The 55234-nt window shown below is 52.4% G+C and carries 61 protein-coding genes, 1 other RNA gene and 1 pseudogene (1 of these 63 cut by a window edge); 43 read left to right on the top strand and 20 right to left on the bottom strand.

Translation table 11 applies throughout. The features are described 5' to 3' along the window. A protein-coding gene (locus ACLW56_RS20950; protein ID WP_330985638.1) for a TerC family protein crosses the window boundary here: on the top strand, positions 1-904 show its 3' portion. The gene continues 65 nt to the left of window position 1, outside the view; 904 of the gene's 969 nt are visible here — the last part of the coding sequence; its start codon lies off the left edge, out of view; it ends in the stop codon at positions 902-904. Positions 905-1183: 279 nt separating this feature from the next. Next, entirely contained in the window at positions 1184-2428 is a 1245-nt protein-coding gene (sstT, locus tag ACLW56_RS20945; protein WP_330985637.1) for a serine/threonine transporter SstT, read from the top strand. Here the strand turns inward: sstT and ACLW56_RS20940 are convergent. Genes ACLW56_RS20940 through uxaC form a run of 3 tightly spaced genes read right to left on the bottom strand, consistent with a single transcriptional unit; the run spans position 2425 to position 5973 of the window. Continuing rightward, positions 2425-2997 carry a YgjV family protein gene (locus ACLW56_RS20940; protein ID WP_330985636.1) on the bottom strand — a complete coding sequence of 191 codons (573 nt, stop codon included), beginning with the start codon at positions 2995-2997 and terminating at the stop codon, positions 2425-2427. The two genes, sstT and ACLW56_RS20940, sit on opposite strands and share 4 nt — an antisense overlap. A gap of 57 nt (positions 2998-3054) precedes the next feature. Beyond that, positions 3055-4542 (bottom strand): altronate dehydratase family protein, encoded by a 1488-nt coding sequence (locus tag ACLW56_RS20935; protein ID WP_330985635.1) that lies wholly within the window; start codon positions 4540-4542, stop codon positions 3055-3057. Positions 4543-4560: 18 nt separating this feature from the next. Then, positions 4561-5973 (bottom strand): glucuronate isomerase, encoded by a 1413-nt coding sequence (gene uxaC / locus ACLW56_RS20930; RefSeq protein ID WP_330985634.1) that lies wholly within the window; start codon positions 5971-5973, stop codon positions 4561-4563. Positions 5974-6441: 468 nt separating this feature from the next. Between uxaC and ACLW56_RS20925 the strand changes: the two genes are divergently transcribed. From ACLW56_RS20925 to ACLW56_RS20875, 11 genes are all read left to right on the top strand, one after another. Next, positions 6442-7737, top strand: coding sequence for an MFS transporter (locus ACLW56_RS20925; RefSeq protein WP_330985633.1), 1296 nt, complete (start codon positions 6442-6444; stop codon positions 7735-7737). Between the two features lie 116 nt (positions 7738-7853). Continuing rightward, complete coding sequence (gene exuR, locus ACLW56_RS20920) at positions 7854-8630, top strand: transcriptional regulator ExuR (RefSeq protein ID WP_330985632.1); 777 nt, start codon at positions 7854-7856, stop codon at positions 8628-8630. A gap of 315 nt (positions 8631-8945) precedes the next feature. Then, entirely contained in the window at positions 8946-9608 is a 663-nt protein-coding gene (gene yqjA, locus ACLW56_RS20915) for a DedA family general envelope maintenance protein YqjA (RefSeq protein WP_330985631.1), read from the top strand. Between the two features lie 2 nt (positions 9609-9610). Continuing rightward, positions 9611-9997: an EnvZ/OmpR regulon moderator MzrA gene (mzrA, locus tag ACLW56_RS20910; protein ID WP_330985630.1), complete on the top strand. Its 387-nt coding sequence runs from the start codon at positions 9611-9613 to the stop codon at positions 9995-9997. Between the two features lie 149 nt (positions 9998-10146). Continuing rightward, on the top strand, positions 10147-10515 hold the full coding sequence (locus tag ACLW56_RS20905) for a DUF1090 domain-containing protein (protein ID WP_330985629.1): 369 nt from the start codon (positions 10147-10149) through the stop codon (positions 10513-10515). 37 nt (positions 10516-10552) lie between these two features. After that, positions 10553-10858, top strand: coding sequence for a YqjD family protein (locus ACLW56_RS20900; RefSeq protein WP_330985628.1), 306 nt, complete (start codon positions 10553-10555; stop codon positions 10856-10858). A 2-nt stretch (positions 10859-10860) separates the two neighbouring features. After that, positions 10861-11262, top strand: a complete 402-nt coding sequence (locus tag ACLW56_RS20895) for a phage holin family protein (RefSeq protein ID WP_330985627.1) — start codon at positions 10861-10863, stop codon at positions 11260-11262. Next, a complete protein-coding gene (locus tag ACLW56_RS20890; protein WP_330985626.1) occupies positions 11255-11551 on the top strand; it encodes a YqjK-like family protein in 297 nt (98 codons plus the stop codon). Before ACLW56_RS20895 ends, ACLW56_RS20890 begins: the two co-directional genes overlap by 8 nt. Before the next feature lie 258 nt (positions 11552-11809). Continuing rightward, the gene (locus ACLW56_RS20885; RefSeq protein WP_330985625.1) at positions 11810-12202 is read left to right on the top strand and encodes a DoxX family protein; all 393 of its coding nucleotides are present in this window, start codon (positions 11810-11812) and stop codon (positions 12200-12202) included. A 71-nt stretch (positions 12203-12273) separates the two neighbouring features. Then, positions 12274-13260, top strand: coding sequence for a glutathione S-transferase family protein (locus ACLW56_RS20880; protein ID WP_330985624.1), 987 nt, complete (start codon positions 12274-12276; stop codon positions 13258-13260). A 106-nt stretch (positions 13261-13366) separates the two neighbouring features. Further along, entirely contained in the window at positions 13367-13753 is a 387-nt protein-coding gene (locus tag ACLW56_RS20875; protein WP_330985623.1) for a DUF805 domain-containing protein, read from the top strand. A gap of 46 nt (positions 13754-13799) precedes the next feature. Here ACLW56_RS20875 and yhaJ read toward each other — a convergent pair whose 3' ends face one another. Then, positions 13800-14696 (bottom strand): DNA-binding transcriptional regulator YhaJ, encoded by an 897-nt coding sequence (gene yhaJ, locus ACLW56_RS20870; RefSeq protein WP_330985622.1) that lies wholly within the window; start codon positions 14694-14696, stop codon positions 13800-13802. Between the two features lie 105 nt (positions 14697-14801). Here yhaJ and ACLW56_RS20865 point away from each other — a divergent pair, with 105 nt between their 5' ends. Together ACLW56_RS20865 and ACLW56_RS20860 are read left to right on the top strand one after the other, a co-directional pair. Beyond that, a complete protein-coding gene (locus tag ACLW56_RS20865) occupies positions 14802-15503 on the top strand; it encodes a pirin family protein (protein ID WP_330985621.1) in 702 nt (233 codons plus the stop codon). 22 nt (positions 15504-15525) lie between these two features. Continuing rightward, complete coding sequence (locus tag ACLW56_RS20860) at positions 15526-15702, top strand: hypothetical protein (RefSeq protein WP_330985620.1); 177 nt, start codon at positions 15526-15528, stop codon at positions 15700-15702. Between the two features lie 129 nt (positions 15703-15831). Here ACLW56_RS20860 and ACLW56_RS20855 read toward each other — a convergent pair whose 3' ends face one another. The 3 genes and pseudogenes from ACLW56_RS20855 to ACLW56_RS20845 all read right to left on the bottom strand — a co-directional run bounded on the left by ACLW56_RS20855 (position 15832) and on the right by ACLW56_RS20845 (position 16922). After that, positions 15832-16236 carry a Spy/CpxP family protein refolding chaperone gene (locus ACLW56_RS20855; protein WP_330985619.1) on the bottom strand — a complete coding sequence of 135 codons (405 nt, stop codon included), beginning with the start codon at positions 16234-16236 and terminating at the stop codon, positions 15832-15834. A 133-nt stretch (positions 16237-16369) separates the two neighbouring features. After that, positions 16370-16618, bottom strand: a pseudogene (locus ACLW56_RS20850) (LysR substrate-binding domain-containing protein); the annotation flags it as partial. A gap of 94 nt (positions 16619-16712) precedes the next feature. Then, positions 16713-16922: a hypothetical protein gene (locus ACLW56_RS20845; RefSeq protein ID WP_330985618.1), complete on the bottom strand. Its 210-nt coding sequence runs from the start codon at positions 16920-16922 to the stop codon at positions 16713-16715. 170 nt (positions 16923-17092) lie between these two features. Here ACLW56_RS20845 and ACLW56_RS20840 point away from each other — a divergent pair, with 170 nt between their 5' ends. Both ACLW56_RS20840 and ACLW56_RS20835 read left to right on the top strand, forming a co-directional pair. Continuing rightward, positions 17093-17266 carry a hypothetical protein gene (locus ACLW56_RS20840; protein ID WP_330985617.1) on the top strand — a complete coding sequence of 58 codons (174 nt, stop codon included), beginning with the start codon at positions 17093-17095 and terminating at the stop codon, positions 17264-17266. Continuing rightward, positions 17244-17879, top strand: coding sequence for an OB-fold protein (locus ACLW56_RS20835; protein WP_330985616.1), 636 nt, complete (start codon positions 17244-17246; stop codon positions 17877-17879). The genes ACLW56_RS20840 and ACLW56_RS20835 overlap by 23 nt, the downstream gene beginning before the upstream one ends. A 90-nt stretch (positions 17880-17969) precedes the next feature. Here the strand turns inward: ACLW56_RS20835 and ACLW56_RS20830 are convergent, their stop codons facing one another. Continuing rightward, complete coding sequence (locus ACLW56_RS20830; RefSeq protein WP_330985615.1) at positions 17970-18368, bottom strand: helix-turn-helix domain-containing protein; 399 nt, start codon at positions 18366-18368, stop codon at positions 17970-17972. 66 nt (positions 18369-18434) lie between these two features. On the opposite strand from ACLW56_RS20830, the gene ACLW56_RS20825 reads away from it, so the two are divergent. After that, positions 18435-18926 (top strand): DUF2938 domain-containing protein, encoded by a 492-nt coding sequence (locus ACLW56_RS20825; RefSeq protein ID WP_330985614.1) that lies wholly within the window; start codon positions 18435-18437, stop codon positions 18924-18926. A gap of 410 nt (positions 18927-19336) precedes the next feature. On the opposite strand, the gene rnpB is transcribed toward ACLW56_RS20825, so the two are convergent. From rnpB to ACLW56_RS20810, 3 genes are all read right to left on the bottom strand, one after another. Beyond that, positions 19337-19711: RNase P RNA component class A (gene rnpB / locus ACLW56_RS20820), an RNA gene on the bottom strand. 54 nt (positions 19712-19765) lie between these two features. Beyond that, on the bottom strand, positions 19766-20728 hold the full coding sequence (locus ACLW56_RS20815) for a sugar kinase (protein ID WP_330985613.1): 963 nt from the start codon (positions 20726-20728) through the stop codon (positions 19766-19768). 10 nt (positions 20729-20738) lie between these two features. Further along, positions 20739-21572: a DeoR/GlpR family DNA-binding transcription regulator gene (locus ACLW56_RS20810; protein WP_330985612.1), complete on the bottom strand. Its 834-nt coding sequence runs from the start codon at positions 21570-21572 to the stop codon at positions 20739-20741. A gap of 323 nt (positions 21573-21895) precedes the next feature. Between ACLW56_RS20810 and ACLW56_RS20805 the strand changes: the two genes are divergently transcribed. From ACLW56_RS20805 to ACLW56_RS20760, 10 genes are all read left to right on the top strand, one after another. Then, positions 21896-22750: a tagatose bisphosphate family class II aldolase gene (locus ACLW56_RS20805; RefSeq protein WP_330985611.1), complete on the top strand. Its 855-nt coding sequence runs from the start codon at positions 21896-21898 to the stop codon at positions 22748-22750. 24 nt (positions 22751-22774) lie between these two features. Beyond that, the gene (gene pfkB / locus ACLW56_RS20800; RefSeq protein ID WP_330985610.1) at positions 22775-23689 is read left to right on the top strand and encodes a 1-phosphofructokinase; all 915 of its coding nucleotides are present in this window, start codon (positions 22775-22777) and stop codon (positions 23687-23689) included. A 10-nt stretch (positions 23690-23699) separates the two neighbouring features. Further along, a complete protein-coding gene (locus tag ACLW56_RS20795) occupies positions 23700-25112 on the top strand; it encodes a PTS fructose transporter subunit IIBC (protein WP_330985609.1) in 1413 nt (470 codons plus the stop codon). Between the two features lie 10 nt (positions 25113-25122). After that, positions 25123-25935 (top strand): HPr family phosphocarrier protein, encoded by an 813-nt coding sequence (locus ACLW56_RS20790; RefSeq protein ID WP_330985608.1) that lies wholly within the window; start codon positions 25123-25125, stop codon positions 25933-25935. 371 nt (positions 25936-26306) lie between these two features. Then, positions 26307-27554: a sugar ABC transporter substrate-binding protein gene (locus ACLW56_RS20785; protein ID WP_330985607.1), complete on the top strand. Its 1248-nt coding sequence runs from the start codon at positions 26307-26309 to the stop codon at positions 27552-27554. A 61-nt stretch (positions 27555-27615) separates the two neighbouring features. Further along, entirely contained in the window at positions 27616-28566 is a 951-nt protein-coding gene (locus ACLW56_RS20780) for a sugar ABC transporter permease (protein WP_330985606.1), read from the top strand. 4 nt (positions 28567-28570) lie between these two features. Next, positions 28571-29395 carry a carbohydrate ABC transporter permease gene (locus tag ACLW56_RS20775; RefSeq protein WP_330985605.1) on the top strand — a complete coding sequence of 275 codons (825 nt, stop codon included), beginning with the start codon at positions 28571-28573 and terminating at the stop codon, positions 29393-29395. A 9-nt stretch (positions 29396-29404) separates the two neighbouring features. After that, entirely contained in the window at positions 29405-30517 is a 1113-nt protein-coding gene (locus ACLW56_RS20770; protein ID WP_330985604.1) for a sn-glycerol-3-phosphate ABC transporter ATP-binding protein UgpC, read from the top strand. 72 nt (positions 30518-30589) lie between these two features. Continuing rightward, entirely contained in the window at positions 30590-31846 is a 1257-nt protein-coding gene (locus ACLW56_RS20765; RefSeq protein ID WP_330985603.1) for a Gfo/Idh/MocA family oxidoreductase, read from the top strand. 18 nt (positions 31847-31864) lie between these two features. After that, entirely contained in the window at positions 31865-32785 is a 921-nt protein-coding gene (locus tag ACLW56_RS20760; RefSeq protein WP_330985602.1) for an ROK family protein, read from the top strand. Between the two features lie 204 nt (positions 32786-32989). Here ACLW56_RS20760 and agaR read toward each other — a convergent pair whose 3' ends face one another. Together agaR and ACLW56_RS20750 are read right to left on the bottom strand one after the other, a co-directional pair. Then, positions 32990-33760 carry a transcriptional repressor AgaR gene (gene agaR / locus ACLW56_RS20755; protein WP_330985601.1) on the bottom strand — a complete coding sequence of 257 codons (771 nt, stop codon included), beginning with the start codon at positions 33758-33760 and terminating at the stop codon, positions 32990-32992. 324 nt (positions 33761-34084) lie between these two features. Then, positions 34085-34894, bottom strand: coding sequence for a DeoR family transcriptional regulator (locus tag ACLW56_RS20750; protein ID WP_330985600.1), 810 nt, complete (start codon positions 34892-34894; stop codon positions 34085-34087). A gap of 249 nt (positions 34895-35143) precedes the next feature. Here ACLW56_RS20750 and kbaZ point away from each other — a divergent pair, with 249 nt between their 5' ends. The 11 genes from kbaZ (at position 35144) to agaD (ending at position 44606) form a co-directional block, all read left to right on the top strand. Further along, positions 35144-36433, top strand: coding sequence for a tagatose-bisphosphate aldolase subunit KbaZ (gene kbaZ / locus ACLW56_RS20745; protein WP_330985599.1), 1290 nt, complete (start codon positions 35144-35146; stop codon positions 36431-36433). Between the two features lie 4 nt (positions 36434-36437). Then, the gene (gene agaV, locus ACLW56_RS20740; protein ID WP_330985598.1) at positions 36438-36911 is read left to right on the top strand and encodes a PTS N-acetylgalactosamine transporter subunit IIB; all 474 of its coding nucleotides are present in this window, start codon (positions 36438-36440) and stop codon (positions 36909-36911) included. An 11-nt stretch (positions 36912-36922) separates the two neighbouring features. Next, positions 36923-37705 carry a PTS N-acetylgalactosamine transporter subunit IIC gene (agaW, locus tag ACLW56_RS20735; RefSeq protein ID WP_330985597.1) on the top strand — a complete coding sequence of 261 codons (783 nt, stop codon included), beginning with the start codon at positions 36923-36925 and terminating at the stop codon, positions 37703-37705. Beyond that, on the top strand, positions 37695-38573 hold the full coding sequence (gene agaE, locus ACLW56_RS20730) for a PTS N-acetylgalactosamine transporter subunit IID (RefSeq protein ID WP_330985596.1): 879 nt from the start codon (positions 37695-37697) through the stop codon (positions 38571-38573). The genes agaW and agaE overlap by 11 nt, the downstream gene beginning before the upstream one ends. A gap of 15 nt (positions 38574-38588) precedes the next feature. Further along, on the top strand, positions 38589-39026 hold the full coding sequence (gene agaF / locus ACLW56_RS20725; protein WP_330985595.1) for a PTS galactosamine/N-acetylgalactosamine transporter subunit IIA: 438 nt from the start codon (positions 38589-38591) through the stop codon (positions 39024-39026). Then, positions 39023-40156 carry an N-acetylglucosamine-6-phosphate deacetylase gene (gene nagA, locus ACLW56_RS20720; RefSeq protein WP_330985594.1) on the top strand — a complete coding sequence of 378 codons (1134 nt, stop codon included), beginning with the start codon at positions 39023-39025 and terminating at the stop codon, positions 40154-40156. The genes agaF and nagA overlap by 4 nt, the downstream gene beginning before the upstream one ends. Before the next feature lie 243 nt (positions 40157-40399). Next, positions 40400-41563: an SIS domain-containing protein gene (locus ACLW56_RS20715; RefSeq protein WP_330985593.1), complete on the top strand. Its 1164-nt coding sequence runs from the start codon at positions 40400-40402 to the stop codon at positions 41561-41563. A 1-nt stretch (position 41564) separates the two neighbouring features. Further along, positions 41565-42443 carry a tagatose-bisphosphate aldolase subunit KbaY gene (gene kbaY / locus ACLW56_RS20710; protein WP_330985592.1) on the top strand — a complete coding sequence of 293 codons (879 nt, stop codon included), beginning with the start codon at positions 41565-41567 and terminating at the stop codon, positions 42441-42443. A gap of 64 nt (positions 42444-42507) precedes the next feature. Continuing rightward, a complete protein-coding gene (gene agaB / locus ACLW56_RS20705; protein ID WP_330985591.1) occupies positions 42508-42984 on the top strand; it encodes a PTS galactosamine transporter subunit IIB in 477 nt (158 codons plus the stop codon). 37 nt (positions 42985-43021) lie between these two features. Then, the gene (gene agaC / locus ACLW56_RS20700) at positions 43022-43825 is read left to right on the top strand and encodes a PTS galactosamine transporter subunit IIC (protein WP_330985590.1); all 804 of its coding nucleotides are present in this window, start codon (positions 43022-43024) and stop codon (positions 43823-43825) included. After that, positions 43815-44606, top strand: coding sequence for a PTS galactosamine transporter subunit IID (agaD, locus tag ACLW56_RS20695; protein WP_330985589.1), 792 nt, complete (start codon positions 43815-43817; stop codon positions 44604-44606). Before agaC ends, agaD begins: the two co-directional genes overlap by 11 nt. Before the next feature lie 63 nt (positions 44607-44669). Here the strand turns inward: agaD and ACLW56_RS20690 are convergent, their stop codons facing one another. Further along, the gene (locus ACLW56_RS20690; protein WP_330985588.1) at positions 44670-45698 is read right to left on the bottom strand and encodes a Fic family protein; all 1029 of its coding nucleotides are present in this window, start codon (positions 45696-45698) and stop codon (positions 44670-44672) included. Positions 45699-45702: 4 nt separating this feature from the next. Beyond that, positions 45703-46569 carry a 16S rRNA (cytidine(1402)-2'-O)-methyltransferase gene (gene rsmI / locus ACLW56_RS20685; RefSeq protein WP_330985587.1) on the bottom strand — a complete coding sequence of 289 codons (867 nt, stop codon included), beginning with the start codon at positions 46567-46569 and terminating at the stop codon, positions 45703-45705. A 63-nt stretch (positions 46570-46632) separates the two neighbouring features. Between rsmI and ACLW56_RS20680 the strand changes: the two genes are divergently transcribed. The 4 genes from ACLW56_RS20680 to dolP are packed head-to-tail and all read left to right on the top strand — an operon-like array spanning position 46633 to position 50367. Then, on the top strand, positions 46633-48819 hold the full coding sequence (locus ACLW56_RS20680; protein WP_330985586.1) for a penicillin-binding protein activator: 2187 nt from the start codon (positions 46633-46635) through the stop codon (positions 48817-48819). After that, positions 48777-49166 carry a YraN family protein gene (locus tag ACLW56_RS20675; RefSeq protein ID WP_330985585.1) on the top strand — a complete coding sequence of 130 codons (390 nt, stop codon included), beginning with the start codon at positions 48777-48779 and terminating at the stop codon, positions 49164-49166. Before ACLW56_RS20680 ends, ACLW56_RS20675 begins: the two co-directional genes overlap by 43 nt. 25 nt (positions 49167-49191) lie before the next feature. After that, positions 49192-49782 carry a DnaA initiator-associating protein DiaA gene (diaA, locus tag ACLW56_RS20670; protein WP_110510535.1) on the top strand — a complete coding sequence of 197 codons (591 nt, stop codon included), beginning with the start codon at positions 49192-49194 and terminating at the stop codon, positions 49780-49782. A gap of 9 nt (positions 49783-49791) precedes the next feature. Beyond that, on the top strand, positions 49792-50367 hold the full coding sequence (gene dolP / locus ACLW56_RS20665) for a division/outer membrane stress-associated lipid-binding lipoprotein (RefSeq protein WP_330985584.1): 576 nt from the start codon (positions 49792-49794) through the stop codon (positions 50365-50367). Between the two features lie 192 nt (positions 50368-50559). On the opposite strand, the gene ACLW56_RS20660 is transcribed toward dolP, so the two are convergent. The 5 genes from ACLW56_RS20660 to tssI form a co-directional block, all read right to left on the bottom strand. Next, on the bottom strand, positions 50560-51114 hold the full coding sequence (locus tag ACLW56_RS20660; protein ID WP_330985583.1) for a hypothetical protein: 555 nt from the start codon (positions 51112-51114) through the stop codon (positions 50560-50562). A gap of 78 nt (positions 51115-51192) precedes the next feature. Continuing rightward, complete coding sequence (locus tag ACLW56_RS20655) at positions 51193-51387, bottom strand: hypothetical protein (protein WP_330985582.1); 195 nt, start codon at positions 51385-51387, stop codon at positions 51193-51195. Continuing rightward, positions 51384-53015: a LysM peptidoglycan-binding domain-containing protein gene (locus ACLW56_RS20650; protein WP_330985581.1), complete on the bottom strand. Its 1632-nt coding sequence runs from the start codon at positions 53013-53015 to the stop codon at positions 51384-51386. The genes ACLW56_RS20655 and ACLW56_RS20650 overlap by 4 nt, the downstream gene beginning before the upstream one ends. Next, positions 53012-53434: a hypothetical protein gene (locus ACLW56_RS20645; protein ID WP_330985580.1), complete on the bottom strand. Its 423-nt coding sequence runs from the start codon at positions 53432-53434 to the stop codon at positions 53012-53014. Before ACLW56_RS20645 ends, ACLW56_RS20650 begins: the two co-directional genes overlap by 4 nt. A 21-nt stretch (positions 53435-53455) precedes the next feature. After that, on the bottom strand, positions 53456-55234 hold a 1779-nt coding region (gene tssI / locus ACLW56_RS20640), incomplete at its 5' end, for a type VI secretion system tip protein TssI/VgrG (protein WP_330985579.1).

Genomic DNA, 55234 nt, shown 5'->3' with positions numbered 1-55234 from the left:
CATCGACCTGCTGTTACAGGGGCGTCGTGGCGCACATACCATGACCATGAAACAAGCGGCGAGCTGGTCGCTGGTGTGGGTCACCCTCTCTTTGCTGTTTAACCTGGCGTTTTGGTGGTATCTCGTTCAGACCCAGGGCCGCGCCGTTGCCGATCCGCAGGCGCTGGCTTTCCTCACCGGTTATTTGATTGAGAAATCGCTGGCTGTCGATAACGTCTTCGTCTGGCTGATGCTGTTTAGCTACTTTGCTGTGCCTGCTGCGTTGCAGCGCCGCGTGTTGGTTTACGGTGTGCTGGGCGCGATCGTGCTGCGTACGATCATGATCTTCACCGGAAGCTGGCTGATTTCGCAGTTTGAATGGCTGCTGTATGTGTTTGGCGCCTTCCTGCTGTTTACCGGCGTGAAGATGGCGCTGGCGAAAGATGACGACTCGGGGATCGGCGATAAACCGCTGGTGCGCTGGCTGCGCGGCCATCTGCGCATGACCGATAAGATTGAGAACGAGCGCTTCTTCGTGCGTCAGAACGGCTTGCTGTTTGCCACGCCGCTGCTGCTGGTGCTGATTTTGGTAGAGCTGAGCGACGTGATTTTCGCGGTGGACAGCATTCCGGCTATCTTCGCTGTGACGACCGACCCGTTCATTGTGCTGACCTCTAACCTGTTTGCGATCCTCGGCCTGCGTGCGATGTACTTCCTGCTGGCGGGCGTAGCAGAACGCTTCTCAATGCTGAAGTACGGTCTGTCGGTGATTCTGGTGTTTATCGGGATCAAGATGCTGATTGTGGATTTCTACCACATCCCAATTGCTATCTCGCTTGGCGTGGTGTTTGGCATTCTGGTGCTGACCCTGCTTATCAATATGTGGGTGAACCACCAGAACGATAAAAAGCAGCAGCAGCTCTAATCTCATTGCCCGGCGGCGCAGGCTTGCCGGGCCTACAAAGGATGAGTTTGTAAGCCCGTGCAAACGAAGTGCCGCCGGGCAATTTTCTTTTGTGGTTTATGTCAAATAAATGTTATTCAACAGTTAAAAAATAAGACACGAACGAAATAATCAGCACTTTCCCCTTTCCCACCGCCAGAACATCCTTATACTCAACCGTGCAAACATTCGTTACATCCTGCCAAATGTGACCAAAGAGTCGCCGGGATGAAGTGACATTACGACGGAAGGAAAAGTTAAATGACTACGCAACGCCCCTCAGGCTTGCTGCAGCGTCTCGCTAGCGGCAGTCTTGTTAAACAAATTTTGGTTGGTCTGGTGCTCGGTATTCTGCTGGCCTGGATTTCCAGACCCGCAGCCGAAGCGGTTGGTCTGTTCGGTACGCTGTTCGTTGGCGCACTGAAAGCCGTCGCCCCGGTGCTGGTTCTGATGCTGGTCATGGCTTCCATCGCCAACCACCAGCACGGCCAGAAAACCAGTATTCGCCCGATCCTGTTTCTTTATCTGCTGGGCACGTTCTCTGCGGCACTGACCGCGGTGGTGTTTAGCTTCCTGTTCCCTTCTACTTTGCATCTGAGCACTGCCGCGGGTGATGTCACGCCGCCATCCGGCATTGTGGAAGTGTTGCGTGGCCTGCTGATGAGCATGGTCTCGAACCCGATTAACGCTCTGCTGAACGCCAACTACATTGGCATTCTGGTGTGGGCTGTGGGTCTGGGCTTTGCCCTTCGCCATAGCAATGACAGCACCAAAAATCTGATTAACGACGTGTCTAACGCCGTCACCTTTATCGTGAAAGTGGTGATTCGCTTTGCCCCGATCGGCATCTTTGGTCTGGTTTCTTCCACTCTTGCGACCACTGGTTTTGAAACACTGTGGGGCTATGCGCATCTGCTGGTGGTGCTGATTGGCTGTATGTTGCTGGTGGCGCTGGTGATTAACCCGCTGCTGGTGTGGTGGAAAATTCGCCGTAACCCCTATCCGCTGGTGCTGATGTGCCTGCGTGAAAGCGGCGTGTATGCGTTCTTCACCCGCAGCTCCGCGGCTAACATTCCGGTAAACATGGCGCTGGCGGAGAAGCTTAACCTCGACCGCGATACCTATTCCGTTTCCATTCCGCTGGGTGCGACCATCAATATGGCGGGAGCAGCCATCACCATTACCGTACTGACGCTGGCGGCCGTGTATACGCTGGGTATTGCGGTGGATGTGCCAACAGCCCTGCTGTTAAGCGTGGTGGCGGCGCTGTGTGCGTGTGGGGCTTCTGGCGTCGCAGGCGGTTCGCTGCTGCTGATCCCGCTGGCCTGTAACATGTTCGGCATTCCGAATGATATCGCCATGCAGGTGGTGGCGGTAGGCTTTATTATTGGCGTGTTGCAGGACTCCTGCGAAACCGCGCTGAACTCGTCCACTGACGTGCTGTTCACCGCAGCGGCATGCATGGCCGAAGATGAGCGTCTGGCGAAAAACGCTCTGCACAGCTAATCTGCAGCCCTTCCGCGCACCGCGGAAGGGCTCTCTTCCTGAAGTGCCATTTCCGCTTTAAAGGGATCAATACCCCGCTTCTGCATCCGCCAGAACCGAATGATATTCATCCCATTCATCACCAGAAAACTGCCCTCAATCAGCGTGCCGCCAATCGATCCCAGCCAGAAGTTGTGCGCTACCCAACAGGCGGTTGAACACCAGATAATGCAGCGCATCGGCAATCCCTGTAAGCGAAACAGCGCCCAGGTACTGACAACCGTGCCCGCCACCGGCAGCAGTTCCATTGGATGATGAAACTTCGCCAGCCCAATGCCGCCCGTCAGCGCGATAAAAATCGCCATCACCCATAAGCTGCGAGTCCGCAGGGTGATCATCGTTCGAATGGCATTGAGCAAGGCACTGGAGCCGGCAGGAAAAGCGCCCATCAGAAAAAAATGCACGCCGATAATGGCGCTGTAGAGGGAGAGTTGTTTCTTGAAGCGACGCTCGTCGCGATTGATAAAGGTGGTGATCCCAACCAGAAACGCGATGACGCCAACGCCCTGGGCAAGCCAATACGTGGTCATGCAACATCCTTTGGTAACACAAAAAAAAGCGGCACCGTTGCCAGCGCCGTTGGATGATTAAAGCGTCACGCCTGATTTAAACAGCGCCAGCTCTCGGAAATCGTTTTTCTCGTTACAGGTTTGCTTGCCGTTGGCGAAGTCGACGATGGCATCGACAAATTCATTCAACACTTCCGGCATCGCTTTCCCGTGGATGAGCTGCCCGGCATCGAAATCAATCCAGTGTTTTTTCTTCGCAGCCAGCTCGCTGTTGGTGGCAATTTTCACTGTCGGCACAAAACCGCCATAAGGCGTACCGCGCCCGGTACTGAACAGCACCATGTGGCAACCTGCGCCCGCTAACGCACTGGTGGCTACCGCATCGTTACCCGGCGCGCTTAACAGGTTAAGGCCGTGGGTTTTCAGACGCTCACCGTAGCGCAGCACATCGACCACCTGACTGGAACCCGCTTTTTGCGTACAGCCCAGCGATTTCTCTTCCAGCGTGGTGATGCCCCCGGCTTTGTTGCCCGGTGAGGGGTTCTCGTAAATCGGCTGATTGTGCGCGATAAAGTACTGTTTGAAATCGTTGACCATGGTGACCGTCTTTTCAAACGTCGCTTCGTCGCGGCAATGGCTCATCAGGATTTGCTCCGCGCCGAACATCTCCGGTACTTCCGTCAGCACGGTGGTGCCGCCGTTGCCAATCACGTAGTCAGAGAAACGCCCCAGCATTGGGTTGGCCGTGATGCCAGACAGGCCATCCGACCCACCGCACTCCAGACCGAACTTCAGTTCGCTGAGTTTGCCCGGCTCGCGCTTGTCATGGCGCATCACTTCATACAACTGATGCAGATGCTCAAGCCCCGCCTCCACTTCATCGTCCTGCTTCTGGCAGATCATGAAGTGCACGCGCTCCGGGTCAAAATCCCCCAGCGTTTCACGGAAGGCATCAACCTGGTTGTTTTCACAGCCCAGGCCAACCACCAGCACTGCGCCGGCGTTCGGGTGGCGCACCATGTTTTGCAGCATCGTGCGGGTATTGATGTGGTCATCGCCAAGCTGGGAACAGCCGTAAGTGTGGCTGAACAGGAACACGCCATCGGTGCCTTCGGCCTCATTCGTTTCCTTCAGAAAGCGCGTCTGAATTTGACGCGCAATCCCGTTCACGCAGCCCACTGTCGGCAAAATCCACAGCTCGTTTCGTACCCCAACCTCACCGTTTGCACGGCGGTAAATCTGAACGTCACGATCTGCCGCCTGGTTTTGCGCGGTGTGAAGGTCTGGTTGATAGCTATACTCGTCGAGATCGCTCAGGTTCGTACGCGTGTTGTGGGAATGAATATGTTCCCCGGGCGCAATGTCCGTTAGCGCATGACCGATAGGCAGACCGTATTTAATGACGTTTTCCCCTTTCGCTATCGCGCGCAGGGCAAACTTATGCCCGCGCACAACGTCGGACTGCAGGCGAACCGTCTCACCGTCGACGGTCACTTCCTGACCCGCTGCGATGTCAGCCAGTGCGACAATCACGTTGTCCAGCGAATGGATCTTGATGTATTGCATATCAACCAACCTCAGGGTTTAGTTCAGTTCAATGCCGAAGTAATCACGCGCATTGTTAAAGCAGATGTTTTTCACCATTTCGCCCAGCAGCTGGATATCCGCTGGTGCTTCACCCGCAGCCACCCAGCGGCCAATCATCTGGCACAGAATGCGGCGGAAATATTCGTGACGGGTGTAAGACAGGAAGCTGCGGCTGTCGGTCAGCATGCCGACGAAGCGGCTCAGCAGGCCCAGCTGCGCCAGCTGCGTCATCTGACGTTCCATGCCGTCTTTCTGATCGTTGAACCACCAGCCGGAACCGAATTGCATCTTGCCTGGCATCCCTTCGCCCTGGAAGTTGCCAATCATGGTGCCCAGCACTTCGTTATCGCGTGGGTTCAGGCAGTAAAGAATGGTTTTCGGCAGCAGGTTCTCTTCGTTCTGCTTGCTCAACAGTTTAGAGAGCTCTTCAGCCAGCAGACGGTCGTTGATGGAGTCAAAGCCAACATCCGCGCCCAGCAGTTTGAACTGACGCTGGTTGTTATTACGCAGCGCGCCAATGTGATACTGCTGCACCCAGCCGCGACGAGCATATTCGCCACCCAGCCAGACCAGCACAGCGGTTTTGAACTGCGCCACTTCGCGCTCGCTCAGCGATTCGCCTGACAGACGACGGGCAAGAATACCGTCCAGCTCGGCTTCAGTGGCTTCAGCAAACAGCACCACATCCAGCGCGTGGTCAGACACTTTACAGCCGTGAGCGGCAAAGTGATCCAGACGGCGGCCCAGCGCGGTTTGCAGATCGCTGAAACGGCGGATATCGGTATCAGCCACTTCGCCCAGCTTCGCCATGTAGTCGCCAAAGGTCGCCTGTTCGATGTTGAAGGCTTTGTCTGGACGCCAGCTTGGCAGCACTTTGATAGTGAAGGTGCTGTCTTTCGCCACGGTCGCGTGATGCTCCAGAGAATCGATTGGATCGTCAGTGGTGCCGACCATCTTCACGTTCATCTGCTGCATGATGCCGCGAGCGGAGAAGTTTTCCTGCGCCAGCAGATCGTTGCACTGGTTCCAGATTTCATCGGCGGTTGACGGAGACAGCAGCTTGCCGGTGATACCAAACGGGCGACGCAGCTCAAGGTGCGTCCAGTGGTACAGCGGGTTGCCGATGGTATGCGGCACGGTTGCTGCCCAGGCGTCGAACTTCTCACGGTCAGAAGCATCACCCGTACACAGGCGCTCGGCCACACCATTGGTACGCATAGCACGCCATTTGTAGTGGTCGCCTTTCAGCCAGATGTCATACAAGTTTTTGAAACGGTAATTTTCGGCAACCTGCTGCGGCGGAAGGTGGCAGTGGTAGTCGAAAATCGGCTGGTCTTTCGCGTAGTCGTGGTACAGACGGCGGGCAAATTCGGTGTCGAGCAGGAAATCTTCGGTCATAAACTGAGTCATTATCGTCTTCCTCTGAAGGAGTGCGTCAGATGCTTAACTGCAATGGTGTCAAAGTTATCACACCAATTTCCAGCGACCGAAGAATTTTTCGTGAGTCAGATCAATAAAAGCCGACAAATAATGTCCTTAAAAAGCGGTAAATATCCCGCCAGGCCGCGCCATTTCTCGCTTTCCCCGCCGCTCAGAAAGACCCTACAGCTCTTCCTGCTTTTGTGACGGTTCTCACCTTTTAAAGTTGTATGACAAGTTATCTTTCCTGCCGTCGCAACCTATAAGCCGACGGAATGCATTACCGGAGAAAAACACTCCGGAGTTATCGGTACGGACACCGAATTCGCAAATTTATTGATGGCAAGGTTCGGGCCGTATCAGGTTTTCCTGTTACGCCTCACCGTTACTTAATCATCCTCCCGTCAGGCGGGAAGATGACCGTGCAAAGCGCGGATAAAACAAAACGACGAGGTTTACATGCGTAAAATTAAAGGGTTACGTTGGTATATGATCGCCCTGGTGACGTTGGGCACCGTGCTGGGTTATCTCACCCGTAATACCGTGGCTGCGGCCGCGCCAACGTTTATGCAAGAACTGCATATTTCTACTCAGCAATATTCCTATATTATCGCTGCTTATTCAGCCGCTTATACCGTGATGCAGCCTGTTGCAGGCTACGTGCTTGACCTGCTCGGCACTAAAATTGGTTACGCGATGTTTGCCGTGCTTTGGGCTTGTTTCTGTGGCGCTACCGCGCTGGCAGGAAGCTGGGGCGGCCTGGCTGTCGCTCGTGGTGCTGTCGGTGCGGCAGAAGCAGCGATGATCCCGGCGGGCCTGAAAGCCAGTTCCGAGTGGTTCCCGGCGAAAGAGCGTTCTGTCGCCGTAGGTTACTTCAACGTCGGTTCCTCCATTGGCGGCATGATTGCGCCACCGCTGGTGGTGTGGGCCATCGTGATGCACAGCTGGCAGATGGCGTTCATCATTTCCGGCGTGCTGAGCTTTGCCTGGGCAATGGCGTGGCTCATCTTCTACAAACACCCACGTGACCAGAAAAAATTAACCGACGAGGAACGCGAATACATCATCGGCGGTCAGGAAGCGCAGCACCAGAAAGACAATGGCAAGAAAATGTCTGCCTGGCAGATCATCCGTAACCGCCAGTTCTGGGGCATTGCGCTGCCGCGCTTCCTGGCAGAACCGGCCTGGGGGACTTTCAACGCCTGGATCCCGCTGTTCATGTTTAAAGTCTACGGCTTTGACCTGAAGCACATCGCGATGTTTGCGTGGATGCCAATGCTGTTTGCTGATCTGGGTTGTATCGTTGGCGGCTACCTGCCACCGCTGTTCCAGCGTAAGTTCGGTGTGAACCTGATTGTCTCCCGTAAACTGGTGGTCACCATGGGTGCGGTACTGATGATTGGCCCAGGCATGATCGGCCTGTTCACCAGCCCTTATGTGGCGATTGCGCTGCTGTGCGTCGGTGGCTTTGCTCACCAGTCTCTGTCTGGCGCGCTGATTACCCTCTCCTCCGACGTATTTGGTCGTAACGAAGTGGCTACCGCGAACGGCCTGACCGGCATGGCGGCCTGGACCGCGAGCACCCTGTTTGCTCTGGTGGTCGGTGCGCTGGCAGATACGCTGGGCTTCAGCCCGCTGTTCGCTGTGCTGGCGGTGTTCGACCTGCTGGGAGCGCTGGTTATCTGGACGGTTCTGCAAAACAAACCGGCGGTAGAGGTTGCCCAAACCGTAGGCGGCCCGGCGACACAAAACTAAGCCTGATACCGTTCGACAAAAGCCGCCCCGGGCGGCTTTTTGCTGTATCAGACTGGTGAGAATTTGGTAAAAGTGGTATAACAAATCTCTCATGCCGTACCCTTCCTGGAGCGTATATGGAAATCACTGAACCACGCCGTTTGTACCAACAACTCGCTGCTGAGCTGAAAGATCGCATCGAACAGGGCGTCTATCTTGTGGGTGACAAACTCCCCGCAGAGCGCTTCATTGCCGATGAGAAAAACGTCAGCCGCACGGTGGTTCGTGAAGCCATCATCATGCTGGAAGTGGAAGGGTATGTTGAGGTCCGTAAAGGCTCCGGCATTCATGTCATTTCCAATACCGCGAAGCACTATCAGGTTCCGGATGAATCACTTGAATTCGCCAGCTATGGGCCTTTTGAGCTGTTACAGGCTCGTCAGCTGATTGAAAGTAACATTGCGGAATTTGCCGCCACTCAGGTCACCAAGCAAGACATCATGAAGCTGATGGAAATCCAGGAGAAGGCGCGCAAAGAGAAGTGCTTCCGCGATTCAGAGTGGGATCTCCAGTTCCACGTACAGGTTGCGCTGGCCACCCAGAATACGGCGCTAGCGGCTATCGTGGAAAAAATGTGGACTCAGCGTGTTCACAACCCGTACTGGAAAAAACTGCACGATCATATCGATCTTCGCACCGTCGATAACTGGTGTGACGATCATGACCAAATTCTTAAAGCACTGATTCGCAAAGACCCGCACGCGGCCAAACTGGCGATGTGGCAGCATCTGGAAAACACCAAACTGATGCTGTTTAACGAAACCAGTGATGACTTTGAATTCAATGCCGATCGCTACTTATTTGCGGAAAACCCGGTTGTTCATCTCGATACCGCCGCGAACAGTTCAAAATAAGGATAATCTTACCCTCAGCCCAGGCCTGAGGGTAAGTTAACCAACTATAGTGTCAGCCTGTGTAAAGTCCCTCGCCCTTCCCCCTATCAAACAGCAAAATCAATGTGCAACGAGCTGCAATTTCTGTGACGTAAAACCAGAGGCTTTGTTACACTTAGATGCAATTTGACGTTTACGGATTTGGCTTTCGCCAGGTCAAAAAAACATGGAAAAGTTCAGAACGCATCACCGACGACCATAATGATAAAAGACAACCCTCGTGCGGCACTTCAACGCGTTCAGGCGTGACATTAATCGATGTACCAGGAATCGTGAATGGAACTGTTAACCCAATTACTTAATGCCTTGTGGAGCCAGGATTTCGAAACCCTGGCCAACCCTTCCATGATCGGCATGCTCTATTTTGTGTTGTTTATGATCCTGTTCCTTGAGAACGGATTGCTGCCTGCGGCCTTTTTGCCAGGCGACAGCCTGCTGGTGCTGGTTGGCGTGCTTATCGCGAAAGGCGCGATGGGCTTCCCACAAACCCTGTTGCTGCTCACTACCGCCGCAAGCCTGGGCTGCTGGCTGAGTTACATTCAGGGGCGCTGGCTGGGTAACACCCGAATTGTGCAAAACTGGCTCTCTCATCTGCCTACGCACTACCATCAGCGCGCACATCACTTGTTCCATAAACATGGCCTGTCTGCGTTGCTGGTTGGCCGTTTTATCGCATTCGTCCGTACGTTACTGCCCACCATTGCAGGCCTCTCTGGCCTGAGCAGCACACGCTTCCAGTTCTTTAACTGGATGAGCGGCCTGCTGTGGGTCTTGATCCTGACGACACTCGGCTACCTGTTAGGGAAAACGCCGGTGTTCCTCAAATACGAAGATGCGTTGATGTCCTGCCTGATGCTGCTGCCCGTGGTGCTGCTGGTTATCGGCCTCATCGGCTCGCTGGTCGTTCTGTGGAAGAAAAAATACGGCAACCGGAGCTGATCATGGGGCTTCGGAACTTTACGCTTCGCCGGTTCAGCATCAGCCTCAGCATTTTACTTCTGCTGTGCGCGATACTATGGATGTGGGCTGCGCTGCAAAAGCGCGAGTCCACGCTCGCCATTCGCCCGCTAAGCTCCAACACCAGCATGCCTGATGGTTTTTTCGTCTGGCATCACCTGGATGCCAACGGCATTCGTTTTAAGAGCATCACGCCGCAAAATAACGGCCTGGTGATTAAATTTGAATCCAGCGACCAGAGCGCCGCCGCCAAAGAAGTGCTTGATCGAACACTGCCGCACGGTTACATCATTGCTCAACAGGATGAGGATCAAGACCTGACACCGCAGTGGTTGTCCCGTCTGCGTGATACCCCGCACCGCTTCGGTTAATCCCTTCCAGGATTCTGAATCTTTTCACAGGCTTTGGTGATTTCCTGTTTACTTACTATGATTGTAACAGGCGGAAGTCACTCTCCTGATTTCATCGACTGGGTTGGTAATGCCTGAAATTACCCACGACACAAGGGAAGGTTTCATCTATGAAATACCGCATCGTTCTGGCTTTTGGTCTTGTTATGCTCAGTGCAACCGCTTCTGCCGTCAGCCCGTGTCAGGAGAAAGAACAGGACATCCAGCGCGAAATCCGCTACGCCCAAAAGCATCACAACCAGAGCCGCATTGATGGCCTCAACAAGGCATTACGCGAAGTCAAAGCCAACTGCAGCGACAGCAAACTGCGCGAGGATCATCACAAGAAAATCGCGGAGCAGAAACAAGAAGTCGCTGAACGACGCCATGACCTTGACGAAGCCAAAACCAAAGGCGATGCGGAGAAAATCAGTAAACGTGAACACAAACTCACTGAAGCGCAGAACGAACTGAAAGCGCTGGAGTCTCGTGACTATTGAGTTAATGGAAAGCTAACGTCTTACACTGGAGAAAATCATGTCAAAAGATACCACCTCAGAAAATCTGCGTGCCGAACTGAAATCCCTGACCGACACCCTGGAAGAAGTGCTGAACTCCTCCAGCGACAAATCCAAAGAAGAACTGAGCAAACTGCGCAGCAAAGCCGAACGCGCCCTGAAAGACAGCCGTCACCGTCTGGGTGAAACCAGCGACGCGCTCGCCAGACAGGCTCGTCAGGCGGCAGGGCATGCTGACGATTACGTTCGTGAAAACCCATGGACAGGCGTCGGGATCGGTGCAGCCGTTGGGCTGGTGCTGGGTGTGCTGCTGACGCGCCGTTAATGATGGCTGACTCTCATCACACACACGGCCCGGGGAAAAGCGTCTTCGGCATCGGCCAGCGTATCGTCACGATCATCGTCGAGATGGTCGAAACCCGGCTGCGGCTTGCCGTCGTTGAGCTGGAAGAGGAGAAAGCCAATCTCTTCCAGATGCTGCTGATGCTCGGCCTGACCATGCTGTTCGCGGCCTTTGGGCTGATGAGCCTGATGGTGCTGGTCATCTGGGCAGTCGATCCGCAGTATCGCCTTAACGCCATGATAGCCACCACCGTGGTGCTGCTGGCGCTGGCGCTGATTGGCGGGATCTGGACGCTCAGGAAAGCGCGTCGTTCAACGTTCTTACGCCATACGCGTAATGAGCTGGCGAACGACCGGGCATTGCTTGAGGATGACGAACGTGAGTAGCAAGCTCGAGCTGCAAAAGCGAAAAGCTTACCTGCTGAGCCAAATCCAGCAGCAGCGACTGGATCTTTCCGCCAGCCGCCGTGACTGGATGGAGGCGACCGGCGTTTATGATCGTGGCTGGAACACGCTGCTAAACCTGCGCTCGTGGGCGCTGGTTGGCAGCAGCATCATGGCCATCTGGTCAGTTCGCCATCCTCGCTTTCTGGTACGCTGGGGCCGCCGTGGCTTTGGTGCCTGGAGCGCCTGGCGGCTGGTCAAAAGCACGCTGCGCCAGCAACAGTCGCGTTGATGCTGCCTGTGCCGGGCGGCACTGCGTTTGCCCGGCCTACAAACACGCTCTGTTCTTCCCTGTAGGACTGATAAGCGAAGCGCCATCAGGCAAATCTTCCAACACTCAATATATTTGAAGAAGACTGACAGTTTTCCTTGCTAACAATCCCGCACCGCTCCGATTACACTCCTTTCCATCGACAGCAAGTACGCGGTATCTCCGCGAAATTGCACAATAAATAAAGATAGCCGCCTGTGTGGTTTGATGGAGAGTAAAATGAAAAAATTAGAAGATGTTGGTGTACTGATAGCGCGCATTCTGATGCCAATCCTGTTTATCACTGCAGGTTGGGGCAAAATCACCGGTTATGCGGGTACCCAGCAGTACATGGAAGCCATGGGCGTTCCGGGCGCACTGCTGCCACTGACCATCCTGCTTGAGTTTGGCGGCGGCCTGGCCATCCTGTTTGGTTTCCTGACTCGTACCACTGCGCTGTTCATTGCCGGTTTCACCCTGCTGACGGCGTTCCTGTTCCACAGCAACTTTGCTGAAGGCGTTAACTCGCTGATGTTCATGAAAAACCTGACCATCGCTGGCGGTTTCCTGCTGCTGGCGATTACCGGTCCTGGCGCGTTCAGTATTGACCGCGTGCTGAACAAAAAGTGGTAAGGCGTCTATACTGAAGTTTCTAAAAGCGAGGAGATAGCACCTCGCTTTTGTCATTTGAAGGAGAGAGAACCATGGGACAACTGATTGACGGCGTCTGGCATGACACCTGGTATGACACCCAATCAACCGGGGGACGCTTCAAGCGTTCAGTGTCAGCGTTTCGCAACTGGCTGACCGCCGATGGCGCACCAGGCCCCTCCGGAGAAGGCGGATTCGCCGCTGAAAAAGATCGCTACCATTTGTACGTCTCCCTCGCCTGCCCTTGGGCACACCGCACGCTGATTATGCGCGCACTTAAAGGCCTTGAGCCGTTTATCGATGTTTCGGTGGTGAACCCGCTGATGTTTGAAAACGGCTGGACCTTTGATGACAGCTTCCCGGGCGCAACCGGCGACAGTCTGTATCAGCATGAATTTCTTTATCAGCTTTACCTGCACGCCGATCCTCAGTACAGCGGACGCGTCACCGTGCCGGTGCTGTGGGATAAAAAGAATCACACCATCGTCAGCAACGAATCCGCTGAAATTATCCGTATGCTGAATACGGCGTTCGATGGCCTTGGCGCTCGTGCAGGCGATTACTACCCGCCAGCCCTGCGTGGCAAGATTGATGAGCTGAACGACTGGATTTACGACAGCATCAACAACGGGGTCTATAAAGCCGGGTTCGCCACCAGCCAGGAAGCTTACGATGAAGCGGTGAGCAAAGTGTTTGAGTCGCTGGAGCGCGTCGAGCAACTCCTCGGCCAGCACCGCTATCTGACGGGCAATCAGTTGACTGAGGCAGACATTCGTCTGTGGACCACGCTGGTTCGCTTTGATCCGGTTTACGTCACCCACTTCAAATGTGATAAGCACCGCATCAGCGATTACCTGAATCTGTACGGTTTCCTGCGCGATATTTATCAGCTACCGGGCGTCGCGGAAACGGTCAATATGGACCATATCCGCAACCACTATTACCGTAGCCACAAAACCATTAACCCGACCGGGATCATTTCCATCGGGCCGTGGCAGGATCTCGACGAGCCTCACGGGCGAGACATTCGCTTCCGCTAATTATTAAGGGCATCAATCGATGCCCTTTTTAATTTTATCATTTGCATCTATCCTTACCTCGATCGCTTAGAAAACAAGTGATTGACTGACTATCGAGGCAAGGAAAATGGACTGGTATCTAAAAGTACTCAAGAATTACATCGGGTTTGGTGGCCGTGCGCGCCGCAAAGAATATTGGATGTTCGTGCTGGTGAGTTTCGTCCTGGCGGGCGTGCTGAGCATTATTGATAAAATGCTTGGCTGGGAACATGCGAGCGGAGAAGGCGTGCTGGCGAGCATTTATGGCCTGCTGGTTCTGCTGCCCACGCTGGCTGTGCAGTTCCGCCGCTTGCATGATACCGACCGCTCGGCGTGGTGGTTGTTAATCTGGCTGATCCCGATTGTCGGCTGGCTGGTTATCCTGGTCTTTAACTGCCAAAACGGCACGCAAGGTGATAATCGCTTCGGGGCAGATCCGAAAGCGACAGACGCTCCGCAACGGATCGTCTCCTGATAAAAAATGCCGGGTGACGATACGTTTACCCGGCTTACTCCAGACCTTACTTTCCGGCGAACAATTTCGGGATTTCACGCAGGCACCAGGCTTTGGCTTCGCCCATGCTGTCTCGCCGCCACGCCATAATGATGTCCACTTCATTGGTGTATTCCGGGCTCACGACCCGCAACCGCCCTTCAGCGATATCCTGTTCCACCAGCGGATAAGGCATGGTAGCCACACCAAGCCCGGCCAGCAGCGCCTGGCGCTTATCTTCAATGGTACTGACCGTTAAGCGCGGCTGTTTATCCAGCAGCTGTACGGTGAGCACAGGACGCTCACGTGCCGTATCGGCCACCGCCACGCCACGGTATTTCACTCGCGTGACTTCAGAAAGCGGTTCAGGCTCCTGATGAATCGGGTGATCGGGCGCGGCGACATACACGTTGAGCACCGAATACAGCTTGCGCGAGTTGATCTCAGAAGAGGAACGGAAATGCATGTCCGGCGCAATCACGATATCCGCACGGCCCTGTTCCAGGCGTTCCCACGCCCCCGCCAACACTTCGGTGATAATGGATAACTGCGTATTGGCTTTCACCGCCAGCTTTTCGATCAGCGGGAAAAGCTTCGGCGTAGGCACCAGCGCTTCCGTGACCAGCGTCAGGTGCGTTTCCCAACCGCGCGCCAATGCTTCTGCATCGGTGGTGAGTTTGTCAGCCGCTTCGAGCAGAACACGCCCGCGTTCCAGCAGCATTCGCCCCACGTTGGTGAATTTTGTGCGATGCCCTGAGCGGTCGAACAACACCACATCCAGCTCTTCTTCCAGCTTCTGCATGGTGTAGCTCAACGCAGACGGCACGCGTCCCAGCTCATCGGCGGCGGCAGCAAAACTGCCACGCCTGTCGATGGCGTCCATTACCCTTAACGCTTCCAGCGTCAATGCCCTTTCTTTAGCCATGGCGTTCTCATTCAGTAAATTTGAACATACCCGGCAGAATAACTGGCTAACAATGCAGCGTCCATAGCTTTACCATTGTTTCAGTGTAAAGAGAGGTCAAGAATTATGATTACTACCCGAACAGCCAAACAGTGTGGACAAGCCGACTTCGGCTGGCTGCAGGCCCGATACACATTCTCCTTTGGACACTACTTTGATCCTAAGCTGTTGGGCTACGCGTCCCTGCGCGTCCTGAATCAGGAAGTGCTCGGCCCAGGCGCTTCATTCCAGGCTCGCACTTACCCGAAAGTCGATATCCTGAACATTATCCTTGAAGGTGAAGCCGAGTATCGGGACAGCGAAGGCAACCATGTTCAGGCGAAAGCGGGCGAAGCGCTGCTGATTGCCACTCAACCGGGCATCAGCTACAGCGAACACAATCTTAGCAAAGAGAAATCCCTGACGAGGATGCAGCTTTGGCTGGATGCCTGTCCGGAGCGTGAGAACTCGCTGGTGCAAAAACTGACGTTAACCGATGGCGCTCGCCAGCTCATTGCTTCACCAGACGGCAGTCAGGAAAGTTTGCAGCTGCGCCAACAGGTCTGGATCCACCATATTCAGCTGGAGAAAGGCGAGCAGTTGAGCTTCCAACTGCATGGCCCACGATCGTATTTGCAGTCTATCCACGGCACCGTTCATGCCGTCACGCCTGGCGAGGAGCGAGAAGCCCTTACCTGTGGCGACGGCGCTTTTATTCGTGACGAGGCTAACATAACACTTGTTGCTGATACGCCGCTGCGCGGTTTACTGATAGATTTACCGGTATAGCCCTGAACACCGGCAGGTCAATGTGAGCAAGAAACAGCAGAAGAAGACGGCGTCGAAAAAAGCTGTCGCCGAAACGAATACCGCGGCAACTGAGCAAGAAACACGAAAAGTATTTGGGTGCGATGACGTGCCTGATGAACTGGCGGCGATTGTCGCAGAAGCTGAAATTCGGCTGGCGCAGGAAATGCACTTGATATGACAGAAGCCCGCAACGCTTAAGCTTTGCGGGCTTTTGCTTTATTGCCTGGCGGCACTGCGCTTGCCGGGTCTGCCTTACATCACAGGCCAGCGTAAGGCGCAGCCGCCACCCGGCGTTAGCGTCTTTGTTTTATTCGCTGGCAGACTCAATCAAGTCTTCGCGCACTTGATTACGCTGTTCTGGCGTCAGCACCTGATTCACGTCGAAGTAGTACTTCACACGGTAATAACGGGTTTGCTGTTCAACTTTACTGAATGCTTCAAGCTGGCTTTTCACTGCTTTCTCGTCCCATTTGCCGGATTGGATCACGCCGATGATCGCCCCATCTTTCACGCCCTTCATGGAAACCTGCTTCACACTGTTCACCATCGCATCATGCAGGCTCTTGATCTTCGCCACCTGCTCGTTGCTCAGTTTCAGATGCTGAACAACCGGATCCTGAGAAGGCGCTGGCGCAACGTCTGCCGCCTGAGCCAGGCCGGTGAAGCCCATCAGGGAAGCCGTCAGTAAGGCAATACGTGTCATTTTTTTCATTATTTCATCCTGTTAAGAGTGCCATGGAAGAGGAGGCATTATTTTTCACCTTCCCGTGAATGTATGTAATGAATTATTCATACAAATTTGTATTTAAAGCAAATAGACGGCGTGGGGAAAATTGTTGTGGCACACTAAAATTAGCCACCACCACAAATTCAGATTCAAACATCGGTTCAACGTGCAGATCCTGAAGCTGCATATCACCATCCAGCGTGCCGATCGCAAAATCGAGGCGCCCGTCGCGCAATGCGGGCAGGAAGGATGACAACTGCGCTTCAAACATGGACACCTGAGCGGTCGGGAACAGTTCCTTAAATGTTTTCATCATCTCAGGCAAAAACGTGAAGCCTAAATGAGTGAAGCTGACCGATAAGGCGGCTTCGTTCAACCATACGTCAGGCATCTGCGGCGCTGGGGTTGTCGTGTGTCGCAGACTGTATCCCATTTTGTATCGCAACAAAAGTCCTGAGACCCTACTCGCCGTCAGCCGTATCGAAGGTCCTGCTATAGGGGCAGTACTTTGATTTGGTGACGTAGGTGAAAGTGTAAATGCTGTTGGAATATATACACAAGGTTTGCCCGTTCGCCGTGGTTGTCTGCTCGGGGTTGCTTATAGTTATGCGTCCGGCGCTGGCGCTAAACGACGACAAGCAACCGCAGAGTATCAGTACATAACCTTTCATTTTCTCGTCCTTTTCTGGAGTGAACTTCGCTCTTTTTTTCCGTCATGCTGTTGGGTGCATAGCGGGCTACGTATGAACATTATTGATCTACAAAAACGATCGATAATATAATTTCAATCGATGAAATCGATCACTAATTTTAACGGTCAAGTCTGCATACAGGAAGAAGCATGAAAAAAATTATTGGGTTGTCTCTGGCGTTCTGCACTTTCTCATCCGTAGCTGGTGATGCTGCCTTAGGCGAAATCCAGCCATATCCTGATTACCTGTCTGCCTATGTCAAAACGCTTGTTACAGCCAGTTGTGACCAGGTACTTTCAGATGATGGGAAAGAACTCCATTGATAGAGCCATCAAGTCCATCAGCGCTAGCGCCACCAAAGGAATGACTATCGACACAGAAAGCTACAATGCCATTTATGACTCTATTGTCTTTAGGGCTGAGATGGGGGATAAGCTAAAAAGAGCCAAGAAACAGAAAATGATTCTGGCTACAAAAGACAAAATTGGGATAGATAGTTGTGGTGGTGTTGGTGCCTATATATTGATACAAAAGGATTTTAGCAAGCTGATATTTGACGGACTAATGCCTTCAGCACGATCTCAAGTTGCCGATGGTAAACCTAAAGTGCCAGCTTCTGATGAGGGCATTTACCGTACAACAGCAAAAGCTCTGGCAGAACTGTACAGCGCTAATGAAGTTGCAGCGGATGACAAGATTGGTGGTCGTAAGGTGGAAATGACCGGAACTGTTCAGGACATAACAAAAAATTTCGCGAATGATGTCGTTCTTAAACTTGAAAGTGGTAATCGCTTCATGCCTGTCAGCCTGAGTATGGCTGATTCAGAGATGGCGCAGGCGTCGAAACTGAAAAAGGGGCAGAAGATCACCGTGACTTGCGAAAAGATGCAGCTATTCATCAGTGCGCCGTCTGGCGGCAACTGTACGTTTAATTAGTTGTATTAACCTGACACAGCAATGGCACAGATCTAAACCTAATCTGACAGGCAGCTCAGTGCCAGAAGCGAACCGGGACGTTAGAATAATTTACCTGACGAGCCGCAGTCCTCTTGAGACAATTTTTTTGAATTCTTCACATTCGGAATGCTCAGTCTTCGTACAACATGCAACGTGTTTCAGTCCCCGGCTTAACAACTGGAGTTTGCGAATAGTGCCGTCGATCTCCTTTGCTCGTTGAAGAAGCTGAACGCGGTCTAATGCGAGTTTGTTTTCTGGACTAAACATCTTCGCTATTTCATTAAGAGAAAACCCAGCAGCCTGCCCAAGCGCGATTAATTGCAGTTTATTGATCACGTTTTCATTGTACTGCCTTCTGAGGCCATTACGGCCAACAGGTTTGATTAGCTCTTTCTTTTCGTAATATCGCAACGCTGACGGGGTAACCCCGGTAAGGTCAGCGATTTCCCTGATATCCAGTTCTTTCATTGTTGACTTAAACCTCACTTTAAGTTGCACACTGATTATTATGTCATTTAAAAGAAGGAGTACACATTGGATATCATCATTTTTTTCAAAACCGTCATAACGGGCATTGGAGCAACACTGGTCATGGATTCGTGGTCGTTATGTCAAAAGCTCATTTTAAAAATTCCACCATTAGATTATGCGCTGGTAGGTCGCTGGATTTTATGGCTTCCACAAGGAAAATTCAGGCATCACACCATTCTTTCAGCGTCACAGATACGAGGGGAGAATCTTACTGGATGGGTATTCCATTATCTGACCGGGATACTTTTTGCGGTTATCCCACTTTTGCTTAGCGGAAGGGGCTGGCTCCATGACCCGTCTCTCTTCATGGGCATGTTAACAGGTTTGTTAACTTTGATTGCTCCTTTCTTAATTTTGCAACCCGCGTTTGGCTTTGGTATCGCTGCCTCCCGTACACCTCGCCCATGGTTGGGGCGTCTTTTAAGCCTGATTACGCACCTTGCGTATGGTATCGGGTTATATGGCATTACTGCTGTTATGGCGTCATTATCATAGCGCCATTGAGCAGTTCAAGTGTCAGGACACCTCAGGCTCCATCCTGGACGATTTTACAAGAGAAATGAACATGGAGAGGCGGGAAGATATTAATCTTGCTCTACTGGCTGAATCACAGCCCAGAGACATGCGAAAAAAGCCACCTGAAGGTAGTCGGAAATGAAGGCAGTAGCGGTTGCCACGCTTTAGGATATTCGGGATGGAACAGCCGTTGGTGTGCCTCGTCTGTATCACAGTCTGTGTCACATTTTCACCTATTAAGGCCTGAGACACACCAACGTATTGTTTTTGAATGAGTGAAGCTGACCGATAAGCCGCTTTCTTTTGAGCATAGTGTCGTGGACAGTCATTCATCTTCGACCTACAAAAGCAAAAACCCCGCCTCAATGCTGAGACGGGGTTTCCTTAATGAGTGAAGCTGACCGATAAGCCGGGTTCTGTCGTGGACAGTCATTCATCTAGGCCAGCAATCGCTCACTGGCTCAAGCAGCCTACCCGGGTTCAGTACGGGCCGTACCATGTGAACCCCTATTTGGCCTTGCTCCGGGTGGAGTTTACCGTGCCACGGACTGTTACCAGCCGCGCGGTGCGCTCTTACCGCACCCTTTCACCCTTACCTGATCCCACTTGCGTGGGCCATCGGCGGTTTGCTCTCTGTTGCACTGGTCGTGGGTTTCCCCCCCAGGCGTTACCTGGCACCCTGCCCTATGGAGCCCGGACTTTCCTCCCCTGCGCCCGTCTCCCCGAAAGGACGACGACGCAGCGGCGACTGTCTGGTCAGCTTCGGCGCGCAGTATAGAGGGTTCGCAGGGCTTTGTCACCCTTGGGCCCGCAGTTGGTTAATCGCAAGCCGTATCGCCCTGCTTTCGCATAAAAGCCTCGATTTCAGCCAGTGTCGATGTGCCTTCCATCGGGCCACGCTGGGATATCGCCAGAGAGCCGCTGGCATTGGCCCATCTCAACGCATCCTGCGGGGCATAACCCGCGAGGAAAAGCGAAACAAAAGTCGCGCCAAAACAATCCCCCGCCCCCGTTGGGTCCACAACCGTAACCGGATAGCCCGCCGCATGATGCTCTTCTTTTTCGCTGTAGTAGCTTGCGCCACGCACGCCCCGTTTAACCACGACCTGCCCCACCCCACGGCGAAGCAGTTTATCAATCAGCTTTTGCTCGTGATGCCCGGCGTTCAGGCCGAAATAATCAAGCTCGCCGTCACTGGGCAGAAAAATATCCGTGTAGTCGAGGATGTACTCGAAAGCCTGCGACATCTCCGGAATGTTCAGCATTTCTTTGCGAATATTAGGATCAAACGATACGGTGCCGCCGCGCGACTTTATATTCTCAATGGCTTTGCGCATGGCATCGACCATCCTGAACGAGAACAGTGACGAGCCCATAATGTGGAAATGATTGCAGGTGTTTAGCAGCGCCTCATCAATATGATCGGCGGTCAGCTGCCCGCAGGCGCTGTTAGGCATATTGAAGATGAAATCCCGTTGCGCCTGGCTGCGATAGCTGACAAACGCACTGCCTGTCGTCGCTTTGCTCAGCACCGAAATACCCTTCACGTTGACGCCGTCGTTGGCGAGCCGGGCGATATTCATTTCCCCGAATGCATCGTTGCCTACGCAACTGAACAAAATGGAGCCGAAACCAAGTTGCGCAACCTGATCGGCAAAAATAGCGGGCGCACCGCTAGGATACGGCCCCCAAAACTCCCCGGGACGGGAAAAACCCTGGTTAGCTTCTTTTGCCAGAAATTCGACCAGCAGTTCGCCAATCGTGCAAATGGTGACGTTCATCTCCACTCCTTCACTTTGCGCCAGGCAAAGCAGGGTTAATCCAGGTCAAACACTCGTTGTTGGTGTAGCTGTTGGTCATACCCGCAGCCTGCAGATGAGTGTGATATTCGGCCGCAACCACCTGCGGCGTGACAACCCCCGCGAGTTGCTGTAAATGCCCTACGGCAAAGCGCATTTCGCCATAAATCGGGCGCTGAGGGATGGCAGCTATCACATGAGAGCCATTCTCTGCGGCCTCTGCCAGCAACTCTGCCTGAGACTCGCTTCTTACGCTCAGGGTGCCGTCTTCCGCAATATGGTCGATCGCCATCAACACTCGATCCAACGGGTGGTGACGCAGCGCTTTTAAGGCTGGCGCACCTTCCGTCGTGTTACCGGAAGCGGATAACACCCCGCCCAGCAGCACCGTTTCCCCGGTCAGAAACTCTTTTGCAAAAGCGACGTGGTGCAAATCGTTGAGCAGAAGGCAGCACTCTCCGCGATCGGCCAGAAACGGGATCACCTTGCGCAGTATCGGGCCTTCGCCCAGAAACAGCGTCTCACTTCCTACGATTAAGGCGGCAAGCTGGCGGGCAATTTCATTTTCCAGCGCTTTATCCAGGGAAGCAGACGGCTTCTCCTGCGCGGAGGCGGTGAGCGCGCCCTGCTGGGCGGTGTAAATCGCCCCCCCAAAGGAACGCTTCAAATACCCCTGCTGTTCCAGATAGTTAAGATCGTTGCGAATCGTAACCCCGGAGACCGCGAGCATCTCAGCCAAATCGTCGACTTTAATTTCACCGTTCTTACGAACGATCTCCGCGATGTCTAAACGCCTCTTTAGCAGGCTGGTTGATGGTTTTGCCACAATAAGGACCCTTTTACCTAATGGTCGCGAGCGTAAAAATAACTTTCATTTTGAAATTTCAGCGCGCCCCTGTCAAACCGCCTTCTACCTCTGTGCGCTCGATAGATAAAAATCGTCTTTAATCAGAATGTTATTTCCTTATCCTGACAAACTGTACGTTTAAAAATGAAACCTATCAAGATGTTTTAACTTTCAAACACAAAGTTCTTTCGTTGTTATGTGCTGACGATCACAGCTTGATCCCGAAATGATCATTAAATTACTTTCAAAATGAAGACCATTATTTGGTTTTAATTTTAACTTTGAAAGTTAAGGAGTCAAAAATGTACATCATCTCCAGTAAGAACATGCTGCTGAAAGCCCAGAAAGGCGGCTACGCCGTGCCCGCGTTCAATATTCACAATCTGGAAACGATGCAGGTTGTCGTAGAAACGGCGGCAGAAATGCGTTCGCCGCTTATTCTTGCTGGCACGCCAGGCACCTACAGCTATGCGGGAACCGGTAACGTCGTCGCTATCGCACGCGATCTTGCAAAACAGTGGGATCTTCCGCTGGCGGTGCATCTGGATCACCACGAAGTGCTCGACGACATTCGTCAGAAGGTCCAGGCCGGCATTCGCTCGGTGATGATCGACGGTTCACATGCGCCTTTTGAAGAGAACGTCGAGTTAGTGAGACAAGTTGTGGAACTCAGCCACCGCTACGATGCCAGCGTTGAAGCCGAACTGGGCCGGCTTGGCGGTGTGGAAGACGATCTGGTCGTCGATGAGAAAGATGCGCTGTATACCCATCCGGAACAGGCACGGGAGTTTGTTCTGCGCACCGGAATTGATTCGCTGGCCGTCGCTATCGGCACCGCACACGGTTTGTATCACCACGATCCAAAGCTGGATTTTGAACGCCTTGCCGCGATTCGTGAACGCGTCAATGTTCCTCTGGTGCTACACGGTGCATCCGGGCTGCCTGAATCCGATATTCGTAGGGCTATTTCCCTTGGCGTGTGCAAAGTGAACGTCGCCACCGAGCTAAAAATCGCCTTCTCCGACGCACTGAAACACTATCTGCAGGATAATCCTAAGGCCAACGATCCTCGTCATTACATGCCGCCAGCGAAGGCCGCCATGAAGGAAGTTGTGCAGAAGGTTATCCATGTCTGTGGATGTGAAGGACAGCTTTAAGCCCCGCAGGGAAGGAGTGAAGTCGTGATCTACACACTGACATTAAACACCGCTGTGGATATGAATATTTTCAGCGCCCCGCTGCAGCCTGGAAAAGTGAATCGCACCCAGCACACGGAGTATTGCCCGAACGGAAAAGGGGTGAATGTCTCGTTGGTTCTGAACCACTTCGACACCCCGAGCCATATTTTTGGGATCTTTGGCGGCTTCACCGGGCGTTACATCGTGGAGGAAATTCGTAAGCGCAGGATTGGCATCACCCCGACATGGGTTGCAGACCCTACCCGCATCAACGTGTTCATCCACGATGGGCAGCAGGAGTACAAGCTGGTTAATCCAGGCACATGGATTGATGACGAGAGTAAACAGAAGATTTTGCATCATCTCCAGAGCGTGCAGGCTGGCGACCATTTAGTTATCAGCGGCAGTTTGCCCCCCGGGCTTGAGAGCCTTTTTTACACTGAAATTTTGGCTCTTTGTTCGCAAAAAGGCTGCGAAGTCATTCTGGATATTAGCCACGCTTCGCTTCGCCAACTGCTGGAGTTTCAGCCCCTGTTGATCAAACCCAATGAGGATGAGCTGTTTGAGATTTTCGGTCTTCAGGCAGACACGCCAGAGCAAATTAAAACGGCCGTGGCCACTTTGCATCAGCTTGGTGCCCGCCATGTTTTGCTGACGCTTGGCGCAAGGGGAATGGTCTTTTCTGATGGCACAACGCGGTGGTTTTGTGCCGCCCCCGACATTCAGCTTGTCAGTTCCGCCTGTGCCGGTGACGCCGCTCTGGCTGCGTTTCTCAGCGTCTGGCTCGCGGGGGGCAAGGTGAATGATGCTTTAACGCTCGCCAGCGCCACGGGGGCAGATGTTGCTGCCTCGGCGGGGCTTGGTCAATTCAATCGATTAGAACAACTACGCACACAGACTCAGGTAGTCACATTATAAAGGTCCGATTATGAAAAAAATCCTCGCAGTGACCGGATGCCCTACCGGTATCGCGCACACCTTTATGGCTGAAGAAGCCCTGAAGAGCGCCGCGAAAAAGCTCAATGTAGAGATAAAAGTCGAAACCAACGGCGCGTCCGGGGTGGAGAATGTCATCACCCAGGATGATTTGGCTGATATTTTTGGCGTGATCATTGCGGCAGATAAAGACGTTAATGCTGATCGCTTTAACGGCTTGCCGGTGCTTGAAGTTCCGGTGAAAGAGGCCATTCATCATCCGGCCGATCTTATCAATAAGGTCATGGCCGGTCAGGCACCTGTTCGCCATGGCAACCACAAGCAGGACACCAGCACCGAGACTGACGCTCGCCCTTCTTTTGGCCGCCAGGTGTACAAACATCTGATGAGCGGCGTATCCAACATGCTGCCTTTCGTGGTGGCAGGCGGCATCCTGATTGCTCTCTCCTTCCTGTGGGGGATTTTCTCAGCGGATCCAAATTCGCCGCAGTACAACGTGATTGCCGCCACGCTGATGAAAGTTGGGCAACAGGCTTTCTCCATTATGGTGCCGGTCTTTACCGCCTATATTGCCTATTCCATTTCAGGGCGGCCAGGAATGGTGGCCGGGTTTGTCGGCGGGCTGCTGGCAAACGCAACCGGCGCTGGGTTCCTCGGGGGGATCATCGCAGGTTTTGCCGCGGGTTACTTCATGCTGCTGGTTCGCAATATGCTGGATGGCTTGCCGCGCCAGTATGAAGGCCTTAAGTCAATCTTCATTATGCCGCTTCTCGGTGTGCTGGTGATTGGCGTGCTGATGACACTGCTCGGCCAGCCAGTCGCGGCGATAAACAATGCCATGATGAGCTGGCTATCTTCCCTGCAGCAGGCCAACCCTATTCTTCTTGGCATCGTTGTGGGAGCCATGTGTTCCTTTGACTTTGGCGGCCCGGTGAATAAAGCGGCCTATGTCACCGGCACGCTTTTACTTGGACAGGGTAACTACTTCTTCATGGCTGGCGTCTCTGCTGCCTGCATTACCCCGCCGCTGGTTATCGCTCTCGCCACGACCTTCTTCCCGAAAGGCTTCAGCGAAGAAGAACGTGCCGCGGGGATAGTGAACTACATCCTCGGCTGCACTCACATTACTGAAGGCGCCATTCCCTTCGCGGCGAAAGATCCCCTGCGAGTGATCCCGATGATGATGATCGCCTCTTCTGTTTCAGCCGTTCTGAGCTACAGCCTGCATATCCAGGTGCCAGCCCCACATGGCGGTTTCTTGATCCTGCCACTGGTGAGTAAACCGTTGGCGTGGGTGCTGTGTATTCTGACAGGTTCAGCCTGTGGAGCGGTGATGCTGGGCGTCTGGCGTCTATGGCAGAAGCGCAGCCAGGCCCGAATCGAACTGGCCGGAGCCGTAAAATAAGGGGCAGACGATGAAGCTAACTCAGGATGATATTCAGTTTAACCGCGAGATTGACACCAAAGCAGAAGCACTTTACGCCGTAGCGGCGGCGCTGGAACAGGCCGGCCTGGCGCGCAGCAGCTATCTCAAAGGCATGGAGGAGCGTGAGGCCCAAATAAGCACCTTCCTCGGCAATGGGATTGCCATTCCTCATGGCACGACGCAAAGCCGCGATGCCGTACTGAAAACCGGCGTCAGCGTACTGGTTTGCCCGCAGGGTGTGGACTGGGGGGAAGGGCAAACCGCGCGGCTGATTGTGGGTATTGCCGCGCAGGACAATGAGCATCTGTCGATTCTGCGCCAGCTAACGCATGCGTTAGGCGATGACAATGTTCCCGCCGCGCTGGCACGTGCCACTTCGACTCAGGAAGTGCTGGATGTGCTGTCAGGCGATTATCACCATGCGGCCACGGAAGAGCAGGCCCGCCCGGATTTCGATGAGGAAGCAACGTTTACCCTTCGCAATCCTCATGGGCTGCACGCCCGACCAGGTGCCGTGTTAGTGAAAACAGTGAAGCAATGGCAGGCTGACATTCGCGTTGAAAATCTGGACACTCACTCCGCTATCGTTGATGCCCGCAATCTGATGCGAGTGGTCTCTCTGGGCGCTAAGCAGGGCCACCGATTGCATTTCATGGTGAAAGGCAAAGAAGCGCGAGCGGCCCTGGAGGCGATTGGCGAAGCGTTCGAGTGCGGGCTTGGCGAAATGGCCGCCCAGCCTCAGCGTATCGACGCTTCCCACACCGCCAGCAAACGTTCCTGGTTCTCCCGGTTGTTCAACTGATTGCCTTCCATTTACTGCCTTCGCCCCGCGGATTGCCGGGGCGATTTTTTTATCTGCCGGGTTCAGGACCGGCAAAAAATAATCAGACAAAACGATGATAGTGTTCACACAATCGAATGTTTTTTATTATGTCTGTCGCTTTTCGCTTTCTGGCGATTTTTATGACCTAACTCAATCAATCTATTGCGTTTACACTCCCTGCTTTCGAACATAAGGCTTTCGATTTGAATCAACAGAAACACACCGAAAGTCGAAGGTGTTTTAAAGCGATAATGGGCGAATTTTCACTCGATTGACTTTCCTCATCCCGACAATGATTATCCAGATGCGCCTGTAATTTACCTCATCCACCTTCAGAACCGAGGGAAGTTATGTATTCTTTTAAAAATAACACCACGCTTGTCGCCGGATTCGTTGCCTGTTTATTTTCCATGCCGGTCATCGTCAATGCCACAGAGGCTCCTGTGACGATTCGCTACACTTTATGGGATCGCAACCAGCTCCCTGGTGAACAGCAATTAATTAATGAGTTTGAAAAAGAAAACCCAAGCATTAAAATTGAAGCTGAACTCACCCCTTACGATCAGTATTTTATTAAATTAAGTTCAGCAGTCGGCGGAAATGTTGCACCCGATGTATTCTGGATGAATATGCCGAACTTCCAGCAATATGTAAAAAACGGTATGCTCGAATCGTTGAGCCCTTATTTAAAAACATCAGGTGCGCCACAGCTTGATGATTTTGTCAAAAGCGCCGTTAACGCCTACCAGTATCAATCGGCACAGTATGCCATTCCACGTGATATTGATGCCATCGCCGTCTGGTATAACAAATCCCTTTTCGATAAAGCAGGTGTGTCTTATCCAGAAAAAGGCTGGAGCTGGGATACGCTTAAGCAAAAAAGCGAGCAACTTCGCAAAGGACTGGATAAGCAATCCTACCCACTGGCAATGGAGCTAAGCAGTGGTCAGGACAGCTATTTTAACCTGCTGTTGCAAGCAGGCGATGACATTGTGTTGCCGGGAGGAAAAACCGATGTCGCCAACGGCAAGGCTGTTGGGGTTTACCGCCAGGTACAGGAAATGTTGAAGGAGGGATTAATCCAGCCACCGGGGGAGACAGAAGCCGCCGATGCCTTCCAGTCTGACAAAGTCGCCATGGTGTATGCCGGCTCCTGGTGGGCGTTGCCTTTCTCACAAAATGAGCTGATTAAAGATCATATTGGCGTCGTCCCGATGCCGAAAATGGCACGTGAAGCGGGCGTTTCTCACAGCCTGGCCTTCGCAATGTCATCAAAAAGCGCACACAAAGACGCGGCGTGGAAATTCATCGCCTTTATGAGCTCGGAGCATGCTCAACAGACTCTGGCGAATGGAAAAGTGGTGATTCCTGCCAACCAAAAAGTGGCGAAAGACTGGGCTGTCGCCTTTAAACCACTGGATGTTTCCGCCTACGTTGATTCGCTGACGTTCTCACACAAATATCCAACAGCGGGATCAAACACAGCGAAGTGGAGCAGTATCTTTAATGATGGCCTGAAAAAAGTGTGGATGGGGGCAGACCCACAAACTGTCATGCCAGGCGTCGCCCAACGCATGGAACGGGAAATGAAAAAATAATCTCCGTGGGGAGTTCTGCTCCCCTTTATTGAATAGATCCCCCCGCTGTGCTGGAGTAAATATGAGTTATTCAGACGACACTAGCCGCTCACTATTTCCTGCGCCTCAGGTAAAGAAAAAACCCATGAGTCGAATGGAAAAAGAAGAGCGTTTCTGGGGATGGGTGATGATCCTGCCACTCATTGCCGGATTGACCGTCTTCTATTTTATTCCGTTTATTCAAAACGTATTTTATAGTTTTACCGATCTCGGTGAATTTCAGATCTGGAATACCATTAGCCTTGATAACTATATTAATTTATGGACCGATAGTGAGTTTCTTTCTGCGGTCGGCAATACGTTAATTTATGTTGCTATCTGTGTTCCGCTAATTACCTTTTTTTCCTTGCTGCTGGCCATTGGCCTGAATCAGGCTATTCGCGGTCAGTGGTTATTTCGCACCCTGTTATTTTTACCCGCGGTCACCATGCCAGCTGCAATTGCGATGGTCTGGCAGTGGCTGATGAATCGAAATTTCGGCCTGCTGAACCAACTTCTGGGATTCTTTAACTTACCTGCCGTTGGCTGGTTATCTGATCCGGATGTCGTCCGTCTTAGCGCTTCCGTCGTCATTATTTGGTCTGCCATCGCCCTAAAAATGATCATCCTTCTTGCCGGGTTGCAAGGGATACCAAAACACATCTACGAGGCAGCCTCTCTCGATGGCATTGGCAAACTGCGCTGCTTTTGGTCAATAACATTGCCTCTGATGATCCCTACGTTGTTTTTCGTTTTGGTGATTGCATTCATCGAAACGCTGCAAATTTTCGACGTGGTGTATCTGCTCTTTGGCAGTGCCTCAATGGTTGACGATCAGACCATGACCATTGCCTATCTCTTTTATAAATATGCCTTTATCTATCACGAGAAAGGGTATGCCTCAGCCATCGCGGTGGTGATTTTCCTGCTGACGATGATCCTGACGCTGCTGCAAATCTGGATTGGCAAACGGCTGAAGGCGCACCAGGGGTGACACTATGTTTATGAGCAAACGCGAAAAATGGATGATCTACGGCTTAATGATCCTCGCCACATTGTTAACGATTGTGCCGTTCATCTGGATGATCATTACGTCGTTAAAAACGCAGGCCGAGAGTATTGCCGTTCCGCCCGTCGTTTTACCAGAGCATCCTGGATTTCAGGCTTACGGCAAAGTCCTGCACGAAATGCCCTTTCTTAGTTTCTATTTCAACTCGATCATTTCTACGCTGCTTATCGTGGTGCTTCAGACACTCATTGCAGCCATGGCGGCGTATGGCTTTTCACGCCTGCGTTTTAAGGGGCGTGATGCCATCTTTATGATCTGCATTTCCATTCTGATGGTGCCGGGGCAAATCTTCCTGATCCCGCAGTTTTTAACTATCGAGAAATTTGGATTACTTAACTCAATTCCCGGTCTGGTGTTACCTGGTTTATTCAGCATCTACAGCGCATTCCTGCTGCGTCAGTTTTTTATGTCGGTGCCCAAAGAACTTGAGGAAGCGGCGATTATGGATGGGTATACCCCTCTGACCATCTTCTTCAAAATCATGTTACCGCTGATTAAACCCGGCATTATCGCCTGCGTGATAATCAATGGCTTGTGGAGCTGGAATAACCTGATGTGGCCGCTCATCGTGAACACCTCGATGAGCAAGATGACGCTGCCCGTCGGTCTGGCCTCGCTCTCTGGTCGTTCAGGCGTGGAGTATCCGATGCTGATGGCAGGTGCCTTACTCGCCATTATTCCCATGCTTTTGCTTTATATCTTCTTCCAACGCTACTTCATCCGCGGGATCGCCGGTGCCGGAATTAAAGGGTAAGAGGTTTTTATGTCAGCGATAAAATTTACGTCTGTGAGCAAAGTTTATCCCAACGGGTTTCGGGCTATTCAGGGAATTAACCTCGACATCCAGGACGGTGAATTTATGGTCTTCGTCGGCCCTTCCGGATGCGCGAAATCCACGCTGCTTCGAATGGTTGCCGGGCTTGAAGATATCACCGACGGGCACATCACCATTGGTGAACGCCACGTCAATGATTTGCTGCCCAAAGAGCGCGGTGTCGCCATGGTTTTCCAGAATTACGCACTCTATCCCCACATGACAATTTATAAAAATATGGCCTTTAGCCTGCTCGGGAAAATGAATGACAAAGAAATCGACAGGCGAGTAAGAGAAGCCGCACATAAGCTGGAAATCGAGAATCTGCTTAACAAAAAACCCGGCCAACTCTCCGGCGGACAGTGCCAACGAGTGGCTGTGGGTCGCGCGATCGTTCGCAAGCCAGAGGTTTTTTTATTCGATGAACCGCTTTCAAACCTCGATGCCAAATTGCGTGTCTCAATGCGCGTACGTCTGACTGAGTTGCATCGACAGCTACGTGATGAGGGTGTTAGCGCCACCATGATTTATGTCACACACGATCAGATTGAGGCCATGACCATGGGCGACCGCATCTGTGTGCTCAACAATGGTCAGATCATGCAAGTCGACACCCCGGGGAAAATCTACCACCAGCCGAAGAACAAGTTTGTCGCCGGGTTTATTGGTAATCCGGCCATGAATCTTCACCTTGTGTCGCTGGTTAACCACCACAGCGGCATCACATTCGGAGCCCAAACTTCACTGTCTTTGCCACCTGTGTTGCTTTCGCAACTGGAAGACTACCGTGATGATCAGGTCTGGTTTGGCATTCGCCCAGAGGCGATTTCGCTCGCCCGCGAGGGCGATCCTGAAGCTCAATCAGTCCGAATCGCTAATGTTGAACGCATGGGCAATGAAGATTTGTTGCATTTCGATATCGGCGAACTGCGCATGATTTTACGCGTGAACGCCACTGTCGACTGGGCTCCTCAACCCGGCGAGCACATTCGCGTCAAATTCAATCTCAATGCCGCTTACCTGTTTGGAAAGGCGGATGAAGAAAATTTGGCCCTTCGTTGATGAATAAATAACAGAGTTAACTCAGCGTGCCCGCAGCCACACTCGCCGATGGGGCGCTATTTGGGAGGTTTTATGTGTGCAAAGAAAGTCACGGTACTGGTCATTGGCGCGGGTGCTCGCGGTGAAATCTATTCCCGCTATGCGTTGGAACATCCAGACAGAATGCAGGTTGTGGCGGTAGCCGAGCCTCGTGACAACTATCGTCAACAGTTTGTCGAGCAGCATCAGATTGCCGGTGACAACGTGTTTACTGACTGGCATGAGGCTGCTTCGCGTCCACGTATGGCCGACGTTGTGCTTATCTGTACGCAGGACTCAATGCACAAAGCCCCTGCGCTTGCTTTTGCTGAACTCGGTTACCACATCCTTCTTGAGAAGCCGCTCGCTCCGACACCGGAAGATTGCGAAGCCATCATCGATGCGGTGAAACGCAATCATGTTCTGCTGGTCGTCGCGCATGTGCTGCGCTATACCCGCTATACCCAAAAGTTGAAATCGTTACTGAATGAAGGTGTTATCGGCGACATCCTCAGCATGCAGCATCTGGAACCGGTTGGTTACTGGCATCAGGCACACTCCTTCGTACGAGGTAACTGGCGGAATGAGGCGCAATCGTCATTTATGCTGCTGCAAAAGTCCTGTCACGATCTCGACTGGATCCGCTACATCATGGGAGATAGCTGCAGTCAGGTCAGTTCCTACGGCAGCCTCAGCCACTTTGTTGCGGAAAATCAGCCAAAAGGGGCTGCCGATCGCTGTCTTGACTGCCAGGTTGAAGCGACCTGCCCCTGGTCCGCCTGCAAAATCTATCTTGGCGACGACCCTAAATGCACCCCGCATTTCCGCCGGGTATTGACCGCAAATCCAACGGAAGAGAACGTTCGCCAGGCCCTTCGTGACGGCCCTTATGGCCGCTGTGTTTACCGCTGCGATAACGATGTCGTCGATCACCAGGTCGTTAATTTCCGCTTTGCTCATCAGCAAACGGTGACTTTCACAATGACGGCCTTCACTAAAATGGAAGATCGCCAGACGCGCCTGTTTGGCACCCGCGGCTACCTTGAGGGCAATGGCAAAACTATCCGTGTGTTCGATTTTCTGACGGACCACGAAACAGTACACACCATTGATGACATTCCGGACGGGACGCAAACGCAGATGGGGGGTCACGGTGGCGGAGACTATTATCTGATGGATAAATTCATTCATGCGGTCATGGCAGGTGACCAGAGCTTGATCCTTTCCGGTCCGGATGAAGCGCTGGAGAGCCATCTGATGGTGTTTGCTGCCGAGCGTTCGCGCAAGGAAAACAGACTGATTGATTTGTAACACCTGAGGAGACGCGGCATGTTTTACGGCATTGATATTGGTGGCACTAAAACGGAAATCGTTGCCTTTGATGACGAAATGCAGATTCGTTGGCGCAAGCGCGTCGCCACACCCGTTCAGGACTACGAGCTTTTTTTGTCCACTTTCTCTTCCCTTATCGATACAGCCGATTGGGCGACAGGTGAAGAAGGAAAAATAGGCATTGGTATGCCTGGACTGATGGACAGGCAAACTGGCGAACTGTTGTCTTCAAACGTCCCGTGCCTGACCGGACGCCGTATCGTCGACGATCTCATCGATAGAGTGAGTCGACCGATTGCGGTGGATAACGATTGCTGCTGCTTCGCACTTTCTGAGGCCCACACTCAACAGGCTCGCCAGTACCCACGCATTTTTGGGGCGATCATTGGCACCGGGCTCGGCGGCGGATTGGTTATCGATGGTCAGCTCTATCGGGGTCGTAATCGCATGGCCTGTGAGTTCGGTCATTTGCCTCTCGCTGCACAATTTTCCCGGCGCTATCAATTGCCTGAGCTTGCCTGCGGTTGCGGTCTGAGTGGCTGCGTGGAGCGCTACCTCTCAGGTCCAGGCTTGCTCGGGTTGCACCGCCACTTTAGCGGTAAAACAGTCACTATGGATGCGTTGTGGGAAGGCTATCAGCAGCAGGAGCCGCAGGCGATGGCCACCATTACGGCGTGGGTGGATATGCTCGGGGGAACACTTGCACAACTGCAGCTGATTCTGGATGTCGACGCCTTCGTGCTGGGGGGCGGTGTTTCAAATGTAGAAGCGATCTACGCCTTACTCCCACAGGCGATGAAACGCTATTTATTCCCAGGTCTGGAGCCCGCCAAAATCTTGCCTGCAGTACACGGTGCCAGCAGCGGCGTTCGCGGAGCAGCCCTGTTGCAAGCAGAGCAATATGCGCTGCAAAGCTAGAGGAACAGGGAAGCCCTTGCTTCCCCTCAGATTGCTGACAAAGAAGGAAAAAGCGTGGTTTTTCCTTCTTTGTGGTGAGCAGCCGAAAATCAATGAATTGATTTTCCTTATTTTTTGTTCGGTCGCTAATGACAAAACTGCACTCGTTAGAGGTTTGTCATCAGTCTCAGGGGAAGCCCTTGCTTCCCCTGTTCTTCTGCTGCATTACTCATCAGCGAGTACCACCTCTACGCCCATTTTGTCCAATGCCTGCCGATAGTGATCCGGGATCCCCGTGTCGGTTATCACCCGATGGATCTCCTCAACCTCGCGAATCATACAGAAGCTCTTACGGCCGAACTTACTGGAATCAGCAACAACCGTTATCTCCTGCGCGACCTGACACATCACCCGATTAAGATGTGCCTCACCCGGGTGCGGCGTGGTGATCCCGGCGTCAAGGCAGAAACCATCTACCCCCAGGAAAAGCTTATCAAAACGGTATTGCCGAAGTTGATGTTCGGCCGACGGCCCATACAGTGAGAAGACACTCTGACGGACATTCCCTCCCAGCAACATCACATCCATACGCTCAAAATTAGCCAACTCCCAGGCGATGTTGAGGGCGTTAGTCATCACCACCAGATCGCGGCGATTTTTGAGATAAGCGGGAATGAGCGTCGTCGTAGAACCTGAATCGAGGATTAGCGTGTCTCCATCTTTAACGAAACTGGCCGCTTTTTCCGCAATCTGCGATTTAACGTCGCGGTTTAACCGATCTTTATCCTGCAGTGGGCGATCAAAGGCAAAATGATGATTCAGCACCGCACCACCGTAAGAACGCATTGCGCAACCTCTCTGCTCCAGATAGCGCAAATCGTTGCGGATCGTCACGCTGGAAACGCCAAAACGGGCACTGAGCGGCTCAACCCGCACACTCCCCTGATCGCACAGCAAATCGATAATCTGCTCGCGACGTTTTACGCTATCTAACATTGCTTACGCTCCATAACAGTTGCAAAAAGCTTCTCTTTTTAGCGTTAAAACGCTTTCGTTATCTTTCGAATATATTACATCAGAAGCCATTTGGTGAATTTGTGAACACACCAGCACCCTGCCTGTTGCGTTTAAACCGTCAACATTCTTTCGGTTTGTACAAACCGAAAGAGCAAAAACGAAAAAATGAAAGAAATAAGGTTAGCATCGGCCACCTCCATTAGGGGTTCGAGCAAGAAGATCGAAAGTCGCAGATAAAAAAACCCGCGTTAAGCGGGTTTGTTGCAGATGTTGAAGGCCATCACATTTTTTACATTTCGTTCACTATTGATTCACCAGCACAACCTCAACGCCGAGTTTGCGCAGCCCTTCCAGATACTCTTCAGGAATGCCCTCATCAACAATGATCATATGGATCCTCGGAGTATCAACTATCTTGTGCAGGCTCGAACGGTTAAATTTGCTGGAGTCTGTCACGACAATGATTCGTTCTGCGACTTCACACATTTTGCGATTGAGACGAGCCTCATCTTCGTTGTGAGTGCTGACACCACGCTCAAGATCAATGGCGTCCACCCCGAGAAACAGCGTATCAAAATGATAATTTTGCAACGACTGCTCTGCCTGATCGCCATAAAACGACTGTGACTGGCGACGAAGATGTCCGCCGGTCATCAACAGCTCAACCCCTTCGGCTTCCAGTAGCGCATTGGCGACGTTCATGCCATTTGTCATAGCAATAACATCAGTATGGTGGCGCATCAGTCGCGCGATCTCGTACGTTGTGGTCCCTGAGTCAAGAATGACCCTTTGACCTGGCTGAATCAGGTCTGCTGCTGCTCGCGCGATACTGCGTTTAAGAGCAATATTGAGCGTGCTTTTATCCTCAACGGAAGGTTCCGTTGAGGGCATATGGCTGTCACAAATCAGTGCTCCACCATAAGCCCGCACCGCAATACCCTGTTTCTCCAGAAACGCCAGGTCATTACGGATAGTGACCGTCGACACATTAAAGTCGGCCGCAAGGTCATTAACCTGCACGCTACCCTGTTGACGCAGCCGCTGGATAATCTGCTCTCGCCTTTCACTGGTACCGGGCACACGCTTATCGGCAGCGATCTCAGCACTTTTCATAAGATGGTCCTTACCTTAATTCTTTCGTTTCATTTCGTTTTATCTATTAACGCCTTTCCTTTAACAGAATGCAAGTCTGAACCGGCGTGTAGATACCGTAATCCCGAGCCACTTGCTTTCGTTGCGTTTCTTTTGTGAAACAGATCGCACGGCCAGAACCTTTCGTTTTATTTTTGGAAACGCTTAATGCAGTATCAATGAAAACAAAACGAAAGATAATTATCCAATTCATCAATAGTGGAGAGGAAAGTGAAACATTTAACTGACCTGGTTGGCCTTCATAAGCAAGGTGCCGGAAATGGAATTTATTCGATCTGTTCCGCACATCCTCAGGTGCTAGAAGCCGCTATCCGCTTCGCACGCGATCACGGCACGCCTTTGCTGATTGAGGCGACCTCAAACCAGGTCGACCAGTTCGGCGGCTATACGGGCATGACCCCAAAAGATTTTCGTCATTTCGTCGTGGGATTAGCGGCAAAACTCGGCTACCCGGAAGAGCAGCTCATACTAGGAGGCGATCATCTGGGGCCAAACCGTTGGCAGACAGCCCCTGCCGAAGAAGCAATGGAACATGCAGAGACGTTGATTCAAAGCTATGTTGCCGCCGGGTTTAAAAAAATACACCTCGACTGCAGTATGTCCTGCGCTGATGACCTCACGCCGCTGACCGATGAGATTGTTGCCGCACGCGCTGCTCGCCTGGCAAAAATCGCTGAAGCAACCAGCTTAGAAACGTTCGGTGTTTGCGATTTGGTGTATGTCATTGGCACCGAAGTACCGGTACCCGGCGGGGCTCATGAAACCCTCAACACACTTGAAGTCACCACGCCACAGGCTGCACAAGCCACGTTGCGAGCGCACTTTAGTGCCTTCGAAGAACAAGGGTTAAGCAATATCTGGTCGCGTATTATCGGCCTGGTTGTCCAACCGGGTGTCGAATTCGATCATACCCATGTCATCGATTATCTTCCGGAAAAAGCTATTGCACTCAGCAGGATGGTTGAAGACTTCGATACCTTAATCTACGAAGCACACTCCACTGACTACCAGACACCGCAAGCACTGAAGCGTTTGGTCCTCGATCACTTTGCCATCTTAAAGGTCGGCCCGGCATTAACCTTCGCCCTGCGTGAAGCCCTCTTTGCGCTGGCGAGTATGGAAGAAGAGCTGGTGCCCGCCCGTGCCTGTTCCAGACTGCGTGAAGTGCTTGAAAACGTTATGCTTGATAAACCCGGTTATTGGCAGAGTCACTACCACGGCGACAGTCATGCCCGCCGTCTCGCTCGCGGATATAGCTACTCAGATCGAGTGCGTTATTACTGGCCGGACAAAGAAATAGATGAAGCATTAGCGCACCTCGTACGCAACCTGGCGGATGAGGAATTGCCTCTTCCGCTTATCAGCCAATATTTGCCCATTCAGTACACGCGTGTGCGAGAAGGCCAACTTGCCGCCACACCGCAAGCCTTAATCATCGACCATATTCAGGATGTGATACGTCAGTATCACGCCGCCTGTCAGGGTAAAAATGAAGGATGACGTTATGCCAAATATTGTCTTAAGCCGTATTGATGAACGTTTAATTCACGGGCAGGTCGGCGTTCAGTGGGTAGGATTTGCTGGCGCCAACCTGGTACTTGTCGCGAATGATGAAGTCGCGGAAGACCCGGTCCAGCAAAATCTGATGGAAATGGTCCTGGCGGAAGGTATCGCCGTACGTTTCTGGTCGCTGCAGAAGGTTATCGACAACATTCACCGCGCGGCCGATCGCCAAAAAATCCTGCTGGTTTGTAAGACACCAGCAGACTTCCTGAAACTGGTCGAAGGCGGCGTTCCCGTTACCCGAATCAATGTCGGCAATATGCACTACGCCGACGGTAAGCAGCAGATTGCCAAAACAGTCTCCATTGATGCTGGTGATATTGCGGCATTCCGCGCCCTGAAAAACGCGGGTGTTTCCTGCTTTGTCCAGGGCGTGCCAACAGAACCCGCTCAGGATCTGTTTAAACTTCTCTGAAGGAGATAGCGATGGAAATCAGTTTGTTGCAGGCAGCCGCACTGGGCATTCTCGCCTTTATCGCGGGCCTGGATATGTTTAACGGCCTGACCCATATGCACCGCCCGGTGGTACTGGGTCCGCTAGTCGGCCTGATTCTGGGCGATCTGCACACCGGTATTCTCACCGGGGGAACCCTGGAACTGGTCTGGATGGGTCTGGCCCCACTGGCCGGCGCTCAGCCACCTAACGTGATCATCGGCACCATTGTCGGTACGGCATTTGCTATCACCACTGGCGTGAAGCCAAATGTTGCCGTCGGTGTGGCCGTTCCGTTTGCCGTGGCGGTACAAATGGGCATTACCTTCCTGTTCTCAGTCATGTCAGGTGTGATGTCGCGCTGCGACCGTATGGCGGCTAACGCGGATACTAACGGCATTGAACGGGTGAACTATCTCGCATTGTTAGCCCTTGGGACGTTCTATTTTCTCTGCGCCTTCCTGCCAATCTACTTCGGCGCGGAACATGCGAAAACGGCCATCGACGTACTGCCAGCACGGCTGATTGATGGTCTGGGCGTAGCAGGTGGCATCATGCCAGCCATCGGCTTTGCCGTGCTGCTGAAAATCATGATGAAAAACGTCTACATCCCTTATTTCATTATTGGATTCGTGGCCGCAGCCTGGCTGAAGCTCCCGGTATTGGCTATTGCCGCCGCAGCGTTAGCCATGGCGCTCATCGATCTGCTCCGTAAAGATCCGCAACCCGCGGCTAATCAGGCTCCGCAAAAAGAGGAATTCGAAGATGGCATCTAATCAAACAACACTGCCACCGGCCGCAGAGGGCGAGCAGACACGCCTCACCGGCGTTAACGAAAACATCTATGAGGATCAGCAGCTCGGCGCGGAGCTCACCAAAAAAGATATCAACCGTGTCGCGTGGCGTTCCATGCTGTTGCAGGCCTCGTTTAACTATGAACGTATGCAGGCTTCCGGCTGGCTTTACGGTCTGCTGCCCGCGCTAAAAAAGATCCACACCAACAAACGCGATCTGGCCCGAGCGATGAAGGGCCATATGGGATTCTTCAATACTCATCCCTTCCTCGTCACGTTTGTCATCGGCATCATCCTGGCGATGGAACGTTCCAAGCAGGACGTCAATAGCATTCAGAGTACAAAAATCGCGGTGGGTGCACCACTGGGTGGTATTGGTGATGCCATGTTCTGGCTAACGCTACTGCCCATTTGCGGTGGCATTGGTGCAAGCCTCGCCCTGCAAGGTTCTGTTCTGGGTGCCGTGGTTTTTCTGGTCATGTTTAACGTGGTGCATCTGGGCCTGCGTTTTGGTCTGGCTCACTATGCTTATCGGATGGGGGTATCAGCCATTCCACTCATCAAGGCTAACACCCAAAAAGTCGGCCATGCTGCATCCATCGTAGGGATGACGGTCATTGGCGCGCTGGTCGCAACCTACGTACGACTCGCGACCACGCTTGAAATTACCGCTGGTGACGCCGTCGTTAAGCTGCAAAGCGATGTTATCGACAAACTCATGCCAGCCTTTTTGCCGTTAGTCTACACCCTGACCATGTACTGGTTGGTTCGCCGTGGCTGGAGTCCGCTGCGTCTGATCGGCCTGACGGTCGTATTGGGTATTGTCGGTAAATTCGCACATTTCCTGTGATCGTAAGGGGACAGAATGTTAGGCATTATTCTTACTGGCCACGGCGGATTCGCCAGTGGCCTGACGCAAGCCATGAAACAGATCCTTGGCGAACAGCCAAAGTTTATCGCCGTCGATTTTCCAGAAAGTTCCACCACTGCATTGCTGACCACGCAACTGACAGAGGCCATGCAGACCTTGACTGGATGTGAGGAAATCGTGTTTCTGACAGACCTGCTTGGCGGGACACCATTCCGCGTTGCATCCACGCTGGCTATGCAAACGCCAGGCTGCGAAGTGATCACCGGAACCAATCTGCAATTGCTTTTAGAAATGGCCCTGGAGCGCGATGGTCTTAGCGGAGAGGCGTTTCGCCTGCAGGCGCTGGAGTGTGGGCATCGCGGTCTGACTTCTCTGGTAGATGAACTGGCCCGGGATCGTGAACAAAACTGTGAGGTGGGTGAAGGTATATGACTCAGGTGCTACGTGCCCATCGTTTGCTGACGGAACAGGGCTGGCTTGAGGACCACCAGCTTCGCATAGAAAACGGGCTGATTCATGCCATTGAGCCTGTGCCGTCAGGCGTCGTCAGGCGTGATGCAGAATTACTCTGCCCTGCGCTGATCGATACCCACGTTCACGGCGGTGCAGGTGTCGATGTCATGGATGACGACCCGGACGCGCTGGATAAGCTGGCAATACATAAAGCTCGCGAAGGTGTGGGTGCCTGGCTGCCGACGACCGTCACCGCCTCACTCGAAGAGATCAAAGCAGCACTGGGACGCATCGCTGCTCGCTATGAAAACGGCGGGCCCGGCGCGGAAGTGCTGGGCAGCTACCTGGAAGGCCCCTGGTTCACACCCCAAAACAAAGGGGCACATCCCCCTGAACTGTTTCGTGAACTGTCGCTGCCGGAACTGGATTCGCTGATTGAAGTCTCGCGGCAAACATTACGGGTAGTGGCACTGGCCCCAGAAAAAACCGATGCACTGGCAGCGATACGCCATTTGAAATCCCGAAAGGTACGAGTGATGCTCGGGCATAGCGCCGCAAGCTGGGCACAGACGACCGCCGCACTGGATGCTGGCGCTGACGGGTTGGTGCATTGCTTCAACGGCATGACAGGTCTTCATCATCGTGAGCCTGGCATGGTTGGTGCAGGGTTAACCGACTCTCGTGCCTGGCTGGAGCTGATTGCTGATGGTCACCACGTACATCCAGCAGTGATGAAGTTATGCTGTCAGTGCGCGGGCGACAGAACCCTGCTCATCACTGATGCTATGCGTGCCGCCGGCATGCCAGATGGACGCTATGACATTTGCGGTTACGGCGTAGAGATGCGCGAAGGCGTTGTACGAACCGCCAGTGGCGGTTTGGCTGGCAGTACATTGTCAATGGATTCCGCTGTTCGTCATATGGTGAAGCTGGCCGGTTGCTCGGTGGAGGAAGCCATTCATATGGCGTCCCTGCATCCGGCAAAAATGCTGGGCATTGATGAAACATTAGGTTCGATTGCCCCAGGCAAACGTGCCAGCCTCATCGCGCTTGATCACGATCTTCATCTGCAGCAAATCTGGATCAACGGCCAGGCATTCCCCCTTTAACCTTTCCTGATCCTTCAGCATGCCGTTTTATTCCTTTCTTTTCCTTTTCATCTCATACGACATACAACATTTCCCTTTTTCTTTCTGGCTCACGCTTTTCGTTTTATTTCCATTATCACATTGACCTTTCGCTTTCTTTTTAATAGAGTCCAGTTAACGACTGATATCGGCAAAGAGAAACAAAACGAAAGAAAGTAAACACAACTGCTTTCTGTAGTGAGTATATTGCAAAAGGATAACGTTATGAGTGAAACCTTGACCGCGTGCCCTACCGGAACAAAAACCTGGACTGAGAAAGAGATACGTCAGCAACCTGATTGCTGGAGAGCATCACTGAGAAACATTGAACAGCAGCGTGCCAAACTCGATGCATTCCTTTCGCCCCTGCTGGCAGATTCTGCGCTGAAGATCGTACTGACAGGCGCAGGCACATCGGCATTTATTGGCGATATTATTGCGCCGTGGCTCTCCCGCCACACCGGGAAAAACGTTGTCTCCGTACCAACCACCGACCTGGTCACCAATCCAACCGACTACCTGCACGAGACACAGCCTACTCTGCTTATCTCGTTTGCTCGCTCTGGGAATAGCCCGGAAAGCGTTGCGGCCGTTGAGCTAGCAACGCAATGCGTCAAACAATGCCACCACCTGATCATCACTTGCAACGAAGCCGGAGCGCTGTATCAAAACGCCGTTAACGACGATCGTGCATGGCCGCTTTTGATGCCTGCACAAACCCATGATCGCGGCTTTGCAATGACCAGCAGCATTTCGACCATGATGGCCAGCTGTCTTGCCGTGTTCGCACCGCAGGTGATTAACAGTCACAGCTTTGAAGATGTCGCCCGTCGTTGTGAGGAAATCATCGCCTCTCAAGGCGACTTTAGTGATGGTGTGTTTGGCAATGAGGCCTGGCAACGAGTGGTTTACCTGGGCAGTGGTGGGCTGCAAGGTGCGGCGCGTGAGTGCTCTCTTAAAGTGCTGGAATTAACCGCCGGAAAACTGGCTGCATTTTATGATTCAGCTACCGGGTTCCGTCATGGTCCAAAATCCCTCGTCAATGACAAAACGCTGGTGGTGGTGTTTATCTCTTCGCATCCTTATACACGCCAGTACGATCTCGATCTTCTGGCTGAACTGCGCCGCGATAAACAGGCGATGCGCATTGTCGCAATCTCCGCCGTCGCAGACGAAGAAGTCACCTCCGGGCCTCACATTATTCTGCCTGCCGCACGCTCTTTTATCGACGTTGAACAGGCTTTCTGCTTCCTGATGTATGCACAAATTTTTGCTCTGACCGAATCGCTCAAAGCAGGAATCTCCCCTGACTCCCCTTCCACCAGCGGCACTGTCAACCGAGTGGTACAAGGCGTCGTGATTCACCCCTGGACGCCAGAGGAGGCATAACATGGGCATTATCTCCACTAAATATTTACTGCTTGATGCGCAGAAACACGGCTACGCCGTCCCGGCGTTTAACATCCATAACGCCGAAACAATCCAGGCGATCCTCGAGGTCTGCAAAGAGATGCAATCCCCGGTGATCCTTGCGGGGACGCCGGGCACTTACAAGCACATCGCTTTTGAGGAAATTTATGCGCTGTGCCGCGCCTATTCCGAAACCTACACCATGCCGCTGGCCCTACACCTTGATCATCATGAATCCCTGGAAGATATCCGTCGCAAAGTCAATGCAGGTGTACGCAGCGCGATGATCGATGGTAGCCATTTCCCGTTTGAGCAGAACGTGAAACTGGTGAAATCCGTCGTCGACTTCTGCCACCAAAACGACTGTAGCGTAGAAGCGGAGCTAGGTCGCCTCGGCGGAATGGAAGACGACATGAGCGTGGATGCTGAAAGCGCTTTTTTAACAGACCCCCAGGAAGCCCGTCGTTTTGTTGAGCTGACCGGTGTCGACAGCCTGGCTGTTGCTATTGGCACTGCGCATGGGCTTTACCCTCACCGCCCAAAAATTGATTTCCAGCGTCTGGAAGACATTCGTGAAGTGGTCTCCGTTCCACTGGTCCTTCATGGCGCAAGCGATGTGCCGGATGAGTACGTCCGCCGCACCATCGAACTTGGCGTCTGCAAAGTGAACGTTGCCACAGAGTTGAAAATCGCTTTCGCCGGCGCGGTAAAAACCTGGTTCCTGGACAATCCAGACGGCAACGACCCGCGCTACTACATGCGTGTCGGCATGGATGCAATGAAAGAAGTCGTGCGTAGCAAAATTCGTGTTTGCGGCTCAATGAACAGACTTGTAGCAGAAGCGAGTTGCGTATCGTAACGCACTTTTATGTGGCCTGCCCCCCACCTCAGGCCACCCGTTATCTCAGGCAGGAGTGGACCGTATGACCGCACCCAATATTTTATTAACGCGGATAGATAATCGACTGGTACATGGTCAGGTCGGCGTGACCTGGACTTCAACCCTCGGCGCCAATCTGTTGATTGTTGTCGATGACGATGTCGCAAAAGATGACATTCAGCAGAAGCTGATGGGGATCACCGCCGACACTTACGGCTTTGGTATCCGCTTTTTCTCTATCGAAAAGACCATCAGCATCATCGCGAAAGCCGCACCGCACCAGAAAATTTTCATCATCTGCCGTACCCCTGCCATTGTGCGAAAACTGGCAGAAGGTGGCGTGCCTCTCAAGGACGTCAATGTGGGCAATATGCATTTTTCTGAGGGCAAAAAGCAGATCAGTAGCAAAGTCTATGTCGATGAAAACGATCTGAACGATCTACGCACGCTTAAAAAGAGTGGTATCAATGTCTTTATTCAGGATGTCCCAGGGGATGCAAAGGAGAGCATTCCTGAGTAACTGACAGTCTTCATTAAATACACGCACGAGGCGAAGTATGCATGAAATAACACTTATTCAGGGTCTGTCTCTGGCGGCGCTTGTCTTTTTCTTAGGGATAGACTTCTGGCTGGAAGCCCTTTTTCTGTTCAGACCGATTATCGTTTGTACCCTAACGGGTGCCATACTCGGCGATATTCATATTGGTTTAATTACTGGTGGGCTTACTGAACTTGCCTTTGCTGGCCTAACCCCGGCAGGTGGCGTCCAGCCACCGAATCCCATCATGGCGGGCTTAATGACAACCGTCATCGCATGGTCAACGGGCGTGGATGCCAAAACCGCCATCGGTTTAGGGTTACCTTTCAGTCTGTTGATGCAATACGTCATTCTCTTTTTCTACTCCGCATTCTCTTTGTTTATGAGTAAGGCGGACAAATTTGCTAAAGAGACCAACACCGCAGGATTTGCGCGCCTGAACTGGACGACAATGCTCATTGTTGCTCTGGCTTATGCCGTTATTGCATTCCTCTGTACCTATCTCGCTCAGGGCGCAATGCAGGCTTTGGTTAAAGCCATGCCCGGCTGGCTGACGCATGGTTTCGAGGTCGCAGGCGGGATCCTTCCGGCCGTAGGTTTTGGTCTTCTGCTACGTGTCATGTTCAAAGCGCAGTACATCCCTTACCTGATCGCAGGTTTCCTGTTTGTTTGCTACATCCAGGTCAACAATCTTCTGCCTGTCGCGGTATTAGGCGCAGGTTTCGCGGTTTATGAATTCTTCAATGCCAAAGCAAAAATGGCGGCCCAGCCACCGGTGGAAACACGTAAAAACGCAGAAGAGGATTACAGCAATGGGATCTGAAATCAGTAAAAAAGACATTACCCGGCTGGGGTTTCGCTCGTCATTATTGCAAGCCAGCTTCAACTACGAGCGTATGCAGGCGGGCGGCTTTACCTGGGCGATGCTGCCAATACTCAAAAAAATCTACAAGAATGATAAGCCGGGCCTCAGTGCTGCCATGAAAGACAGCCTGGAATTTATTAACACCCACCCTAATCTTGTCGGCTTTTTGATGGGTTTATTAATCTCAATGGAAGAGAAAGGGGAAGATCGCAGTACCATTAAAGGCTTGAAAGTGGCCTTATTCGGCCCGATCGCTGGTATTGGCGATGCGATATTTTGGTTTACGTTGTTGCCTATCATGGCGGGTATCTGCTCATCATTTGCCAGCCAAGGAAATTTACTGGGTCCGATATTATTCTTCGCTGTCTACCTTGCTATCTTCTTCTTGCGCGTAGGCTGGACACATGTGGGCTATTCGGTTGGCGTGAAGGCCATCGATAAGGTCAGGGAAAACTCGCAGATGATTGCCCGCTCGGCAACCATTCTCGGGATCACCGTGATTGGCGGTTTGATAGCTTCTTACGTCCACATCAACGTCGTGACAACGTTCGCTATTGATGCCACACACAGCGTGGCGCTTCAGCAGGACTTCTTCGACAAGGTGTTCCCTAATATTCTGCCAATGGGCTACACCTTGCTGATGTATTACCTGCTTCGGGCGAAGAAAACTCACCCCGTCCTGTTGATTGCAGTGACATTTGTCCTTGCGATTGCAGGTTCAGCCATGGGGATTTTGTAAGTGACTTGCCTCCATCACAAACAGTAAAGCGAACTCAGCCCGGTGACGTAATCTTTGCCGGGCTTAAGCAATTACACGCCAAAATCCGCCTTTTGTCGGCCCTATGCGTTGCAGCTTTCCTTTCTGCTGTAACGCTCTTAGCTGCCTTTCGATTGTTCTGCCGGAAACGCTGGTCTCCTCAGCAATCACCTTTGCTGTCGCTTGTGGATTTTTCGCCACACAGCGTATGACAGCTTCTTCCAGTTCAGTCAGAGGCTCGGCAGTTTCTTCCGACATTTCTTCCGACATTTCTTCCGACATTTCTTCCGACATTTCTTCCGACAGCAGTGTCGGAACGCTCAGCCCTTCACGCAAGGCTTCAATCATGTTTTCCAGCATGAACTCCACAAACGGCGTGCAATCGCTGGCTTTATCGCACTGCCCCAAAATCTTGTAATAGCGTGTTTGCTGAAAATGGATAAGCGTCTCAATGGGCAGCCAGGCGAGCTCGCTTCGCCACTTGCTCAAAATCACGGTCTGCCACAAGCGCCCCATCCGCCCATTTCCATCAAGGAAGGGGTGGATAAATTCAAATTCATAGTGAAAAACAGCACTGGCAATCAGGGGATGAATGTCTGTGTTTTTGATCCAGTGAAGAAGGTCGTCAATCAGACGGGGAACCTGCGAGGCAGGAGGTGCCATGTGAACGAGTTTTTTACCTCGATAAACGCCTACATCCTCATGCCTTAACTGCCCAGGATGGTCAACCAGACCGACCATTAAGATGCGATGCGCATCCAGCAGATCTTTCAAATGGCTCGGTTTCCAGGCGGGCAATTTTTCATAGGCCTGAATCGCGTTGCGGACTTCCTGAATATCTTTTTCAGGGGCTAACACCCGCTTCCCTTCCATCACCGCCGTGACCTGGTCCCGGGTAAGAGAGTTATGTTCTATCGCCAGTGAGGCCTGAATCGTGCGAATTCGGTTTTCTTTACGCAACAGGGGCGACGCCCGCCCCGACTGCGCCGCCCAATGCCCCATCAACTCTCCAATCTCAACAACTTTGTTGAGCATGTCGACAGTCAACGTAAAAGGAGGCTGATAGCGGCTCATAGCATCACTCTCCCTGCTGCTCCAGCGCGTGCTTGTACAGCGCATTTTTCTTCACGCCGTGAATTTCAGCGGCGAGAGCGGCGGCTTTTTTCAGCGGCAGTTCGGTTTGCAACAGGGCAAGCGTGCGCAGGGCTTCAGCGGGCAGCGCGTCGTCGCTTTGCACTTTGAAGCCTTCAATAATCAGCACCATCTCGCCTTTGCGACGGTTTTCATCTTCTTTGACCCACGCCAGCAGCTCGCCGACCGGCGCACCGGTGATGGTTTCCCAGGTTTTGGTGATTTCACGAGCCAGAACCACATAACGGGATTCACCCAGCACGGCGGTAATGTCTTCAAGGCTTTCAATCAGACGGTGAGTTGATTCGTAGAAAATCAGCGTGCGGGGTTCGTTTTCCAGTGCACGAAGGGTGTCTCTGCGGCCTTTGGATTTTGCCGGGAGGAAACCTTCGTAGCAGAAGCGATCCGACGGCAAACCTGCGGCGCTGAGTGCGGCTATCGCGGCACACGGACCAGGAAGTGGCACAACCTGAACGCCCGCTTCACGGCAGGTGCGCACCAGATGGTAACCAGGATCGTTAATCAGCGGCGTTCCGGCATCAGAGACGAGCGCGATGTTCTGCCCCTCTTTCAGCTTCGCCAGAAGTGTTTCAGCCTTTTGCTGCTCGTTATGATCGTGCAGGGCAAATAAACGGGCGCTAATGGCAAAATGTTGCAGCAATAAACCGGTGTGACGAGTGTCCTCGGCGGCTATCAAATCAACAGCTTGCAGCACATCCAGCGCACGTTGAGTGATGTCACCCAAATTGCCGATGGGCGTAGGCACAATGTAAAGCTTGCCTTGAGAATTGTCCGCTGTTTCGCGTTGTTTCATTGTTTAGTCCGTATTGCCGATTTAATATTGAGCATTGAGCTAAAAAAATATCACTGGATACTTATGGTACCGTCAACATTTCTTCGTTCTAAAGCCGCGCGCTGTCTGCCTGTCGTTCTGGCAGCGTTTCTTTTTGCCGGCTGTGGCACCCAGCAAAGTGCCGACCAAAGCACTGCGCACCTCGAAGGGAGCGCGCAGGCGGATTCTGGATATTACCTGCAGCAGATGCAGCAAAGTTCAGATGATAGCAAGACCAACTGGCAATTACTCGCCATTCGTGCACTGCTCAAAGAGGGCAAGAACCAGCAAGCGCTGGAACTGTACGGCCAGCTGCCACAGGATTTAACCGCGACTCAGCGTCAGGAACAATCGCTTCTGGGCGCTGAAATTAAGCTCTCGCAGAAAGACTTTGCCGCTGCGCGTGAGCTATTAGCGAAGATGGATGCCACCAGCTTTGAGAATAACCAGCAAGCTCGCTACTGGCAGGACGTGATTACTGCTCAGCAGGGCCAGCCTTCTCTGACGCTGCTGCGTGCTTTGATTGCTCAGGAGCCACTGCTGGCCTCGCCGCAAGATAAACAGAAAAATATCGATGCCACCTGGCAGGCACTCGCCTCGATGAATAAAGAGCAGGCGAATGCGCTGGTGATCAATGCCGATGAAAACGTGCTGCAAGGCTGGCTTGACCTGCAACGCGTCTGGTTTGATAACCGCAACGATCCGGACATGATGAAAGCCGGTATTCAGGACTGGAAAACCCGCTATCCGCAAAACCCGGGCGCGAAAATGTTGCCTTCGCAGTTAGCGAACGTGCAGAACTTTAAGCCCGCTTCTACCGCGAAAATTGCTCTGCTGCTGCCTTTAAATGGCCAGGCTGCCGTGTTCGGTCGCACTATCCAGCAGGGTTTTGAGGCGGCGAAAAATGGTACTGTCGGTGCCATCAGCGGCAGTGCTGTTCCGGAACAAGCTGCACAGGCGGCCACCGTTCAGGACAATAACGTCGTGAGCCCTTCTCAGGCGGAAGTGAGCGACCTGACTTCAGCTCAGCCTGCGGTAGGCACTCAGGCGAACCCTGTTCAGGCTCCAACGGATGCGCCAGCAGCGACGGTACCTCAGGCGGCCAGCACTCCAGCAGCCGCTCCAGCCTCCGCACCAGCAACAGCACAGCAGGACGCTGCAGTTCCAGCTCAACCAACGCCTGCTGCGGTTCCTGCTGCAACCACACCTGATGCGGCAGCCGCTCCACAGCCTGCAGTTGACGCTGCGTCGGCAAATCCTTCTGCCGAACTGAAAATCTACGACACCACCTCTGCGCCGCTGGATCAGATCCTGAATCAGGCACAGCAGGATGGCGTTTCTCTGGTTGTCGGCCCACTGTTGAAGAACGATGTTGATGCCGTGATTAAGAGCAACACCAGCCTTAATGTGCTGGCGCTGAATCAGCCGGAAAGCGTCGATAACCGCGCCAACATCTGCTATTTCGCACTGTCTCCAGAAGATGAAGCTCGCGATGCCGCGCATCACATTCACGACCAGGGCAAACAGGCTCCGCTGGTGCTTATCCCGCGCAGCGCACTGGGCGATCGTGTGGCTAACGCCTTTGCTCAGGAATGGCAAAAGCTGGGTGGCGGCGTCGTGCTGCAACAGAAATTTGGTTCAGTTAACGAACTGCGCGGCGGTGTGAACGGCGGAGGCGGTATCGCCCTCACCGGCAGCCCAGTCAGCGCTAGCCTGCCACAACAGCAGAGCGTGACCATTGGCGGCCTGACCATTCCGGCTCCGCCGAGCGATGCGCAGATCTCCAGCGGTGGCAAAGTCGATGCAGCTTATATTGTTGCTACGCCGGAAGAAATCGCGTACATCAAACCTATGATTGCCATGCGTAATGGCAGCCAGAACGGTGCCACACTGTATGCCAGCTCCCGCAGCGCTCAGGGCACAGCCGGTCCGGATTTCCGTCTGGAAATGGATGGCCTGCAGTACAGTGAAATCCCGATGCTGGCGGGCAGCAACCCTGCGCTGATGCAGCAAGCTTTGGGCGCTGTCCGTAACGATTATTCACTGGCTCGCTTGTATGCGATGGGTGTTGATGCCTGGACACTGGCGAACCATTTTTCACAGATGCGCCAGGTGCCTGGTTTTGAGCTCAACGGCAATACCGGCGATCTGACCGCTGACCAGGATTGTGTGATCAACAGGAAGTTGTCATGGCTCAAATACCAGCAGGGACAGGTCGTGCCGGCAAACTAAACCGGAAGCAGACTGGTGACGCGTGGGAAACCGAAGCGCGTCGCTGGCTGGAAAGCAAAGGACTGCGTTTCATCGCCGCGAATGTACATGGTCGCGGCGGTGAAATTGACCTCATCATGAAAGATGGTGCGGCAACGGTGTTTGTTGAAGTGCGCTTTCGGACCTCCACACGCTACGGCGGCGCGGCCTCCAGTGTGACACGCAGCAAACAAACCAAATTATTACACACAGCCCGCTTGTGGCTTGCCCGCCACAATGGGAGCTTTGAGACTACGGATTGCCGGTTCGATGTGATAGCCTTCACCGGCAGTCAGATCGAATGGTTTAAAAACGCCTTTGGCGAATAGCGTCACTAAAGAATTAAGGGACATCGTGCTCGACAGAATTAAAGCCTGCTTCACGGAAAGCATCCAGACCCAAATCGCAGCAGCAGAAGCGCTTCCGGACGCCATTTCCCGGGCCGCCATGACGCTGGTGCAGTCCTTACTCAACGGCAACAAAATCCTCTGTTGTGGCAATGGTACATCGGCCGCCAACGCACAGCATTTTGCTGCCTGTATGATTAATCGCTTTGAAACAGAACGCCCTGGTTTGCCTGCAATTGCACTTAATACCGATAATGTGGTCTTAACCGCGATTGCCAACGACAGGCTTCACGATGAAGTTTATGCCAAACAGGTGCGTGCGCTGGGTCATGCCGGTGACGTGCTGCTGGCGATTTCCACCCGCGGGAACAGCCGGGATATCGTGAAGGCCGTCGAAGCGGCAGTGACGCGTGATATGACGATTGTGGCGTTAACCGGGTATGACGGTGGCGAGCTGGCGGGTCTGTTAGGGCCGCAGGACGTTGAAATTCGCATTCCGTCGCACCGGGGCGCTCGCATTCAGGAAATGCATATGCTGACGGTAAACTGCCTGTGCGATCTGATTGATAACACGCTCTTCCCACACCAGGACGATTAAGGAGTACACATGAAGGCACTTTCGCCCCTCGCGGTCCTTATTGCCGCACTGCTGCTTCAGGGATGCGTTGCCGCCGCCGTGGTTGGAACCGCGGCAGTGGGCACCAAAGCGGCCACTGACCCACGCACCGTGGGCACCCAGGTCGATGACAGTACGCTTGAATTGCGAGTGAACAGCGCGCTCAATAAAGATGAGCAACTGAAAAAAGAAGCTCGTGTGAACGTGATGGCCTGGCAAGGCAAAGTTCTGCTGACAGGTCAGGCGCCGTCAACAGATCTGTCGTCCCGCGCGAAACAGATTGCGATGGGCGTGGAGGGCACGACGGAAGTGTTCAACGAAATCCGCCAGGGTGAACCTATCGGGCTGGGCACCGCCTCTTCCGATACATGGATAACCACCAAAGTGCGTTCCCAGCTGCTGGGCAGCGATCAGGTGAAATCCTCTGCGGTGAAAGTCACCACTGAAAACGCGGAAGTGTTCCTGATGGGATCGTTAACCGAACGTGAAGGCAAAGCGGCAGCGGATATCGCCAGCCGCGTCAGCGGGGTGAAACACGTCACCACGGCGTTTACCTTCATCAACTGAGTATCCGCCGGGTGGCGCTAACGCTTACCCGGCCTACCAAAGCCAGTATGCTCGTAGGCCTGATAAGCGCAGCGCCATCAGGCAATTTCCTCTTACAACAACGCCAGCCCGCCGGTAATTACAGCGCCCAGCACCTTCTCGCTCTCCATAGTTACGCCCCAGTAAAATTTTGGTTCACGCCTCAGGCTGTTATCACGGTGCGGGAGTTGGAAGATCGGCCAGTGCCAGACACAGGGCTTGCCCTAGCTTATTTTCATCCGCGAGATCGCCAACAGCGATGGACGATTTTTGTAAGGGTTCCGGCTTATAAATTGCCGATAAACCATAGAAATAGACAACATTATCTATTTCTCTGTAAAATAATATTGCGTCAAACCCGTCCGATATAATGTCGTCCTGATAACTTACGAGAATTTTCCTTAACTTCGCTTTGGCTTTATTGTTGTTGATAGAGTCCTCCAGCAAATCCCCATCGACACCCTGTATTTTTGTTTTCAGGTAATAGACATCAACTGCTGACCGTATTCCTACCATTTTAGTTGCCCCTGGAATTTCGCATGACGGAGCTAACTCATTATCTACACCATAATGTTTCTTAAAATAATTATCTATGTAATTTTTTTCACTAAAGCTTGTTCCCATTGGAGTAACGTACAAAAAAAGACCACCGGGAGAACCTGAAATAGAAAAGGAAGAATATAAAAAACATATTATTATAACAAGGAGATTCACTGATATTTTTTTCATTGCGCCTGTCTTCCGAGATATCTAAACAACGTTATGAATAAACACATTTAATGCATTTACACCTGAGATACAATCACATTAAGTTTCACGATCTGGTTCACTATCAACACCATAATGTGCATAAAAAAAGCGATCTATATCATTTTTAAAAACCATTCCAGTAATCATTGGATGGACATATAAAACAATACCACCAGGCGATCCAGAAAGTGAGAACTTAGAATACACAAATAAGACCATAAAAATAAAATTAAATATAGCCTTGTTTTTCATCGTCCTCCACCTTCATTACTTCCTGATTTAGAGTACACATTAAAAACTGTTTCATTTTCATCATCAACATTCAAAACTTGTAATTCTTTATCATCAGTATAGTATCCTACTGGCAGGTATAACTTATAAAACTGCTGATAGTCGCCACCCCATTCTGCATTCCGTTTCTCAATTGAATATTCTGACAATTTTATTGTCCCTCCACCAAAACCCAGTCCTCCTTGGTTACCACCTAAAGCAGCAACGTTCCCATTTTTTGTTTTCCCATAGACAAAAGTGATATGTCCGCTACCAATATATTGGTCAGTTACTTTGTTGTAATTCCGCATCACCATAATCGCACCGTAAACGGGCTCGCTTATTTCATAAAATCGCGTTTTCTCAATGACAGGAAACTGCGATGATTGGGCATAGCCCAGGGCATGATGGTAGTCTGCGCAGGCCAGGCAATAAGTGACAAAGGAAGCACACCACGGTACTCGACTCAAACTTCCGTGACTGCCTGCCAACACATGATAGTTGTCTCCAATTTCACCTTCACCGGAGCCATGCCATTGCTTCGCCTCTCTGATAGCTATCGCCATCCACGGAGCCTGTTCGCTGCTGTTTCCCACATTAGCCTGAGGATACCCTTTGTCGGATGTTCCTGTAGGGACCTTGTCTTCCCCACTTTCAGCGGCTTTTTTAGTCGCAGCCACGGGTTTGCTGGTGCCGCCAGGCAGTTTTATTTTTTGGCCGATAGAGATTTGATTAGCGTCAGCGATGCCATTTAAATCGACAATTCTTTTTACTGTTGTACGATATTCCCGGGCAATTTTACTCAACGTATCGCCTTTTTCTACAACATATTCTTCCGTTGGTTTGCCACCCTCTTTATGAATTCCTGTTTTCGCAATAAATGTCTGTCCCGTTTTGATCAGTAGCATGCTAACACTGGCAGGGCCAGCAACCGCTGAATAAACTTTTTCTTCTTTCCCCATTGCCCCAGTGGCAAAAATATCAATTGCACTTCGGCCCGGTATATGTGCTAACGGAGGCAGTTTTCCTTCCTCGTTGCTGCACCATTCATAGGTTTTATCATCTACGACTATTTTTATTTTTTCGTTCGCTATGGGTGTGCTCCCATCGGAAACCAGGACATTGGTGGTTGGAACATTTCTTTCCCTCCGCGTATCCTGTTGATTATAATATCCCTCCATAGTCTTGATGGCTTCCATTAGCCTTTCAAGGGTACTGTCATTCATATCTCTGATACAGGTATCTGGCTGGATCCCCGTTCTCATGGTAATAACCTTGGTATACCCGTCAGGATCGTTGCCGTCTTTTTCCGGGGAATATCTTGAAATAACCTCACTGACCGATTTGTCTTTGTAGGTTACTGTCAGTAATAGCTTCAGAGCAGCCCAACCCGTATTGTCGTCAGGAAAAATCATAAAGTTCCCGCTCTTTGTTTTCCCCTCGCCTATTTTCAATGAATTACAAACAGATGTTTTTGAGGGCCTGATATTACCTGGATTAAAAAAGCGCCAACATATTGAGCCACCGCTTCGCAAGTAGTGCGTGCCATCGTCTGCGACAAAATCAACGGTAAGTGAGGACGCATTATATTTAGCACTGACGTTGTTCATAATTTCTTAATCCCCACTTTATTATTACTTTCATTACCCTTTGGATACTGCTTGATATCTCGCATAAAAATAACAATAGCAGTAAAATCATATGCATTATCAGCCAGCATCGCCTCTCCTGTGATCGTCACATGCTGGTTTAAATGCGACATCGCCTTTTTACGCATCGCTGTTGTGGAAGTGAGCGTTGTTACATCTTTATTCCATGCCTTAAACGTATCATCTATATCGGTAACACACTCTAGCGGCTTTTCTAACTCCAGCACTAGGCGGGTGTGGGGTTCCGGAGTATCCTCTGGTCCAGGATAGATTTTCGACACCAGCGTACCTGACAACGTGGTAATATCAGCAACGTTCAGACAGGCTGCACCAACGCCAGTTGCCATTAACAAGCCCCCTACTAAAAACAACCAACGCATGAAACCTCCTTTAATAAATTATTATTCCTCACCGGTGACTCCGACTATTATCTTTGTAATGAATTTATCTGAAAAGAAATCGCCATAGTCAACATTTAGCTTGTCAAACCATGGATCGGGAAACGCTATTTCTTTTCCCAGAGTAGTATCCTGAGCGGAATCGCCTACACTCAGCGGAGTCATATTCCATGCAATCGTGCCGACGATAAGATTTAACTCATCAGGTTTATCAAATTTCAACCTTGGCGTTCTTCCGTCATCTGGAAGAGTTCCCTGAGATAAAATATCGCCGTTTTTATTATGTAAAATATAAGGCTCATTGATCAGATCCTCAGACAACGCGAACCGTAAACTGTATTGGTCTGAGTTATTTTCGTCATCGCTGCCTGGCGTAGGGTTGTTGGCTTCACTGCCCGTATTATTTGCTCCGTCATCATCCTGAGAATGACCTTCCTCCTCCAGCGCCTTCAGCACCGCGGGCTGTACGGTCTGCACCACGCTTCCCGGGCTGCCGCCGCTGTTGAGATTGATTACCGGCGCACTGATGTCCACCCCCGACGGGCTGATTACCACAAACGAACTCCCCACCTTCAGGGTGATTTTGCTGGCGCTGTCCAGCACCATCTCCCCCTGCGCCTTTATGCCCAGCGCACCGCTGATTTTTTGCGCCAGCTCACTGTTCACCTGCAGGCTGTATTTCCCTGCCACCAGGCTGATGTGGTCGCCGCTGGTTTTATGGTGCTGCGTGCCGTCCACGGTCACCTTGCGGTCATTCGCCACATACAGTCCGTCGTTGTGGCTGATGTTCGCCATCCGGTCATGTCTGACGCTGACCGTCTGGTCGTTTTGTACGGCGAGGTCCTGGTCATGCACCACGCTGATTTTCTGGTCATGGCCGATGGTTTCCGTGTGGTCAGCCTTCACATCCGTGCTGCGGTTGTTCAGCACCTCCGTGTCCATATCCTTCTGCGCGTGCAGATAAACCCTTTCCTGCCCGGTGGCGTCTTCAAAGGTCAGTTCGTTAAAGCCGCTGCCTTTATACGTTTTTGAGCGAACAGTCATCTGCGTTTTGGTGAGCGGCAGGTCTCCCGGCGGGCGGTTATCCTCGTGATAAGTCCGGCCCATCACCACCGGCTGGTCCGGGTCGCCGTTGAGGAAATCGACAATCACCTCCTGGCCCACCCGCGGAATGGCGAGATTGCCAAAACCCGCCCCGGCCCACGCCTGCGATACGCGTATCCAGCACGAGCTGTCTTCAGTGCAGCCGTGATAGCGGTCCCAGATGAATTTCACCCGAATGCGGCCGTGCTCGTCGCAGAAAATCTCTTCCCCTTCCGGGCCGGTGACCACCGCGCTCTGCGGGCCATCCACCCGGGGCTTTGCCCGCGGTGGCATGCGCCAGGTCCGGTCTGCGGGAATAACCGAGAACTGGTTGGTCAGCGTGGTGCCGCTGCCCTGGCTGCCGTGCAGGGCCTGCGGCTGGTCGCCGCTCAGCAGGCTGCTCACCACCTGCCACTCCCGGTTCAGGGCCGATGTGGGATGCCCGGTCAGGTTGAACCTCACGCCGGGCCACAGTACCGGAGAATTGCTGGTGCCGGTGGCCGTTTCCGCGTCCGAACGCCAGCCTTCCATCCGGTAGCGGGCAAAATCCGCGCCGTGCTGCTCGTCCTTATAGCGACCCGGATAATCGTAAATTTCATACTGCTGCCACTGGCCGTTGAGGTGTTCGCCTGCCTGGTCATAGCGCCCCGGCCAGCCCGGCACTTTGAAGGTGTAATCCTGCATCTGGACGGAAGAAGG

This window comes from Pantoea sp. sgz302252 (assembly GCF_047713085.1).
In the GTDB taxonomy this organism is placed as follows: Bacteria; Pseudomonadota; Gammaproteobacteria; order Enterobacterales; family Enterobacteriaceae; genus Scandinavium.
Note: the sequence above shows the minus strand (reverse complement) of the source record. Positions and strands in the feature narration are given on the sequence as shown.

What these genes read in the sequence shown, in the direction of transcription:
- sstT (WP_330985637.1), top strand. Translation starts at nt 1,184, where the DNA reads ATGACTACGCAACGCCCCTCAGGCTTGCTGCAGCGTCTCGCTAGCGGC.
- ACLW56_RS20780 (WP_330985606.1), top strand. Translation starts at nt 27,616, where the DNA reads ATGAGTTATTCAGACGACACTAGCCGCTCACTATTTCCTGCGCCTCAG.
- ACLW56_RS20925 (WP_330985633.1), top strand. Translation starts at nt 6,442, where the DNA reads ATGCGTAAAATTAAAGGGTTACGTTGGTATATGATCGCCCTGGTGACG.
- agaE (WP_330985596.1), top strand. Translation starts at nt 37,695, where the DNA reads ATGGCATCTAATCAAACAACACTGCCACCGGCCGCAGAGGGCGAGCAG.
- ACLW56_RS20680 (WP_330985586.1), top strand. Translation starts at nt 46,633, where the DNA reads ATGGTACCGTCAACATTTCTTCGTTCTAAAGCCGCGCGCTGTCTGCCT.
- ACLW56_RS20840 (WP_330985617.1), top strand. Translation starts at nt 17,093, where the DNA reads ATGAAAAAAATTATTGGGTTGTCTCTGGCGTTCTGCACTTTCTCATCC.
- ACLW56_RS20655 (WP_330985582.1), bottom strand. Translation starts at nt 51,387, where the DNA reads ATGAAAAACAAGGCTATATTTAATTTTATTTTTATGGTCTTATTTGTG.
- mzrA (WP_330985630.1), top strand. Translation starts at nt 9,611, where the DNA reads ATGGGGCTTCGGAACTTTACGCTTCGCCGGTTCAGCATCAGCCTCAGC.
- ACLW56_RS20880 (WP_330985624.1), top strand. Translation starts at nt 12,274, where the DNA reads ATGGGACAACTGATTGACGGCGTCTGGCATGACACCTGGTATGACACC.
- yhaJ (WP_330985622.1), bottom strand. Translation starts at nt 14,696, where the DNA reads ATGGCTAAAGAAAGGGCATTGACGCTGGAAGCGTTAAGGGTAATGGAC.
- ACLW56_RS20760 (WP_330985602.1), top strand. Translation starts at nt 31,865, where the DNA reads ATGTTTTACGGCATTGATATTGGTGGCACTAAAACGGAAATCGTTGCC.
- ACLW56_RS20650 (WP_330985581.1), bottom strand. Translation starts at nt 53,015, where the DNA reads ATGAACAACGTCAGTGCTAAATATAATGCGTCCTCACTTACCGTTGAT.
- agaB (WP_330985591.1), top strand. Translation starts at nt 42,508, where the DNA reads ATGACCGCACCCAATATTTTATTAACGCGGATAGATAATCGACTGGTA.
- ACLW56_RS20660 (WP_330985583.1), bottom strand. Translation starts at nt 51,114, where the DNA reads ATGAAAAAAATATCAGTGAATCTCCTTGTTATAATAATATGTTTTTTA.
- exuR (WP_330985632.1), top strand. Translation starts at nt 7,854, where the DNA reads ATGGAAATCACTGAACCACGCCGTTTGTACCAACAACTCGCTGCTGAG.
- ACLW56_RS20690 (WP_330985588.1), bottom strand. Translation starts at nt 45,698, where the DNA reads ATGAGCCGCTATCAGCCTCCTTTTACGTTGACTGTCGACATGCTCAAC.
- ACLW56_RS20900 (WP_330985628.1), top strand. Translation starts at nt 10,553, where the DNA reads ATGTCAAAAGATACCACCTCAGAAAATCTGCGTGCCGAACTGAAATCC.
- ACLW56_RS20795 (WP_330985609.1), top strand. Translation starts at nt 23,700, where the DNA reads ATGAAAAAAATCCTCGCAGTGACCGGATGCCCTACCGGTATCGCGCAC.
- ACLW56_RS20775 (WP_330985605.1), top strand. Translation starts at nt 28,571, where the DNA reads ATGTTTATGAGCAAACGCGAAAAATGGATGATCTACGGCTTAATGATC.
- ACLW56_RS20845 (WP_330985618.1), bottom strand. Translation starts at nt 16,922, where the DNA reads ATGAAAGGTTATGTACTGATACTCTGCGGTTGCTTGTCGTCGTTTAGC.
- nagA (WP_330985594.1), top strand. Translation starts at nt 39,023, where the DNA reads ATGACTCAGGTGCTACGTGCCCATCGTTTGCTGACGGAACAGGGCTGG.
- ACLW56_RS20855 (WP_330985619.1), bottom strand. Translation starts at nt 16,236, where the DNA reads ATGAAAAAAATGACACGTATTGCCTTACTGACGGCTTCCCTGATGGGC.
- ACLW56_RS20675 (WP_330985585.1), top strand. Translation starts at nt 48,777, where the DNA reads ATGGCTCAAATACCAGCAGGGACAGGTCGTGCCGGCAAACTAAACCGG.
- ACLW56_RS20865 (WP_330985621.1), top strand. Translation starts at nt 14,802, where the DNA reads ATGATTACTACCCGAACAGCCAAACAGTGTGGACAAGCCGACTTCGGC.
- ACLW56_RS20935 (WP_330985635.1), bottom strand. Translation starts at nt 4,542, where the DNA reads ATGCAATACATCAAGATCCATTCGCTGGACAACGTGATTGTCGCACTG.
- ACLW56_RS20835 (WP_330985616.1), top strand. Translation starts at nt 17,244, where the DNA reads ATGATGGGAAAGAACTCCATTGATAGAGCCATCAAGTCCATCAGCGCT.
- ACLW56_RS20805 (WP_330985611.1), top strand. Translation starts at nt 21,896, where the DNA reads ATGTACATCATCTCCAGTAAGAACATGCTGCTGAAAGCCCAGAAAGGC.
- ACLW56_RS20765 (WP_330985603.1), top strand. Translation starts at nt 30,590, where the DNA reads ATGTGTGCAAAGAAAGTCACGGTACTGGTCATTGGCGCGGGTGCTCGC.
- ACLW56_RS20750 (WP_330985600.1), bottom strand. Translation starts at nt 34,894, where the DNA reads ATGAAAAGTGCTGAGATCGCTGCCGATAAGCGTGTGCCCGGTACCAGT.
- ACLW56_RS20770 (WP_330985604.1), top strand. Translation starts at nt 29,405, where the DNA reads ATGTCAGCGATAAAATTTACGTCTGTGAGCAAAGTTTATCCCAACGGG.
- ACLW56_RS20905 (WP_330985629.1), top strand. Translation starts at nt 10,147, where the DNA reads ATGAAATACCGCATCGTTCTGGCTTTTGGTCTTGTTATGCTCAGTGCA.
- agaC (WP_330985590.1), top strand. Translation starts at nt 43,022, where the DNA reads ATGCATGAAATAACACTTATTCAGGGTCTGTCTCTGGCGGCGCTTGTC.
- agaR (WP_330985601.1), bottom strand. Translation starts at nt 33,760, where the DNA reads ATGTTAGATAGCGTAAAACGTCGCGAGCAGATTATCGATTTGCTGTGC.
- agaD (WP_330985589.1), top strand. Translation starts at nt 43,815, where the DNA reads ATGGGATCTGAAATCAGTAAAAAAGACATTACCCGGCTGGGGTTTCGC.
- ACLW56_RS20645 (WP_330985580.1), bottom strand. Translation starts at nt 53,434, where the DNA reads ATGCGTTGGTTGTTTTTAGTAGGGGGCTTGTTAATGGCAACTGGCGTT.
- ACLW56_RS20715 (WP_330985593.1), top strand. Translation starts at nt 40,400, where the DNA reads ATGAGTGAAACCTTGACCGCGTGCCCTACCGGAACAAAAACCTGGACT.
- ACLW56_RS20895 (WP_330985627.1), top strand. Translation starts at nt 10,861, where the DNA reads ATGGCTGACTCTCATCACACACACGGCCCGGGGAAAAGCGTCTTCGGC.
- ACLW56_RS20875 (WP_330985623.1), top strand. Translation starts at nt 13,367, where the DNA reads ATGGACTGGTATCTAAAAGTACTCAAGAATTACATCGGGTTTGGTGGC.
- agaV (WP_330985598.1), top strand. Translation starts at nt 36,438, where the DNA reads ATGCCAAATATTGTCTTAAGCCGTATTGATGAACGTTTAATTCACGGG.
- yqjA (WP_330985631.1), top strand. Translation starts at nt 8,946, where the DNA reads ATGGAACTGTTAACCCAATTACTTAATGCCTTGTGGAGCCAGGATTTC.
- agaW (WP_330985597.1), top strand. Translation starts at nt 36,923, where the DNA reads ATGGAAATCAGTTTGTTGCAGGCAGCCGCACTGGGCATTCTCGCCTTT.
- kbaY (WP_330985592.1), top strand. Translation starts at nt 41,565, where the DNA reads ATGGGCATTATCTCCACTAAATATTTACTGCTTGATGCGCAGAAACAC.
- dolP (WP_330985584.1), top strand. Translation starts at nt 49,792, where the DNA reads ATGAAGGCACTTTCGCCCCTCGCGGTCCTTATTGCCGCACTGCTGCTT.
- ACLW56_RS20885 (WP_330985625.1), top strand. Translation starts at nt 11,810, where the DNA reads ATGAAAAAATTAGAAGATGTTGGTGTACTGATAGCGCGCATTCTGATG.
- ACLW56_RS20785 (WP_330985607.1), top strand. Translation starts at nt 26,307, where the DNA reads ATGTATTCTTTTAAAAATAACACCACGCTTGTCGCCGGATTCGTTGCC.
- ACLW56_RS20830 (WP_330985615.1), bottom strand. Translation starts at nt 18,368, where the DNA reads ATGAAAGAACTGGATATCAGGGAAATCGCTGACCTTACCGGGGTTACC.
- ACLW56_RS20940 (WP_330985636.1), bottom strand. Translation starts at nt 2,997, where the DNA reads ATGACCACGTATTGGCTTGCCCAGGGCGTTGGCGTCATCGCGTTTCTG.
- rsmI (WP_330985587.1), bottom strand. Translation starts at nt 46,569, where the DNA reads ATGAAACAACGCGAAACAGCGGACAATTCTCAAGGCAAGCTTTACATT.
- ACLW56_RS20815 (WP_330985613.1), bottom strand. Translation starts at nt 20,728, where the DNA reads ATGAACGTCACCATTTGCACGATTGGCGAACTGCTGGTCGAATTTCTG.
- agaF (WP_330985595.1), top strand. Translation starts at nt 38,589, where the DNA reads ATGTTAGGCATTATTCTTACTGGCCACGGCGGATTCGCCAGTGGCCTG.
- ACLW56_RS20790 (WP_330985608.1), top strand. Translation starts at nt 25,123, where the DNA reads ATGAAGCTAACTCAGGATGATATTCAGTTTAACCGCGAGATTGACACC.
- uxaC (WP_330985634.1), bottom strand. Translation starts at nt 5,973, where the DNA reads ATGACTCAGTTTATGACCGAAGATTTCCTGCTCGACACCGAATTTGCC.